We start from the raw sequence: 57,671 nt of genomic DNA on the forward strand, positions 1-57,671 counted from the left end.
AATATAAACCTATTCTAACTTTGTTATTTTTCTAGGTCTGCAGAAATAAATAAAGTTCTTCCTATATAAGAAGGTTGTTTATGCTGATTCTTTAGATATAGGAGAAGCGGTTATGTATATAGCATTAAGGGTTTTATTTACCTTAATTTGGATATTGACATTGAGTGAGTGGGGGCGAGCACAAAACTTACAGATTCCCGCATCACAATTACTGTTACTAGATAATGATACAGATACAATACTTTTGGAAAAACAGAGCGATGTTGTTTTTTTTCCCGCTTCATTAGCAAAGCTTATGACGGCTGAAGTCATATTTCACCAATTAAAAGAAAGAATCTTAAGTGGAGAACAAAAATTTAAAGTAAGTGAAAATGCTTGGCGCAAAGGTGGAGCACCTTCCGGCACAACTACTATGTTTGCAAAAATAAACACAGAAATTAGTGTTTCTGATCTTTTACGTGGTTTAATTATTGTCAATGGGAATGATGCTGCTATTACCCTTGCTGAAGGAATATCAGGAAGTGAGGCTAATTTCGCAAAATTGATGAATCAGAGAGCTAAAACAATTGGGTTGTTGAATAGCCATTTTGTTAATGCTACAGGATTTCCTGAAAAAGGACAGTTTGTAACATTACGCGATATGATCACATTAGCGCGTCATATTTTTCGTGAATATCCCGATTACTACACGCTTTATCGTGAACCTCATTTTACTTGGAATAAAATTTTCCAACGTAACAAAAATCCTCTTATTTCTAAGAAAATTGGTGTAGAAGGATTTGGATTTGGCTACAGTGAAAAAGAAGGTTTTTCAATGGTTGTTTCTATTTATAAAAATCATCGACGCCTTTTTTTAGCAATAAATGGTTTGCAAGATGGTAAAGGGCATACAAAAGAAATAGAACATATACTTCAATGGGGAATGAAAGCTTTTGATCTTAAAACGATTTTTACGAAAGGAGAGACTGTTGGCTACGCTTCTGTTTATGGTGGAACAAAAAGTTTTGTTCCGATTATTGTTCAAAAACCAATAAGCTTTATGCTATCAAATGAAAAACAAATGAAGGTTAAAGCAAGAATTAAATATAGTGCTCCTTTAAGAGCTCCCATCACTTTAGGGCAACCAATTGGTGTTATTCAAATTTTAGAAAATAAAAAAGTTCTACTCGAAAAACAAGTTTTTGCCGGAACTAATGTTCAGGAAGGAAGCTTTTTTGCAAAATTAAAAGATGCCCTCTATGAAATAAGCATTGGGTGGTTACGGAAATATTTATAGTTATAGTACGTTCTAAGTAATAAGGTTAAGGTCCATACGTGTTAGGTTATTTTATCACATTTGAAGGAGGGGAGGGTGCAGGAAAAACAACACAAATTTCTTTGCTCTCTCAATATCTTTATAGTAAAGGTTATGATGTTATTACAACACGAGAACCAGGAGGAACCTCCGGAGCAGAGGCGATACGTCACATTTTATTGTCAGGTCAGGCACAACGCTACGGGTCTTTAATTGAAGCTGTTTTATTTACTGCAGCACGTGCTGATCATGTTAGTGAAGTCATTATACCTTCTTTGCAAAAAGGAAAAGTTGTTTTATGTGATCGCTTTATTGATTCTACAAGAGTTTATCAAGGACTTAATAATAAGGTGGATTCCTCCACTCTTTCCGTTTTAGAATATGTTGCACTCAATGGGATAATGCCTAATCTAACATTTTTATTAGATATACCAGCAAGATATGGCATGGAGCGCACAAATCTTCGAAGAAATAAAGCCGAACAGATTGACTATTTTGAAAAAGATGAATTAAAAATTCAAGAGAAAAGACGCCAAGCTTTTCTACAATTAGCAAAACAGGAATCTCATAGGTTTCGTGTTATTGATGCAACAGACACTGTGAACGTTATTGCACAGAAAATAAAAAATATTTGTCTTCAGGTATTGTTGGATCAATTTCCATGAGTGATATAAATATTCTTCACCAATATGATGATATCGATACAGTTTTATCACCTTCACGGAATACTATAATTTTTGGCCATGAAGCAACCCTTCAGTTTTTGGCGCAAATGCGTAAAGAGGGGCGTTTACATCATGCATTATTATTTGAAGGAAAGTATGGGATTGGAAAAGCAACATTGGCATTTCATCTTTCTTGGAATATTTTAAGCTCTCAAAAAAGCGATTTTTTGCAACCAGAGCATACTTCCACTACATGGCGTCAAATTACACAAGGTTGTCATCCCGGACTTTTGCACATTTCACGTCGCTTTGATTTAAAGACGCAAAAATTTAAAACGGGTATACTTATTGATGATATCCGCGATATCATGCATTTTTTAAACCAAACATCGCAAAATGGTGGATGGCGTATTGTTATCATTGATCCTGCAGATGATATGAATAGAAGTGCAGCCAATGCAATTCTTAAAATACTTGAGGAACCTCCTGCAAAAACTTTATTCATTATTATCACACACTCTATAGGAAAATTACTTCCAACAATTCGGTCACGGTGCCAACGGATTTCTTTGAAACCATTGCATAATGATGAGATGAAAAAAGTCATTAGACACATTTTTTCTAATCAAGATTTACCAGATGAAGAAACTGTTGAAATGATTATTCAAAAATCCAAAGGAAGCCCTCGAAAAGCTGCCTTATTTATTTGTAATGGCGGTCTCGAAATTATAAAAACCACTGATGCTCTATTAGATCAACCTATTTGTAACCCAAGTGTCGTACACACCCTTGCACAAACACTTTCATTGCCTTCTTCAAGCATCCAGTTTCAGCAATTGTGTGATGAACTACTTGATAAAATTCAAAAAAGAGCCATCATACTAGCTGAAAGGGGAGATTTTTCTCTTTCAAAAAAATGTGCACAAGCGTGGCAAGAGATTCATCAAAAGATAAGGGAAATACAATTATTTAATCTCGATAAAAAGCAATTTATTATTAATTTGCTTTTTACAGTTCATAAGATCATTCGCGAATGATGAGCTTTTTCCGTGACAATGTGATTAACAAACGTTATGTCCATTGTATCTTTTATTGAGTTTCACAACGAGTATGACATGCATGACACATATTACATAACAACTCCGATTTTTTATCCCAATGGTACTCCGCACATTGGGCATGCTTACAGTGCAATTGCTAGCGATGTTTTGGCTCGTTTTCAACGGCTAGATGGAAAAAATGTATTTTTTCTCTCTGGTACGGATGAGCACGGTTTAAAAATGCAACAGACAGCAGCAGCATTAAACATAACACCTAAGCAACTTGCAGATCGTAATAGTACTGTGTTTAAAAAAATGCTTGCAGCATTAAATTGTTCCAACGATGATTTCATTCGTACAACAGAAAATCGCCATCATAAAGCTTGTCAAAAAATTTGGAAAAAAATGGAACTGAATGGCGACATTTATCTTGGCCGTTATACTGGTTGGTATTCTGTTCGTCAGGAAGCGTATTATGAAGAAAAAGATACTGAAGTTGGAGAAGACAATATTCGTCGCGAAAAAGAATTAGGCTCTCCAGTTGAATGGAACGAAGAGGAAAGTTATTTTTTTAGACTTTCCCGTTATGAAAAAGCCCTTCTTGAATATTATGAAAAACACCCGGATTTTATTGCTCCTATCGAACGGCGCAATGAGATTATAAGTTTTATCAAATCTGGTTTAAAAGATATTTCTATTTCACGGACAAATTTCAATTGGGGAATTTCTATCCCAAATAATCCAAAGCACGTAATGTATGTCTGGGTCGATGCACTTACAAATTATCTATCAGCAATTGGTTTTTTTGATGAAAATTCAAAAAAACGTGATTTTTGGCCTGCAAATATTCACATCATTGGTAAAGATATTATTCGCTTTCATGCAATTTATTGGCCAGCATTTTTAATGTCTGCTGGAATTGAATTACCTAAGCATATTTTTGCTCATGGTTTTTTACTAAATTGTGGTGCAAAAATGTCAAAATCTATTGGAAACGTCATTGATCCCTTTGAAATGATTAATCACTATGGTCTTGATCAGCTTCGTTACTTTTTTCTTCGTGAAGTGCCATTTGGACAAGATGGTAGTTATAACCATGAAAGTTTTGTAAATCGTATTAACGCGGATCTTGCTAATGATCTTGGTAATTTAGCGCAGCGCTCTTTGTCTATGATTGCCAAAAATTGTAATGGAAAAGTTCCTATACCAGCTACATTTTTAGTTCAAGATGAACAGCTTTTGGAACAATCTCTTCAAGTACTTAAGAATGTACGTCAATCCATGTCTTCTTATGGAATACATGTAGCACTCTCAACTATTTTTTCAGTTGTAGCAGATGCCAATCGCTATTTTGCTAACGAACAACCTTGGAGTTTACGGAAAAATAATCCAGAAAGATTTCGCACAGTTCTTTACATAACTTTAGAAATCTTACGGCGAGTAGGAATTCTGCTCTTACCTTTCATACCACAATCGGCAACCAAGCTTCTTGATAGTCTTGCAATTTCTGAAAATGATCGATTACTATACCATATAAGTAATTCAAAAATTCAAGAAGGTCTTGATCTTCCGCAACCAGAACCAATCTTTCCCCGTTATATTTTTGAGAAAAGGTGATACTCGTCATGTTGATTGATACACATTGCCATCTTGAGTTTGAAGATTTTTTGCAAGATTTGGATAATGTTATCCAACGGGCGTTAGATGCTGACGTTAAACGTATAATAACGATTGCAACACGTGTTCGTCAGTTGAATAAGCTTTTAGCAATTACGCAAGCCTATGAGCAAGTATTTTGTTCTGTTGGAACGCATCCAAATCATGCCCAAGAAGAACAAGATATTACAGCTGAAGAGCTTATCCATTTATCGAAGCACCCTAAAATTGTTGCATTTGGGGAAGTTGGTCTTGATTATTATTATGATTATTCCTCACCAAAAGAACAAAAGAAAGTTTTTCAAGAACATATCATTGCTTCTCGAGAAACACAGCTCCCTCTGGTTATTCATTCACGTAATGCTGATTTTGATATGGAGACAATATTGCGCGAACAGACAAAAGAAGGCCCTTTTCCATTTGTACTTCACTGTTATTCGTCTGGAATGCAACTTGCTCGTGCTGGCATTGAACTTGGTGGTTATATTTCTTTTTCAGGTATCCTTACTTTTAAAAATGCACCTGAAATTCGTGAAATAGCAAAAATTGTACCTCATAAACATTTATTAATTGAAACAGATGCACCATTTTTAGCACCTGTTCCTCATCGAGGAAAAACAAATGAACCATCTTTTATATGCCATACAGCAGCTATTTTAGCTAAAGTTATTGGGTTAAATATTGAAGAAACAGCTAAAATAACAACACAAAACGCTTTTCATTTATTCAGCAAAATGAAATAGGGTAAAATATATGTTTGATAAATACCGATTTACAATATTAGGTTGTGGGCCTTCTCCAGGAGTACCACGCCCGAATGGCGATTGGGGAGCTTGTGATCCCAATAACCCTAGAAATAAGCGCTACAGAAGTTCTTTATTAGTTGAACGCATTCATGCATCAGAAAAAAAAACAACACTCGTCATTGATACTGGTCCAGATTTTAGATCACAAATGATCGATGCCCGCGTGAATCACCTTGATGCCGTACTTTATACACATTCTCACGCAGACCATATTCACGGTATTGATGATTTACGGAGTTATGCACTTGCACAAAAATGTTTAATAGATATTTATGCAGATACATTTACACTAAAGCATTTAAAAAATGCTTTTGGATATTGTTTTCAAACACCAAAAGGTTCATCTTATTCACCTATTTTAAAAGCTCATCTTATCAATGAAGATAGCCAATTTATAATTAAGGGGCAGGGTGGGGCGATAAGCATCAATACACATTTACAATGCCATGGTAACATTCATTCTTTAGGTTTTCGTATTGGTAATGTTGCTTATTGTACAGATGTTAGTAAATTTCCTGAAAAAACATTAAAAAAATTAATGAACTTAGATGTTTTAATTATCGAAGCTCTCCAATTTGAAATGCATCCAAGTCACCTTTCTGTTGATCAAGCGTTACAATGGATAAAATATTTAGAGCCAAAACAAGCCATACTCACACATATGGATAGATCCCTTGATTACAATAAGGTTGCAGACTATGTCCCAGCATACGTTAAACCTGCATATCAAGGACTTAGTTTTGAAACAGATGCGCAAAAACTCTAATCTTTCAGAAACATTACACGGTGGAAAGATGAATTGCGTTTTTTCTTAGACATATTTTCTTAGACATAAAATGATGTGAATAACAAAACTGCGGAGCAGTTTAAAGAAAATGCGGCAGTATATGTTACATTTGTGTCTAATTTAGTAAAAATATTTTGTCAAATTATAGTCATAATTTTGTTTTAAAAGTGAATTATGCGATATCAATATGATTAATGTGTCTAAAGTAGGGCTATCTCCGTTTCTATTGAATTAGGATCTTTATTTTTTCACTTCATATTATCGCATAATATATATTATGGAACTTTTTTTAAAACAGAAAGGATGTATTTTACATGCTAATAGCGTCATTTTGGGGAACAATAGCGTCATTACTGTGGATATTTTGCTCAAAAGCCACTTCTCCTTGGGACTTGTGGTGGGTACCTTTTGTTTAGAAAAACTTTATAATCTTTCAAAAATATAGATCGGGCCAGAATAACTGGCCCGGAAACTTAAACCACAATAGCTTTTGGATCTTAGTAATCTTTTAAATAGTTTTTTTTGAAAAAAAACATCAAGATTCGGAGTACTACAAAAACCAAAAATAACATACCGTGAAATAATGCCACAAAAGGCTTGACGGAATCGGAATAGTACATTGTTAATATTTCAGTAAATACTGCAATGCACCATAAAACGATTCCCCACAATGAACACATCCAAAGTCCAATTAAGGCAATAGGACAAATAACAGCCAATACGGCGGATGCAAATTGCCACTGCCATGGCATAAGATCAAAACGCCATAAAACTCCTGGAAACACACCAACGAGACGTACCCAATAAAAAATACTCAACCCTAAGCAGATAAAAGCCAAAAACCGTGAATAACAGCTATAAACAAAATTGATTTTTGAAATCCGTTTTTGAGAACTATTTTTCAAAATAATAACTCTTTCTCAACAGGTTGGAAATAGGCATCTATCATTTTATCTGTTACGTTTGAAAGTTTATCTGGTTGCCATTTAGGTGTTTTATCCTTATCAATTAACATTGCACGTACACCTTCACGGAAATCATGTGAATTAATCATATGATGTGCAATACGATTTTCAATTGTTATACAATCTTCCAAAGTCTTGAATGAATTTTGTTTCATTTGCCTCCATATAACTTTTAAACTTGTTGGAGAGCGTGACAGCAAGATATCATAACATTCTTTAGCAAATAAAATACCTTCGTTGCTTTTTTTATGAATTAATTCAATACATTCCTCTAATGTATGGGCACTAAAACAAGCACTAATAACACCACGTATATCATGACTTGTTTCATAATCCATTGTAATTTTTCGTTCCTGTAAAGCTAAAATAGGATCTCCTTTCTCAATAATAGCTTTCTTAATAGTACTTAATTCGATTTCAGAAACTGCATGAGTTGCTAACCCTAAGTTTAAACAATCTCCCCATTTTATGCGTGCACCAGTCAATGCAAGGTAAATACCAAAATGATCTGGAAGAGATGGTAAGAAAAAGCTAGCACCAACATCTGGAAAAAATCCAATAGCGCCCTCTGGCATAGCAAAGAGTGTATTTTCTGTAACAATTCGGTATGAACCATATATAGAAATACCTACCCCCCCACCCATCCAAATACCATTTAAAAAAGAAATATAGGGTTTTGAAAAATTTCTAATATAAGCATTTAAGCGATATTCACTGCGAAAATATTCATAAGAAGAATCCTTATCTCCCATACGATAGATTTCCACAACATCCCCACCAGCACAAAAAGCACGCCCCTCCCCTTCAACTAAGACGCAAGAAACATCATCATCTGTTTCCCACGTACTCAGAGCTTCGTTCAAAGCGAAAACCATTTTTTGATTAAGAGCGTTTAATGCTGAGGGGCGTGTGAGCTTTATAATACCAGCTTGCCCCTCTTTTCTAAAAGAAATGTCATCACCCGCACCAAAATCAATTTGCATATTATACTTTCCTAAATATCTATCTTCTTATTTTTTATACCTAATTGAGGAAATAGTTGCATAATAGCACCAATACAATACATATAAATACCTGTTACTGAAATTCCTATCTTAACCCAATACGGAGCATCCAGTTGGTAAAAAAATGCAGCAACACTAAAAGAACACCATAAGAGAAAAATTGGAAAATTAATCCTACGCAAACGGATGACTCTTACTGGGTGAATAAAATAAATTGGCAAAAAAGATATGATTGCCGATAAGGTAATAATGCTAAAAGTAATCCACTCCCCTGGCTTTACTACAAAAAGCATGAAAATCACCATATTCCAAACGACAGGAAACCCTTTAAAAAAATTTTCTTTAGTTTTCATACCAGTATCTGCGTAATAAATGGCTGATGAAATGACAATGATAGCACTCAATAAAAATGATAGTCCTGAACCCATAAAACCACTTTGATAAAGCGCAAAAGCTGGGATTAAAACATAAGTTACGTAATCAATGATATTATCTAAAAGCTCTCCAGACCATGTTGGAAGTACGTATTTGACATCAAGTTTTCGTGCAATCGGTCCATCAATGCCATCAACGAGAAGTGCAAGCCCAAGCCAACAAAACATAGCAGTCCATTCTTTTTGAGATGCAGAGATAAGAGAAAGAAATGCTAAAAACGAACCAGAAGCCGTTAATAAATGAACAGAAAAGGCTTTTGCTTGCGGCATCGTTACTTTTTTATGTCGTAATAGATCTGCATTAGTTTTGATTTTTTTTGTTAGCTTACGTTTCAAAATTTTCTTATCCTCGTTTTTAAAGTTTTCATTTATCTGCCAACACGCCACTTTTTCCATAGTATGTTTCACTATAAAAATCATAAAAAGTTTACTTTTTTATATCGCATTATTTATTACATAATATAATAGAAGAGATTAATACAATAAAAAGAGATTATTCATTTAGAGATGTTAAAATATTTTGTAAATGAGGAAAGGCTCAAATAGTTGTGACACTAAAAAAAAATGAGCATCTAAATATTGCTGTCATTGGTGCAGGCCCAGTTGGTATGTTAGCGGCACTCAGTCTTGCACATAAGGGCTATTCTGTTTTTCTTATTGCTCCATCTACTCACGCAGATGAGTTACGAACAACTGCTCTTATGATGCCAGCAATACGTACACTTCAAAAAATTAATATTTGGAATACTCTTAAAAGGCATGCAGCGGCTCTATCTTTCCTTAGAATCATAGATATAAGCTCCAGGATTGTGCGTACCCCCAGTGTGAATTTTTCTTCTGCTGAAATTGGTGAAAAAGCTTTTGGCTATAATATACCTAATGTAAAATTAAATAATGCTTTACTCAATTCCATTATGCATACGCCTAATATTACAAGATTTGTTTCTTCGGCAAAATTTTTTCATCACAAAAAAAATCATGTACGTATTACGCTTGAAAATGGTGAAGTTATTCAAGCGTTTCTTGTTGTTGCTGCTGATGGACGCCACTCTCTAACACGAACAGCAGCAGGTATAGGCATTAAGCAGTGGAATTATCCACAAAAAGCACTTGTTCTCAATTTTTCTCATGATTTTTCTCACCAAAATACATCAACTGAATTTCATACAGAAAATGGTCCATTTACACAGGTTCCACTACCAGGGAAACAATCTAGCCTTATATGGGTGGTTAACCCTTCTCGTGCTGAAAAATTATTGAATATGGGATCAAAAGAAGTTGCAAAAATAATCGAAGATCAAATGCAGTCAATGCTTGGAACATTAACATTAAAAACACCAATTCAAGCATGGCAACTTTCGGGACTTATTTCTCACCGTTTTGCAGATAATCGAACAATCTTAGTTGGTGAAGCAGCTCACGTTTTCTCCCCCATTGGAGCGCAAGGGTTGAATTTAGGATTTCGCGATGTTCAAGCTTTAATTGATATTTTGTCCGACCCAGCATTTGCTTCTAATCCTGAAATGATTGTTTCCCATTATAATCGGTGCCGCAAACCTGATATATTAATCCGGAGTGGAGCTATTCATATACTAAACTCTTCTTTATTTTCTAATATATTACCTGTCCATATCATGCGAAGCATTGGACTTGGATTATTACGTAATTTCTCACCTTTACGTAATTTATTCATGCTAGAGGGAATGTCTCCGGGCTATGGATTCAAAGAAATTATGCGAACATTTTCAACAAAATAACCTAAAAAACTCCATTGCTATAATAAAAATAACGATGAATAAGGTAGTAAAAGGGACAGCTGAAAATGCACAAAGGCCGCTTGAACAACACAAAATAGTAATGCTGGTAAGAGAATTATTTCTGGTTTTCACATCTTTTAAAAACTTAAACTTGAGAAACATCCAAAAAGATACAACATAGAACTAAAGCAATAAACGCACATTGGCTTGAATTTAGACAATTACATATTTAAGGTGAATTACACGTGAGATTATTCAAATATTCCTATGTCTCACATCTTCTAGGGAAGATGTCATTATACACATTCGATATATACTGTATGAATTAAGAGCAAGGCTAACCTGTAATAGACCTATTTTTTTGCTAAATAATGTGCATTTATTAAAAGATCACGTAAAAAATACAAATCTCTAACTTTTCTTCATCACTAATCAAGAATCTGTCCCATGAGATTATTCCGAAGAATAACTAACTCAACAAAGTTCTTTTCATAAGTTTAAATGTGAAAAACTTTTGCAAAACCTGGAGTATAAAATTTAAAAAACATCCTTTATAAGTGCTATATGAAAATCAAGAAAATATTAATAGAAGATAAAAAATAATGGTCAAAATACGATTAGCGCATAAGTGGATTATATTAGTACCCGCAATGATAGGATATTTTTGTAAACTGCACCTTTACAAAAATTTTGCATTATAAATTACGTGAAAAATCATATACATAAAATCTGATCTATAATTTTTTATATAAATTACCGAATAATGAGAGCCTTTTAAAAAGAGCATCTTTAGATAAGTACAGAGAAAAGCAAATCTGTTAAGAACAGATATTCACATTACTTTTTCTCATAAAGTACAAAGAAGGAAAACAACTGTAGCTAATCAACTAAAAATCTTAAAGCTCGCGTTGTTCAGTATAACATTAAAAATAAAATATTCTTTGGAACCTGTTAGCAATACAAAAGTTAATCAAGTATCATTTCAACATGATGGTGCCAAGATGATACTAAGTAAAATTTGGAAATTAAAAATTTTTTTTGTAGTGCTTATATGTTTCTCATCTCAAGTCACAGCTTCAATAAATAAATTTTCTTCACCACTTTATTGTAAAGATTTCACCTATGCCTTCCTAAAAGATATTACTAAACCCGGTCAAAATTCATTTACTGCTTCGCAAATTAAAAATTTTCTCATACAAAATGGTTTCACGAATATTAAGCGATTGCGTTTAGATGATAAAGGTATTTGGCGTGCTTTAGTAGAATTTAAAAAATGTATTTTTTTCGTATCAGTTGACTATTCAGGGGCATTCAGCATTCAAAATGGAAACACAAAATATGATTGATTTTAAAACTTATAACGATGTTGGGTCTAATGGCTATGAGAGGAGTTTTTTCAAAAAAATCAGTGATTCTATTAAAGAGCCCGCTTTCATTGGAAGTCTAAATGGTAGTTTATCAGGAATAATCGCGGCAACCCTTGCAACTTATGGTTATATTTCTTTGCCAGGATTTGGTCCAATTATAGCAATGGGTACAAGCGTAGCACTTTCCATTGGAATGATAATTGGTACAATAATCGGATCAATAACGGGTATTTTTATCGCTATACTGTTTATTTGTATAGAAAAATTATATACATCTCTGTAATTATTTATTTTATAAACTTTGCAATGAGCAAAAAAATTGCGTCAATTAAATTCCTTACTACCTTCTTACTGCGCATTTTTAAAAACCGCTTTAGAAGCATCTCTTGCAAAAATGTAGATCAAATATAACTATGATCTATAAATGTATTTTTAGGGAAATAAAACAGACCGTCCTCAATACACCTAGAGGTATATAAAAATGCTATTTTAAACTTATAGAGTTTTTTCTAGTAAGCATGTTTTCCTCTAAAAAAATATTATTGAACAAATTTAAGGTAAGCACAAAATTATAAAACTATTAGCATAATAGCCTATTCTCCCAGCCACTTAGAGACACCATTACATACAAAAAAGGCGTAATGATTTCATAAAATATCCTCAGATATTGCGCTTTTCACGGATGATCTCCAAATTTTCCAAGAGCTACATAGATTATCATCAAGATTTTATAGCCAGTCCCCATAGCAATTGAAAGAGAAAGAAAACTACGTAGCCAAAAATTTTTCTCTTTGGCATAAACCATCGCAAAATCATTTTTATCTGCACAGTGCGGCACTTCAATACCATCCCACAGCAACCTGTGCTTCTTCTGACATACAATCAGGTGTCCATGGTGGATCAAACGTCATGGTAACTTCAACGTGCGAAACACCTTCAACTGCGCTCACCGCATTTTCTACCCACCCCGGCATTTCACCTGCAACAGGGCAACCTGGTGCAGTGAGAGTCATTTCAATTTTCACCGAACGATCATCTTCAATATCAATACGATAAATCAGTCCTAGCTCGTAAATATCAGCAGGAATCTCTGGATCATAAACTGTTTTGAGAGCAGCAATAATATCATTAGTCATACGATCAATTTCAACTGATGGAAGTGCTGATATGTAAGACTTTTTATTTTCGCTTACAATTTCAACAGATTCTGTAGAGCAATGTTCTCCAATTGATTTAGTCATTAAAAAATGTCCTTGCTTTTTCTAATGCTTCCACTAATTGATCAATATCTTCATGATTATTATACATAGCCAATGATGCGCGACAAACAGATGTTAAACCAAAATGCTGTAACAAAGGTTGTGCACAATGCGTTCCTGCACGGATAGCAACACCCTGCCTATCAATAAACATAGCGATATCATGTGCGTGGATGCCTTCCATTTCAAAAGAAATAATAGCACCTTTATGAGGAGAATGGCCATAAATACGCAATGATTTTATGGTTTCAAGCCTTTTATGTGCATAAGATAATAGTGCCATTTCATGTGCATGAATAGCATTTCTATTTTTTTTATTCATATAATCAATAGCAGCAGCCAATCCAACAGCCTCAGCTATGGGAGGAGTGCCCGCTTCAAATCTGTAGGGGGGAGCATTATAAAAGACCTTATCAACAGTTACCTCCTCAATCATTTCCCCTCCGCCTTGAAAAGGATTCATTTCTTCCAATCTACATTCTTTACCATAAAGAACGCCTATACCTGTTGGACCGTAAAGCTTATGTCCTGTAAAGACATACCAATCACAATCAAGATTTTGAACATCAATTTTTAAATGCACCGCTCCCTGGGAGCCATCAACAAGAACAGGAATAGCATTTTGATGTGATAGTCTAATAACTTCTTTAACAGAAGGAACAGTCCCCAATACATTGGACATATGAGTAATAGCAACAAGCTTCGTTTTATCACTTAAAGCATTTTGAAAATCTTCAATATGCAAAACACCATTTTCATCAACTGGAACAAAAACAAGCTTGACACCTTTCCATTCACGAATAAAATGCCAAGGAATAATATTCGAGTGATGCTCCATAATGGTGAGAACAATTTCGTCCCCTTTATTCAGTTTGAACATTCCCCAACCGTAAGCAACGGTATTGATGGCTTCTGTAGCACTTTTTGTAAAAACAATCTCTTTTGCTTTTTGAGCATTTAAAAAAGCCCGAACAGTTTCGCGAGCATCTTCATAAGACTGTGTAGCCGCATTCGATAAAAAATGCATTCCTCGATGCACATTTGCATTACAACATCGATAAAAATTATTCATCGCATCAAGTACAGATTGAGGTTTTTGGGAAGATGCACCACTGTCAAGATAAGCCAGCCGCTTACCATAAACATTACAATGTAAAATAGGAAAATCACTGCGAATTTCTTCTACATTATAACTCAATGTTTGTATGTTACTTTCCATTTTTTACCTTAAATATTTTTTTCCAACCATTTACTCATGATATTCTTCAAAACAGTTTGAACATTATCTTGCTTGATGTCATCAATTAGCTCAAAGATAAATCCTTTAATTAAAAGAGCATAAGCAGTTTTAAAAGGAATACCGCGTGCCATTAGATAAAAAAGATAATCATGATTAATATTGGCAATTGTCGCACCGTGACCACATGCAACATCATCAGCAAAAATTTCGAGCTCAGGCTTTACATCAAATTCCGCATCATCTGAAAGAATAAGGCTGTTACAAGCCATACGCGCATCTGTCTTTTGAGCTTTTTGAGCAACACGTATTGTTCCTTGAAAAACACCGACTGCCTTATCTGTAACCACATTGCGTACAATTTCGCTTGAAGTTGATTTCTGCTCAATGTGACGAACAGTCATCGTAAGATCATTATGAGTTTGTCCTGAGAGTAAATTTATGACTCGTAATCGAAAATCAGACTCCTCCCCCTCTAATTCAATATCAATTTCTTGACGATTAAGTTGGCTGCCTATGTTAATAACATAGAGCGATAATTTTGCTCCTTTACCAATAACAGCACAAAATCGGCTAAACTGTGTAGAATTAAGACCCTGATTTCGAATAATAACCCATGTAATATCACTGTAAGCAGCGAGATTTAATGAAAATATTGAACTGCCAAAAGTATCCTTATCATTAGCAATCTGATGTTCAATAAAAATCGCTTGACTGTTTTCATGAGCTTTTATGTCTGAAAAAGTATGAGATTGCCCACCTATTTGAATATTTTGTAACTCAATAGGAACATTTAATTTTGTATTTTCAGGAATATGAAAAATCCAACCATCCGTAAAAAAAGCTGTATTTAATTGTCCCACAAAGTCTTCATCAGAAAGGACGTGATCCACCTTTATAAAATTTTCTTTTAATGCATCCGTAAGACGTTTTGCTGTAATATTCGCCACATTTTGTTGTGTGGATGTTTTTCCATTTTTGATCGAAAAAACAGCGCTCTCTGAAAGCAATGCATCTACAGATGCTTCATCATTAACTTCTGAAAAATCACTAACAGACTTCAGTAGTGTGCGCAGATTAGTATAGTGCCAACTTTCTAATTTACGCGAAGGAAGTCGCGAGGTTTGAAACAATGCAATAGCTTTTTCACGAATTGCCCGCACATTCTTATCACCAGGTAAATTTCCTATACACAGATTGAAATTATTTATAATATCTTTTTCAACTGCTAAAAAATTTTGCTGTGAGCTCATATTCAATGACCTCAAGCTGCTTCACTGATAAGATCAGCGTATCCATTTTGTTCCAAATAAAGCGCTAATGATTTATCACCACTTTTAATAATACGTCCTTTATAAAGAACATGTACAGTATCAGGAATAATATAATTAAGCAGGCGTTGATAATGGGTAATAATCAAAAATAAACGCTTTGAATCCCGAAGTTTATTAACACCATCTGCAACAATTTTAAGCGCATCAATGTCTAAACCTGAATCCGTTTCATCTAAAACACAAAGTTTAGGCTCAAGAAGCGCCATTTGTAAAATTTCAGCTCGTTTTTTTTCTCCACCTGAAAAACCTACATTCAATGGACGTTTTAGCATCTCCATATCTATTCCAAGTTTTGAAGAAATTTCTTTAACACACTTTATAAATTCAGGAATTTTTAGCTCTTCATCACCACGAGCTTTGCGTTGAGAATTCATCGCAACTTTTAAAAACTCCATTGTTGCCACTCCAGGTATTTCCATTGGATACTGAAAAGCAAGGAAAACACCATATGCAGCCCGTTCTGCTGGATTCATTTTTAAAAGTGATTGTCCATCATAAAGAATATCACCTTCTATCACTTCATAATCATCACGACCAGCAAGTAAATAAGACAAAGTCGATTTTCCAGCTCCATTTTGTCCCATAATAGCAGCAACTTCACCATCTTGAATAGTCAAGTTTAAACCGCGAATAACTTCTGTATCAGTTTCAGCAATGCGGGCGCGCAAATTTTTTATCTCTAACATAATTTAATCCTGTTCTGGCCGTTTTGCATAAAAAGTATTATTTACCTAAACAACTATCCCACACTACCCTCAAGGCTTATACCAATGAGCTTTTGTGCTTCAACAGCAAATTCCATTGGAAGTTTTTGAATAACCTCTTTTACAAAACCATTTACAATTAATGCAACAGCTTCTTCTTCAGGAATCCCCCGCTGCATAACATAAAAAAGCTGATCATCAGAAATTTTTGATGTTGTTGCTTCATGTTCAAACTGCACTGTAGCGTTTTTTGCTTCAATATAAGGTACTGTATGAGCACCACAATCATTACCAATTAACAAACTATCACATTGTGTAAAATTACGTGCATTCTGCGCTTTGCGATGTGCTGCAACTTGTCCCCGATAAGTATTATTTGAAAAACCGGCAGAGATTCCTTTAGAAACAATACGACTTGATGTATTCTTCCCCAAATGAATCATTTTTGTACCGGAATCAACCTGTTGATAACCGTTTGAAACAGCGATAGAATAAAATTCTCCACGCGAGTTATCACCACGCAGCAAGCAAGATGGATACTTCCAAGTAATAGCAGAACCAGTTTCAATCTGTGTCCATGAAATTTTAGAATTATTGCCACGACAATCTCCACGTTTCGTCACAAAATTATAAATACCCCCCTTACCATCCTTATCTCCAGGATACCAATTTTGCACTGTCGAATATTTAATTTCTGAATTTTTGAGCGCAACAAGCTCAACAACAGCAGCATGAAGTTGGTTTTCATCACGTTGGGGCGCCGTACACCCTTCAAGATAAGAAACATAAGAATCCTCATCTGCAATAATCAACGTTCGCTCAAATTGGCCTGTATTGCGCTCATTAATCCTAAAATAAGTTGAAAGCTCCATAGGACAACGAACTCCTTTAGGAATATAAACAAACGAGCCATCTGTAAAAACAGCTGCATTTAAGGCAGCATAATAGTTATCACCTGCAGGCACCACCGTTCCCAAATACTCTTTGATAAGAGCGGAATGTTCAATAATTGCTTCTGAAATAGAGCAAAAAATGACACCAAAGTGTGCCAACTCTTTTTTAAATGTTGTAACAACTGAAACAGAATCAAAGACGGCGTCAACAGCCACCTGCCCTGATGCATAAGTAGCATCGTCAAAGGTAGAGGGGTCAGACTGTTTTCTTACCCCCGCCAAAATTTCTTGCTCTTTTAGGGGAATACCAAGTTTTTCATAAGTTGCCAACAACTCAGGATCCACTTCATCCAAAGATTTTGGTCCAGTATGATTTTTAGGAGCAGCGTAATAATGAAGCTCTTGAAAATCAATTTTAGGATATCTAATGCGCGCCCAATCGGGTTCTTGCATTTTCAACCAACGGTGGAAAGCTTGTAAACGCCATGTCAGCATCCATTCAGGTTCATGTTTTCTAGCAGAAATAAATCTGATAATCTCCTCGTTTAAACCTTTTGGAGCTTTGTCAGTTTTAATTTTTGTCTCAAAGCCATATTTATATTGATCAACATCCATTTCACGGACTTGGCGTATGGTTTCTTCTACTGCCGGCATAAACCTTCTCCATTTTTTGGCATCAAGAACCGGTGACTAAAAATCTTATTTTTACAAAATCGAAACAAGAAATTCATTCTCTAGGCTATATGCAAAGCGGAAAAATTTCAATCAAGCTTATTTTATTATTTAAAATAATTCTAATTTACAAATTTTAAATAATAAATTTTACGTTTTCTTATTACTAAGCATTCTAGAAAAAAATAATAAAAAATCATCAATATCTTTAGAAGTTGTACACCGTCCTATTGAAATGCGAATTGCTCCATCTGGAACACTGTAACCCATGGCTTTCAAGACCTTGCTTTGTTTTACTTTTCTCGAAGAACAAGCAGAGCCTGCTGATACAGAAAACCCTGCCAAGTCAAAAGCAATTTGCATAGTTTCCGCTTTTATATCGCGTATAGTAAAATAAGTCGTGTTTGGCAAACGCCGAACTCTTTTGCCAAAAATTTCAACATTACTGCAAATTTTCTGGATTCCAATTTCTAATTTATCGCGTAAACACATTAAGAACTTTATTTCTTCTTTATTGAAACAATCAGCCATCGCTGCTCCAAAAGCGGCAATAAGCGGTAATGCTTCTGTTCCACCACGAAAACCTTTTTCTTGCCCCCCTCCAATAATAAGAGGATACGGCATAAGAAGGTTGCCGCATGAAACAAAAGCACCAATTCCTTTAGGTCCACCAATTTTATGCGCAGATAGTATAAAAAAATCCCCACCCATTTGATTAATATCAACAAAATTTTTGTCTACGTACTGTGTCAAATCAACAATAAGAATACCTCCAAAATCCCGCACGATAGCAGATAGTTCTTTTATTTCTTGAATAACACCAGTTTCACTATTTGCAGCTTGAATAGCAACAAGAGGAAGACCTTTTGTCTTATCGTGAACAGCTAAGAGAGAGACTAATTTATCTCGTTGAATGAGACCATCCTGATCAACAGCAACTGTGCTTATAAACTCTTTAGAAAAACGTCCTCCTTCCGCAATAGATGGATGTTCGGTAGCACCAACATAAAGATGAGAAAATTGAACTTCAGAACTTCCCATATGATAAAAAGGCGTCAGTAATGTCATTGCTGCTTCACTAGCACCAGATGTAAATACAACGTGATCGGGATGTGTATTGAGCTTTTCAGCAATTTGTCGACGCGCTTTGCCCAATAAAGCGTTAGCAGCACGCCCTTCTGCATGAACGGATGATGGATTACCAAATATCTCTAAAGATTCCAATAACGCTCCCCGCGCAACTTCCTTGAGCGGTGTTGTTGCGTTATAATCAAAATATCGACGCTTTACAACCATTTAACATTACAATCATTAATCTTATGAATTGAGTAAAAAATAGCGTAATTTTCTTGAAAAATGCACTAAAATAAAGAATATCTAACGATTAGCTAATAGATTCTACGGTAAAAGTCGCCCAAGGTCAATGAGAGCCTTTGTAACATTTAAGGAGCATGTAATGCCAGAAATTATTTTTAATGGTCCCGCAGGTCGACTTGAAGGGCGTTATCAGCCTTCACAACAAAAAAATGCACCAATTGCAATTATTTTGCATCCTCATCCTCAATTTGGGGGTACAATGAACAATAAAATTGTTTATGACCTCTTCTACATGTTCCAACAACGTGGCTTTACTACATTACGTTTTAATTTTCGTGGTATTGGCCGCAGTCAAGGTGAGTTTGACTATGGGGTAGGAGAACTTTCAGATGCTGCAGCTGCACTCGATTGGGTACAAACACAACATCCCGATTCTAAAAATTGCTGGGTCGCTGGATATTCATTTGGTGCCTGGATTGGTATGCAGCTTTTAATGCGGCGACCAGAAATTGAGGGCTTTATATCTGTTGCTCCTCAACCTAATGTTTATGACTTTTCATTCCTTGCACCCTGCCCTTCCTCTGGACTTATAATTCACGGAGATATCGATAAAGTTGCCCCAAGAAGAGATGTTCAAATGCTTGTAGATAAATTAAAAACACAAAAGGGTATCACCATTACACAAGAAATACTGGAAGGTGCTAATCACTTTTTTAGCGGATATAACAAAAAACTCATTGAACGATGTGCACAATATTTGGATAATCATATTACAAATGAATTCCTCTCTCCTCCCCCTGAAATACTTTCGCTTACTTAAAAACGCTAGAAATGTATAAAAATGAAAAAGCTATTTTATAAAGAGAGCGAATTCGTTTTTTACACTGTTTTTTAGTTTCTCTAAAAGTTTGTGAATTTAATGATAAAAATAAGTACCTTCTCTATAACTAATGAAAAAATTTCCCCTTAAATTATAAGTAAAATAGGATGTATTTTATTTTCACTACCGCTATTTCTCGTTCTCTTGTGTAATACACATTACTTATGTTAGAGAACGGATTATATGAACTTATGCAATATCAACCAGGAAACAAAATCTGTGCATGCCTTTAAATCTGATTTTTTACACGTTATGCACGAACGTGGTTTTATTCATCAAATTTCGGATGAAAAAGGATTAGATGATCTTTTTTCAAAAGAAGTTGTTAGTGCCTATATTGGATTTGATCCTACAGCATCAAGTCTTCATGCTGGCAGTCTTCTTCAAATTATGATGCTCTATTGGTTGCAAAAAACCGGTCATCGTCCTATTGCTTTAATGGGTGGAGGAACAGGTTTGATCGGTGATCCTTCCTTCAAAGATGAAGCACGACACCTTTTAACCCAAGATGATATTGCTAAAAACATTGCGGGTATTAAAAAGGTATTCTCTAACTATTTAACATTTGGTGATAAAAAAAACGATGCATGCATTGTCAATAATGCTGAATGGTTATGCAATTTAAATTACTTAGAATTTTTGCGTGATATAGGAAAACATTTTTCTGTAAACCGTATGCTTTCATTTGATTCTGTTAGACTCAGGCTTGAACGTGAATACTCTTTGTCATTTTTAGAGTTTAATTATATGATCCTACAAGCTTATGATTTTGTTGAACTTTATAAGCGCTATGGATTACGTATGCAAATGGGTGGCTCTGATCAATGGGGCAACATAATAAACGGCATTGAATTAGGGCATCGTTTAGGAACACCGCAGTTGTATGCTTTAACTTCACCGTTGCTGACAACCTCTTCCGGCGCAAAAATGGGTAAATCATTGAATGGAGCTATATGGCTTAATGCGGATATGCTTGCACCTTATCAGTTTTGGCAATATTGGCGGAATACAGAAGATTCTGATGTTACCCGGTTTTTAAAACTTTATACTACATTACCAATGAGTGAGATTCTCAAACTTTCTGCATTAAAAGGAGCTGAAATTAACGAAGCTAAGAAAATTCTTGCGACAGAAATTACAGCACTGCTGCATGGACGCACCCTCGCGGATGCAGCAGCAGAAACTGCTCGTAAAACTTTTGAAGAAAAAACTCTTGGAGAAAATCTTCCCACCGTTGAAATTAACCCTACAGAATTAAAAACGGGCATTGGATTGCTAACTCTTTTAGTGCAAGCCGGACTAGCCAAATCTAATAGTGAGGCACGCCGGCATATTCAAGGCGGAGGTGTACGTATAAATGATCAAAGCGTTAAAGATGAAATGCGCCTTATTATTGAAGAAGATGTAAATGCAGAAGGAATAATTAAAATTTCTTTCGGAAAGAAAAAACACATTGTAATAAAATTACTAGAATCCATTTAAAATTTTTCATGTTCATCCTATAATTTTTTATATTCTTTTTTGCATAATGCTTATACTTTTTGTGCTTTCTTCATATCTCAATTTAATTTTTATGATAAAATAGGCCCGGTGAAAAAACTAAAAATTATCTAAATAGTTGCTTCTTTTATATATCTAATTCTTTACACTAATTACAAATAATAGAGAGAAAAATGATAACGAAACAGATAAAAGCCCCCCTTGCTCCTGATTTTAATTTGCCACGCGATGGTGGAGGTAAGCTATGTCTCTCTGATCTGCAAGGAAAAGCTGTTGTTTTATATTTCTACCCAAAAGATGATACAAGTGGATGCACAAGTGAAGCAATTGATTTTACACGACTGAAACCAAAGTTTGATGAAATCGGAGTTATTATTATTGGAGTGTCCCCAGACAGTGTTAAAAAACACGATAAATTTAAAACAAAACACGATCTTGACATCATTCTTGTTTCCGATGAAGAAAAAACAACGCTTGAAGCTTATGGTGTTTGGGTTGAAAAAAGCATGTATGGACGCAAATATATGGGTGTTGAGCGAAGCACTTTTTTAATTGATATAACTGGAAAAATAGTAGAAGAATGGCGTAAAGTTAAAGTACCTGGACACGCAGAAGCAGTATTAGCTGCTGCTACACTTTTATGTCATAATGACTTATAAAATCTATTTATTCAAGCGCCTATGAGATGTGAAAATTACTCCCCCTGCCACCTATAGTAGATCCAAGTACACAATCTTTAAATTAAGAGATCAAGAAATACACGTGAAAAACCTTAAAAATATTGTATCTAGTTAATCAATTCTTCAATTTCTTGGACTTTTCCATAAAGACGTCGAGCGAGAGCTGCTTCTATAAACGCATCTAAATTTCCATTTAATACGGATTGTGGATCAGTATTTTCAACGCCAGTGCGTAAATCTTTAACAAGCTGATAAGGTTGGAGAATATAAGATCTAATTTGGTGTCCCCACCCAATTTCCTTTTTAGAGGCTTCAACGGCGTTTGTTTCTTCTTCTCTCTTTTTAAGCTCTTCTTCATAAAGCCGAGCACGTAACATAGACCATGCAGTTGCCCGATTTTTGTGTTGAGAACGCTCCGTTTGACATTGAACAACGATACCTGTTTTGATATGCGTAATTCGAACTGCGGAATCTGTCGTATTGACATGTTGCCCCCCAGCCCCTGATGCACGATATGTATCAATACGGACATCTGACTCTGCGACATCAACTTCAATATCATCGTCAATAACTGGATACACCCAAACGCTTGCGAAAGAAGTATGACGCTTTGCATTGGAATCGTAAGGTGAAATCCGTACTAAACGATGAACACCTGATTCTGTTTTTAGCATACCGTAAGCATTGTGTCCTTTTATAAGAATAGTCGCTGATTTTATTCCTGCTTCTTCGCCATCATGAGTTTCTAATACTTCAACCTTCATTTTATGCAACTCAGCCCAGCGCATATACATACGTAATAGCATAGAAGCCCAATCTTGGCTTTCAGTCCCTCCTGCACCAGCGTGAATTTCTAGATAGGTATCATTCGAATCTACTTCTCCTGAAAGAAGCACATTAATTTGTTTTTTATCTATCTCGTTCTTAAGATCACGTATTAAGTTTTCTGCATAAGTGATAATTTCGACATCTCTTTCTTCTTCACCGATCTTGATTAACTCAATACATTCTTCAAGTGTTTTCGTAAATGATCGGATACCATTGATTGTATCATCCAAACGTTGGCGCTCACGCATCATACCTTGCGCCTGTTGAGCGTTATCCCAAATGGTTGGATCTTCCACTTTTTGATTGAGATATTCGAGACGTTTTAATGATTGATCCCAGTCAAAGATGCCCCCTTAGCAATTTGATTGCTTTCTGAATTTCATCAACTAATGTTTCTATTTCAGCCCGCATAGCCTGATACCTTCATCTTTAATTTCTATATTTTTCTAATAATAACCTTAAACATTTTTAGGCTAACGCAATAGTGTGCGAATAGAGCACTATAAACTCATAAACCCCCGTATCATAAAAATGAGCTAACATTCTTCAGGTTAATTTGTTTTATAAAAGAAACCTTATTTGTTAATTAATATAATCCATCAGCCCCACTCTCAAGAGCCTTATTGACTTGTGGAGAAGCCGTTCCTGAAGAAAAACCTTCTTGAAAAGAGTTTGCACCACCAATTACCTTATATATGTCAGCAGGTCCAGTCCCTGGTTTAAATGCTTCTATAATAACATCACGATCTCCTGCCTCAGCAAGCATGCCCGTCCTACGATTAATTGGCATTAAAATCATACCCTTTGGCATTTTAAACGGTACATCTGGCTTCCCTTTCAAAGCAGCATCCATAAACTCACCAAAAATAGGCGCGGCCAACGAACTTCCTGTTCCGCTATACCCTAAAGGTGCTGGTTGATCATAACCGATGAAAATACCAACAACAAGATCAGGAGTAAATCCCATAAACCATACATCTTTAGAGTCATTGGTTGTTCCTGTTTTTGCGGCAACATGTCGATTGAGGAAACGTAAACGTGCAGCTGTACCACGCTGAAAAACTCCTTCCATCATTGATGTAATTTGATAAGCCGTCATAGGATCAAGAACCTGATCCCGCTCATCAATTAATGTGGGCTCCATTTGATTATCCCATGACTGAGCATTACAGTTTTCGCAGACACGATCGTCGTGACGGTAAATTGTTGTCCCGTAACGATCTTGAACTCTATCTATCAAAGAAGGGTTAATAGAGCGCCCTCCATTGGCAATAACTGAATAAGCTGTAACCATTCGTAAAACTGTTGTTTCTGCAGCTCCTAAGGCCATGGGGAGATATGGTTGCAATTTATCCACAATACCAAAACGCTCTGCATATTCAGCTACAAGAGGCATTCCCATATCATAGGCGAGCCGTATTGTCATAAGATTACGGGAATACTCAATACCATAACGCAATGTTGAAGGCCCTGCAAATGTACCACCATAATTTTTAGGTTGCCAAATCTCACCATTAGTTTGACGAATTTCTATGGGACCATCTAAAATAACTGATGCTGGTGTATACCCATTATCAAGTGCCGCTGCATACACAAAAGGCTTAAAAGCAGAGCCAGGTTGGCGATAAGCTTGCGTTGCACGATTAAATTCAGACGACGCAAAAGAAAACCCTCCCATCATCGCAAGAACGCGCCCTGTATGAGGTTCCATAGCAACAAGTGCACCTTCAACTTTCGGGATTTGTTGTAAACGGTAAGTGCGATCTGTAGCTGATACTTTTTCAACGAAAATGACATCTCCAACTCGCAGCAGATGAGTTAAGTTTGGAACAACTCTTCGATACCCATTCTTGTCCACAACATTTAATGCCCACTTTGAATCGTCTTCAGACAAAATAGCAGTTTCCCGTTTTTTTGATAATAAACCTGAAGATTCGCGCTTGGGTTGTAAACCAATTTCCACTTTATTAGCATTAGCGGAAAGTACAACAGCTAAACGCCATTCAGGAACATCACTTAACCCTGTAATTTTTGCAAGTTCTCTGCCCCAATCATCTTTATTATCAATATGTTCATAAACTCCACGCCACCCCTGTGAATGATCAAATCTAATTAAGCCATTGCGTAAAGCACGCTGAGCAAAAAGTTGCAAATGCGGATCAAGCGTTGTACGAACTGAAAGCCCACCTTCGTAAAGTGTTTTTGCTCCATAACGCTTCATTAAACGGCGACGCACCTCTTCAGTAAAATAGTCAGCAGCAAAAACATAGCTTTCGCTACCACGTATCATCGCCCCTAAAGGCTTTGCTTTAGCTTTTTCAGCTTCTTCATGCGTTACATACCCATTTGTAACCATCCGATCTATAACCCAATTGCGCCTATTAATAGCACGTTGCGTATTTTTAAAAGGATCATAATTCGCCGGCCCTTTTGGAAGAGAAGCCAAATAGGCACATTGTTCTAAAGTAAGATCATTAACGGATTTATTGAAATAAGTTAAAGCAGCTGCCGCGATACCATAAGTACCACGCCCAAGATAAATTTCGTTGAGATAAAGTTCAAGAATATGATCCTTTGAATAGGTTCTCTCAATACGCATCGCTAGAATAGCTTCTTTTAATTTACGTTTTAATGTTGCCTCTGAGTTTAAAAGAAAGTTTTTAGCAACTTGTTGTGTAATTGTTGACGCACCCTCTAGACGTTTTCCAGAACCAATATTACTGATATTATTGATTAAAGCTCTAGAAAGCCCTACGGGATCTAAACCAAAATGATGATAAAAATTTTTATCTTCGGCAGAAATGAAAGCTTCTTTTAGAATCTTTGGTATTGATTGAATTGGTAAATAAAGGCGATTTTTTGTTGCAAACTCTGCCATAAGACTACCATCAGCAGCATGAACGCGAGTCATCACAGGTGGTTCATAGAGCGAAAGAACTTCATAATCAGGAAGTGCACTCATCTGCTCCTTTGCTATCACGCCTTGGGTCATAGTTCCCAAAAAATAAATCATAAAAATAGAACAAAGAAGATATCTAAAAAAAATTATCATAAAAACGGCTATCGCTTTCTTTAGAACTGATCAAAGAGAAATTATTTCTACTCTTTACGATTACATCAAAGGCTCATATTGGTACTCTATTTTTGCATAAATTTAAAGAGGTGGAATAATTTTATGCCTATATTCAGAAAATTGACGAATAGAATAAGCAATAGAGGCAGCCATTTGTTTTCTCCACTGAGGATTATTTAATAATTTTTCATCTTCTTTATTTGATAAATAGCCTATCTCTATTAAAACAGAGGGTATATCTGCAGCCCTTAAAACTTGAAAATTTGCATATCTATGAGGGTTATTTATCAAATTGATATTATTCTTTGACAAATTTAAAACAACACGATTAGCAAAATTCACAGAAAATGCATGCGTTTCACGTCGTGTAAGATCGAACAAAATATCTATAACTTCAAGAGATTCTTCTGCTGGCAAACCATCTAATAAATCAACTTTATTTTCATTTTCAGCTAAAGATTTTGCAATTGCATCAGATGCCTTGTCTGATATGGTATACACTGTAGCACCACGAAGAGAATGTATATTAATAGTATCTGCGTGAATTGATATAAAAAGGTCAGCACCAAACTCTTGCGCTTTTCTAACCCTTTCACTTAACCTTAAAAAAACATTAGAGTCGCGTGTTAAAGCAACAGTAATATGAGAATCTTTTTTTAATTCATCCCTTAAGACACGTGCAAAGGCTAGTGTGACGTCTTTTTCTAAAATTCCAGTAATACCTCGCGCACCACCATCAATTCCACCATGACCAGGATCGAGAACAACACGAAAATTACGTTCGGGAACTGATTGTGTTTCTGTATTAAGAGTGCCTTTTTGTTGTTTTTCAAATAATTCATGAAATTTCTCTTGCGTATTTTCACTAATATCAACCAGCAGCTGCCATAAACCGTTATCCAATTTTTGCACTACACTTTTTTTAACAACAAAAGCAATTTTACTCGTCAAAACAATACGTGAAGTCCTTATATCAGAAAAACTGTAACGCACATCAGATAACATTCTTGATAAGGTATTTTGTTTCTTTAAGGATGTATTTTGCACTGAAAAATTAACTGTAAGTAAATTAATGATCAAACGCGCAGGTTTTTCCAAAATCTGTAAACGAACATTTGGTTTAGCATCAAAAACTGCGATAATACGCGTGTGTGCACTATCACCGATAGTTCGTAAATCGACAAGTTTCAAGGAATCTTGAGCTCGAACATTTGTTTGTAACATTAAAAAAAATAATAAAGAGCATATGATGGATAAAAAAATATCCCTATAGATAACTTTCAGATTTTTGGTAAAAAATACTCTTATCATAAGCGAAATACTCTGTATTCTACATTAGCAATTACTGATCTAAATCAGTATAAAAGAAATGCATAAAATTTACTCCATATGTTTTAATAAATATCGAATTTTGCAACTTTAGACATCTCAAAAACTAAATTACAGCTATAAAGAAATTATAATGTTGTGTATTTATATTGTTACTTGCCAAAAACATGATATCAACATAAAAGAACACTTGCGCCTCCTAGCCAATAGTGATCATCTAAATTATCTTTAGTCCGTATTAATTTGTCTTTAAAAAATTTATTACATGTTACATATTTAAGCTTTTTATGGATGAAAATTCTTTATGTCACAAAGCTAGGATTACGTTATTTAAGATTCGCTGGTTCAGATATCTGAACTAATTTTAGAGATTATTTCGCCGGAGACTTACAAAAATTATGAGTCATACAAAACAGATGGAGATGATGATTAAAAATAGTGTAAGTGCAATCATGCATCTGCACGTAGTGTCTCGTCCTGTTTTTCTGGTATCTCCCTTTTATGGCAGACAGGCCTTTATATTTTCGAATACCCATACCATTCGTTTGAATAAAGCTGCGCATGTCGCCTTCAGGATTTTAACTTATGTCAAACAAAATGCTTATAGATGCCTCCCATCCGGAGGAAACACGTGTTGTTGTTGTTCATGGCAACAAAATTGAAGAACTTGATTTTGAATCAGAACATAAAAAGCAGCTTAAAGGAAATATTTATCTGGCACGTATTACGCGTGTAGAGCCGTCTTTACAAGCAGCTTTTGTCGAATATGGTGGTAACCGCCATGGTTTTTTGACTTTTTCTGAAATTCATCCCGACTATTATCAAATTCCTATTGCTGATCGTCTTGCTCTTCTCGAAGAAGAGGAAAAAGCTGCTGTAAGAGAAAATTATACAGATACTCTTACTGAAGAAACAAACAAAAATAAAAAACGCTCTAAAAAAACAAAAAAAGATGAACATAATAGTATTATGGCAGCGTATGTTGAAAATGACACCACATTTGAAACAATAACAGTTGATGATACAGAAGAAATATTTGATGCAAATACTTCTCATGATGATATAGAAATGGTTGGTGTAGAAGACATACGTGAAGAACTTCCTGCCTATCAGAGAAAACAAGGACGGCAGTATAAAATTCAAGAAGTAATTAAACGACGTCAAATTTTGTTAGTACAGGTTATCAAAGAAGAACGTGGCAATAAAGGTGCTGCTCTCACAACTTATTTATCGCTAGCAGGACGTTATTCTGTTTTAATGCCCAACACAGCACGCGGTGGTGGTATTTCACGAAAAATCACGAATATACAAGATCGTAAGCGTCTTAGAGAAATTGTAAAAGAATTGGCCATTCCAAAAGGTATGGGAATTATCTTACGAACTGCTGGAGCAAATAGAACAAAAGCCGAAATTAAACGTGACTATGAATATCTCACACGACTATGGGATACTATTCGCGCTTTAACACTTAAATCTACAGCACCATGTCTTGTCCATGAAGAAAGCAATCTTATTAAGCGCTCTATACGAGATCTTTACAATAAAAACATCAATGAAATTCTTGTTTCTGGTGAACAAGGATATCGCGAAGCAAAAGATTTCATGCGCATGCTCATGCCAAGCCATGCAAAAGTAGTGCAACCTTATCGCGATCCGATTTCTCTTTTTGCGCGTAATAATATTGAAATCCAACTTGATAAAATGTTGCATCCACAAGTCTCTTTAAAATCTGGTGGTTATCTTGTCATTAATCAAACAGAAGCGCTTGTTGCTATTGATGTAAACTCTGGCCGTTCTACAAAAGAGTTTTCTGTTGAAAAAACAGCATTACAAACTAATCTTGAAGCTGCAGAAGAAATAACACGTCAATTACGCTTACGTGATCTTGCTGGTTTAATTGTAATTGACTTCATTGACATGCTTGAAGAACGTAATGTGAGACTTGTCGAAAAAAAGCTGAAAGATTGTTTAAAAAATGATCGTGCTCGTATTCAAGTGGGACATATATCACATTTTGGCCTTCTTGAAATGAGCCGTCAACGTATCCGCGTATCGGTTTTAGAAAGCACAACAAAACCTTGCCCTCATTGCGCTGGAACAGGAAATGTACGCTCTGAATCATCAATTGCTTTACACGTTATGCGTTCAATCGAAGAATATCTTCTTCATAATCCGCAACATAATATTACTGTGCGCACGCCCGTAGCAACAGCGCTTTACGTGTTAAACCACAAACGTAATATTCTTGTTAATCTAGAAGCGCGCTTTAAACTTAATATTAGTATCGAGGCAGATGATAGCATTGGAACGCAACATCTCATCATTTCTAAGGGTACAATGGTGGAAGCAGTTTCTCAACCTACATTGGTCTTTGAAGATGATAATAAAGAAGAAATTGAGGATGCTGTTTTAGTAGACAATAAATCCATCGAAGATGAAAAAACTGTAGAAACAAAGCAGAAACGACAACGAAAAAACCATCAGGGTGAGATTAATGATAATTCTCTCTCTACAGCTCATGTAAAAGACGATACATTAAACGATAATTCCCATCGCCGAATCCGTCGCCGAGGACGCCGTGGCGGTCGCCGTAATCAAGATAATTTTTATCAACTTCGTATTCCTCACGCAGAACCAGTAGGAGCCATTGCTGAGAAACCTTCAGAACAAACCAAAACAGCGCGTAACAAACGCCGTATATTAGCTTCCAAACCGGTTCAATTGGAAAAAGCAAAAAGCGATACACAATACCTCAATATGCAAAAAGATGAAGTTGCAAAAGTGAATGCGATTACTAAACCTAAAAAGCGTAAAACACGTTCTTCAAAAGAAGTAAAATATCCGCATACCCTTGACAATGATCCGAATATAGCAACAGCAGAATCTACGGAAAAAAAATCTACAGCTGAATCGGTGCATAAAATTAAAACAAAAAAAATGAATCAATCTTCTCATAAGGTTGAAGAAAAAACTTCTAAAAATCATAAAAAATCAACACGAAAAAAATTACTCTCTCAAGAATCAATATCCGAAACAGAAACATTAGAACACAAAACTGTAACGGAAGAAGCTATCGAATCAGTTCCTTCCAAAGTTGAAGAGAAAACTAATCCTCCCGTTATTGTATCATCAAAACCTGATGATGCTCCAAAAACGGGGCGCATTGGTTGGTGGAAACGCAGAACTCTTTCAAAAAGTTAATTACGAGAAAACCGCCGCAAAATATTTGTGGCGGTTTCAATAAACAACAAGGAATAAGCTTCAACAAATGCTCTTCTTATGTCGCATATATTACTTTTGTTTTGCTTTTTCTTGCTCAGCCCGCATACGATCTTCTATCTCTTTTTGCTTAGATTGAATAGCTTGCTGCAATTTTATTTGTTCTTGTTGAAAGTCTTTTTCCTCCATACCGGGACCTGTATATGCAGCTGTGAATCCATTCAAAGAAAATTCAATAGGATTAGCTGAACCGCGAAAATTAATTGTGGTTACAACCATTTTCGAACCACTTTTCATAGCAGCAATGAGTTTATCATCCAAAACATCATTGGCAATACAGCTAGGCCCATTACAAATAATGTAAGGAACTTTTTTAGAAAAATTTTCTCCTATCTGAATATGAACGCCCTCTGGCAAAAAACGACCTGTAGGCACTTGAATACCTATACGTCGTTCATTTTGTTTTCCTTTTATTTCCACCAGATTAAAAGCTGTTAAAGGTTGTCCAGTATTTGATAAAATAGTGTTCATTGTATTACAGACATCAACATCATGCTGCTTACTGCAAACCTTATACCAACCTTGAGATAAACTTTCTGCATCCGCAGAGGTATGGATTGCAAAAAAGAGAGCAATGGCTCCGGATAATATTGAAAAAATAGAATAGACATTTTTATGCGACATGGTTAAATTAATCCTTTCAACACGCTTTTTCAATAATCCAAAAATAGGAATATTAAATACAATTTCAATCAAGTGTATTAAATTAAACCAATGAAATAAACATCTTCTTTTATACTTCTTAGTGCAATATAAAGAAAAAAGCTAAATTTGCAAAAAAAGTTGCAAATAGTCTCTTAAACTATTATGCATACACACACAGAATAGTCCTTATTCCATTATTGTTCTTTTACTAAATTTATCCATAATACCTTAGTGCAGCGATATAAAGTAAAGCTTTATAAGAGAAGCAACATTGGTATTGTAATTAAAACAAACTATTAATATTACGCTGCATTTCATATTACTTTAGATTTATAATTCTTCTTGTAATCCACATTTTTAAAATAGAAGTTTCAATTTTTCTGGAACAGCTGAGTTTGCTATAGATACGATGATAACAGCAATAATCGAAACTCAATTATTAGATGTATTACTTCATAAAAGCTGTTCGAGCTTTAAATAAGATTCTTCTGGTAGCTACTATGTACCTGTTTTATAACTAACCTGAACAACAGGTGGTTCGTTTGTTACACAATCAGACACTCCACTTATACATCACTCTATGGGTATCACTTTCCAGCTTTGTAGCGTGAATGGATCATAAATCTAGAATAGACTCTCGGTTAAAGTTTTTTTAGCTGATTTACAAAAAAATTTGTCTTTGCAAACTTAAAACTTATTCTTAATGCAAACACAAGAATAGGTGTTTTCATATAATAATTTTTAAAAATAATATAAAAAAATCTAAACAGAATGTTTCTCTGCCATTTCTACAAGCTGTGCCATAATAGTAGCCGCTCCAACAAGCCTTTTATCCACTGTTGCCCAATCACGAATAAGAGCGATACTTTGATTAGGACGAATTTTTGCCATGACACCCTGTTTTCCAACCCATTGAACAAGAGCAACACTATTTGCAAAATAATTATTGCGAAATTGTATAACGACACCCTTTGGCCCAGTATCTAACTTTTCTACATGTGCTTTTCGACATAATGTTTTTATATGAAAAACTTTGAGAAGATGTTGAACTTCAAGAGGTAAAGGACCAAACCGATCAACCAACTCAGCAGCAAATTCATCAATTTGTTCTAAATCATTAAGTTCTGTTAAACGACGGTAAAGCCCCATACGTAATGACAGATCAGGCACAAAACTTTCTGGTATCATCACCGTCGTACCAAGTGAAATTTGAGGTGACCACTGTTTATCCTCACTTTTTTTGCCATCTTTTAACTCAGCAATAGCTTCTTCAAGCAATTTTTGATAAAGTTCAAATCCGACTTCTTTTATATGTCCTGATTGCTCTTCACCTAAAAAGTTTCCTGAACCGCGAATATCCATATCATGACTTGCTAATTGAAAACCGGCACCTAATGTATCAAGAGACTGCAAAACTTTAAGACGACGATCAGCCGCAGAAGTTAAGATTTTACCAGAAGGAAATGTAAAGAGGGTATAAGCACGTTGCTTTGAGCGCCCTACCCGACCGCGCAACTGGTAGAGAGCAGAAAGACCAAACATTTCAGCATGATGTACAATTAATGTATTAGCTGTTGGAATATCAAGACCTGATTCAATAATAGTTGTTGATAGTAAAACATCATATTGCCCATCATAAAATGCATTCATAATATCATCAAGCTGTCCAGCTGGCATTTGCCCATGAGCTACAACAAATTTAAGTTCCGGAACATGCGTTTTGAGATATTCTTCCACAAAAATAAGATCAGAAATACGAGGACAAACATAAAAACTTTGCCCACCACGGTAATATTCTCGAAGCAATGTTTCTCGTATAACAAGCGAATCAAACGGTGAAACAAAAGTACGTACCGCCATTCTATCCAGAGGCGGAGTCGTTATCAGAGAAAGTTCACGTACTCCTGATAAAGCAAGTCCTAAAGTTCGTGGTATGGGAGTAGCTGAAAGTGTGAGAACGTGAATATCACTTTTAAGCTCTTTTAAACGCTCTTTGTGTTTTACACCAAAATGCTGTTCCTCATCAATGATAAGGAGTCCTAATCGTGAAAAATGAACTGTATCGCTTAATAAAGCATGCGTTCCAATGACAATATCAATCGTGCCATTTGAAATACCCTTTTTAACTTGAGCCAATTCTTTAGCTTTTACAAGCCTAGAAGCATGTGCAATTTTAACGGGTAATCCTTGAAAACGCGGCATAAAAGTTTTATAATGCTGCCGTGAGAGTAAAGTCGTCGGCACAACAACAGCGACTTGATATCCATTTAGTGCTGCGACAAAAGCGCTTCGAATAGCAACTTCTGTTTTTCCAAAACCAACGTCACCACATATTAAGCGATCCATTGGTTTTCCTGATGCTAAGTCGTCTAAAACAGCATCAATCGCCCTCATTTGATCTTCCGTCTCTTCATAAGGAAAACATGCAACAAATTCATCAAATAATCCAATTGGTGGAATCAGAGCAGGTGCAGAGCGCGTAGCACGCTCTGCCGCTATACGGGTCAACTGGCCAGCCATTTCCAGTAAATGTTTTTTAAGCCGTGCTTTACGTGCTTGCCAGGCAACACCACCTAACTTATCTAAAACTACATCTGTTCGTTCCGCCCCATAACGAGAAAGAAGCTCAATATTTTCAATAGGTAGAAAGAGCCGATCGTCTCCAGCATACTTAATTTCAAGACAATCTCGTAAAATTCCAGTTGTCTGAATTGTTTTAAGACCAACAAATTGTCCAATACCATGATCGATATGTACAACGATATCGCCAGAATTTAAAGCTGCAACCTCAGAAATAAAATTTGCATTATGATTACGCCGTTTTGATGATCTTATTAATCGATCGCCGAAAATATCTTGCTCTGTTATGATAGCAAAATCTTCAATCTCAAAACCATGCTCTATCATTATAACAGCTGCTGATATATGATCACGCGGTGTTGCTCTGACACTTTGTAATGATTTTGCAATATTTATTTTTTTTAGCCCGTGCTCATCAAGAACCTGCACCAAACGATTGAGAGATCCTTCACTCCAACAAGCTAAAAGTACCTTTTTTCCAGCAGCATGTAGTGAAGCAATATGATGAATGACACTTGAAAAAACATTTTTTTCTTGCGCATTACGCTCTTTTACAAAATCATATCCCGTTTTAACGTTCGCGTGAACAATGGTTTGTCCAAAAGTTTCAGGAACATTAAAAGGCGTCAAATCAATATGTTTTTCAGATTGTTGTGCAATCTCTAAAACATGTTTCGGTGTTAAATAAAGAAGGTTTGGCTCTATTGGATAATAAGAAGTAGAACTTTCTTTATCATTTTCACGCTCTTTGCGAGCATCATAATAATCTTCAATAAGGCGATAGCGCTCAGTGAGCATTTCTTCTACAAGATGCTCAAAAACAATGGATAAATTACCGCAATGATCAAAAAAAGTATCAAGTTTCTCATAAAAAAATGGTAGCCAATGTTCCATACCAGCAAAACGCCGCCCTTGAGAAAGGGCTTCATAAAGCATATCATTTTTTCGTGACACACCAAATGTACGGATATAATTGCTTTTAAACCGACTAATAAGCTCAGGCGTAAGAACAACTTCACTCATCGAATGTAAAAAAAATTCAGTTCTTTTATTTGTTGTTCTTTGTGTTTCTGAATCAAATACTCGAATAGTTTCTAGGGTATCTCCAAAAAAATCAAGTCGCAAGGGTTTCTCATCAACGGGAGAAAAAATATCAAGAATTCCTCCTCTTACTGCAAATTCACCAACATCACGAACAACCGCAACACGATCAAAACCATTAGATTCTAAAAATTGAATTAAGTGCTCCATGCTAATACGCTGGCCAACACATGCATGAATCACTTGAGTTTCAATCATTTCGTGAGGGGGCAGTTTTTGCATAATTGCATTTACTGTTGTTAATATAATTGCAGCGCGTGGATTCTTACGTAAATTTGCTATATGCGCCAAAGCTGATAATCGACGTGCCATAACAGAAAAGCCAGGTGATACACGATCATAGGGTAAACAATCCCATGCAGGAAATTGAATTACAGGCAAGCTTGGCTCTATAAAATTTAAAACTTGCTGTAAATGAGAAATTTTTGTTCCATCATGGACAACATAAATCAGTGGTTTATCTCGCGCAATTTCGAAACTCAATTTAGCAAGCGTAAAGGCTTCAAATCCATCAATAACTCCGTCAAAGATCATGTAAGCAGAAGTGTTTTGTGGAATAACAATTTTTTTTAATATAGGCATCAGGATTAATTTAAGTTTATGGAAATATGATAGTTTATGATGTCACGAAAAAGTGGACTATCAACTTCAGCAGGTGGCGAGACTTCCCCTGTAACCCACGTCAATAAATCACGATCATCAAAAGACATAATATACTCAAATTCAGAAAGCATTTTATCACTCATCCCAGAAATATGGGCATCCACGTAGTGTCCAAAAATTAAATCCATTTCACGAATACCGCGATGCCATGCACGAAAAACTAACCGGCGACGACGCACACCTAACTGATTTTTGTCAACGACAAAAACTGTCATAAAAGCCTCCTTAATAGGTAAGAATGATGTAGATAGTATCTTTAATTCGTAGAATAAATTTTACCCCTTACCTATGGAAGTTCAACAATCTTTTTTTCTTTAAGCGTAATTCGACGATGCATTTGTTTAGCCAAAGCGTAATTATGTGTCGCAACAAGAGCAGAAAGGCCAGCTTGACGAACAAGCGCAGATAACGCCTGAAATACATAAGCTGAAGTTACAGGATCAAGATTTCCCGTAGGCTCATCTGCCAAAAGAATCGAGGGACCATTGGCAACTGCACGAGCAATAGCAACACGTTGCTGCTCGCCACCAGATAATTCTGATGGACGATGCTTGGCACGATGAGAAACACGCAGGTATGTCAGCAATTTAAGTGCGCGATCTTCCGCTATAGATTTTTTAAATCCTGCTATCATTTGCGGTATCATAACATTTTCTAAAGCCGTAAACTCTGGAAGCAAATGATGAAATTGATAAACAAAACCGATATCATTTCTTCTGATAGTGGTTCGCTCATTATCAGAACGCTTTGCACAAGAAATGCCCCGTAACATCACATCACCCGCAGTTGGTTTTTCCAATAGCCCAGCAATGTGAAGAAGTGTTGATTTTCCGGCACCAGATGGTGCTATAAGTGCTACAAGTTCTCCACGATTAAGGACAAAATTTGCTTTATCTAAAATAATGAGAGGTTTATTATTCTCCCCAAAATGGCGCTCTATCTCTACAAGCTCTAAAACAGCCGTCATTATTATTCATACCTCAAAGCTTGTACAGGATCCAATTTAGCAGCGCGCCATGCTGGAATGAGTGCAGCGAAGAATGATAAAGATAAAGCCATTATAATAACTAAAACTGTTTGTCTCCACTCAATTTGCGCAGGTAATTTTGTTAAAAAATAAAATTGAGGATTAAAAACATCAACATTAAATAACCAAGATACAAAATCCTGAATATAATCGATATTCGCAATTACTATCACACCAAAAATTAAGCCCAATATTGTCCCAATAAATCCAATCATCATACCAGTAACTATAAATATACACATAATAGCACTCTGTTGCGCACCCATCGTGCGTAAAATTGCAATATCATGGCTTTTATCTTTTACAAGCATGATTAGTCCTGAAATAATATTCAAAGCAGCAACCAGAATAATAAGAGAAAGAATAAAAAACATGACATTTTGTTCAATCTGTAAAGCTGAAAAAAAAGCCTGATTACGCTCACGCCAATCAATCAAATAAACTTTTTGATCAACCGCTTTCTCTACAATTGGTTTTATTTGATCAACAGCATCAGGATTATTTAAAAATAGTTCTAAAGACTGAACCTTGTCTTCCAAGTTAAAAAATATTTGTGCTTCATGAAGAGGCATAAAAACGAATATTGAATCATATTCAGACATACCAACTTCGAAAATAGCTATCACTTTATAAGCCTTAACACGTGGAGTAACTCCAAAAGGAGTCATATCACCATCTGGAGTAATGATACGCAGATTACTTCCAACACTAAGCCCCAATTTTGTTGCTAAACCACTTCCAATTGCAACACCTTCTTCTTTATCAAATTGAGCAAGCGAGCCTAACTTAATATTTTGGGATACCGTTTTAAGCTTCTCTAAATCCTGTTTGCGCATACCACGAACTAACACACCAGATCCTACGTCGAATTCACCTTGAACAAGTGCTTGACCTTCAATAACAGGCAAAGAAAATTTTATACCATTCACAGATTCTAAAGAAGAAATAAGAGTACTGTAATCAGAAAATTTAGAATCAACGGACTGAACAATAAGGTGCCCATTCATACCAAGAATACGATTGAGAAGCTCTGTACGAAAACCATTCATCACCGCCATAACAACAACGAGTGCAAATACCCCTAACATAATTCCAACAAGAGAAATAATTGAAATAACAGACGCAACAACGTGTTTTTTATTGGGAATCATATAACGAAAAGCGATCATCCATTCATAAGATGAAAACCATTTACTGTACAACTTCTGCATAACATTGCCTATCAAACTACAGAAAATTGTTTAAGTGTATCTTCAACTGTTAGAGATTTTTTCACACCTGTTTTTCGATCTTTAATCTCAACTTTATTTTGTGCAATGCTTTTAGGTCCAACAATTATTTGTGTTGGCAAACCAATTAAATCTATCGTTGCAAATTTTGATCCAGGACTCTCATTTCTGTCATCTAACAATGGATCAAAACCAGCATGTATTAATCCCTGATAAAGAGTTTCACATGCATGCGCACATTTTTCATCATCTGGCTTCATATTAATAATAGCAAAATCGAACGGCGCTATAGATCTTGGCCAAATAATACCATTTTCATCATGAGAAGCTTCGATAACTGCCGCAACAAGACGTGAAGGTCCAATACCATAAGATCCCATAGAAACCACATGCTCTTTTCCATCTCGCCCCATAACTTTTGCACCCATTGGAGAAGAATATTTAGTACCAAAGTGAAAAATATGCCCTACTTCAATACCACGAGCTGAAAGACGATTCTGCTTAGAAACTTTAGCCCACTCTTCCTCATTATGCATTTCTTCTGTTGCTGCGTAAAAGGACGTCCACTGTTTAACAATATCAGATAAAATAGCTTTATCATTAAAGTCGATTGAGCTGTGTGGAACTGTAAGTTCCATAAACTGTCTATCACAAAATATAGCACTCTCTCCTGTTTCAGCCAAAATAATAAATTCATGGCTGAGTTCACCACCAATTGGACCTGTAGCAGCACGCATGGGAATTGCTTGTAAGCCAAGGCGAGAAAAAGTACGCAAATAAGCAATAAACATACGATTATAAGATAGTTGAGAACCTTCATAATCAAGATCAAAAGAATAAGCATCTTTCATTAAAAATTCCCGGGAGCGCATCACACCAAAACGCGGACGAATTTCATCACGAAACTTCCATTGAATATGGTACAAATTGAGCGGAAGATCCTTATAAGACCGAATATAGGAACGGAAAATATCTGTTACCACCTCTTCGTTTGTCGGACCATAAAGTAAATCACGCTTTTGACGATCTTTAATGCGTAGCATTTCTAAACCATAATCATCATAGCGATTACTTTCACGCCAAAGATCTGCAGATTGAATTGTCGGCATTAATATTTCTATAGCACCAGCTCGTTCTTGTTCCTCACGAATAATCTTACAAACTTTATCAAGCACTTTTTTACCCAACGGTAACCAAGAATAAATCCCTGATGCTTGTTGGCGAATCATAGCTGCACGTAACATAAATCGATGAGAAACAATCTCTGCTTCCTTAGGATTCTCTCTTAAAATAGGAAGAAAATATTGAGAAAGACGCATTGAAATAATTAACTCCTAACCAAACATATTATATGGGAATAATTTAAATATACTAAACGCTAATTTATAGTTACAATTGGAAAGCTTGCAAACACAACGGTCATACTCTTGAAAAATTTATATACTCTATCTCTTATTGAGTTTATTTTTAGTAATAAAATGATCTTACTGTTCTCTTCTCTCTTTCTTTATAAAAAAGAAACAACGTAATACTAGAATATTCTATTTTGACCTGTGTAAAAAAACTGTACAGATAGGCTTTTTTCGCCAAACTTCATTAACAGCTGCTCTCACTGCACGCCGTATTGCTTCCCGAATAAGTTCATTATTTTTGCGTTTAATACGTGGAATATTGTAAACGGTTTCTTCTATAACATCTAAAAGAATATCCTGCAAACTCTTTCCTTTTCCATTACTTTCTGGAATCCCAAATGTAGTTAGACCAACATCAGAAAATAACTCATGCTTGCTATTCATATGGAGAGAAACAGCAACGTGACCAGCATAACTTAGTTTGCGACGTTCACGAATCCCCAATTCATTCTCATCCCCAATAAGACAACCGTCTTTATAGATACGGCCAACAGGGACTTGATCAACAGTTTCTACAGGCTCTGGGGCAAGGCGCAATATACAACCATTTCTAATATCAGTGACAATTTTTATACCTGCTTGACGCGCTAAAGCCGCTTGAGCAGTAAGATGCATTGCTTCACCATGTACCGGAACAAGTATCTGTGGTTTTATCCAATCATACATCTGTAAAAGTTCTGGGCGACGAGGATGACCTGAAACATGAACAAGCGCATCTTCATTCGTAATAATTTTAATTCCCAAGTCAATAAAACGATTTTGTATTTCAATAATAGCTTTTTCGTTTCCCGGAATACTTCGTGACGAATAAATAACGGTATCACCAGCAGAAAGTGCAATATTTCTCATTTCATTGCGTGACAATTTAGCTAAAGTAGCACATGGCTCACCTTGACTACCTGTCACGATTAAAACAACATTTTTTCGTGGGATATAACCATAATCATCTTCTGTAATAAATGGTGCTAATCCATTCATATACCCAAGATCTTGTGCCACCATAATACTCCGCTTAAGAGAGCGTCCAACAACAAGAACCTGCCGATCAACAGACTCGGCTGCAAGACAAATTGAACGAATACGCCCAACATTAGATGCAAAAGTAGCTATTGCAACTCGACCTTCAGCTTTTGAAATAACCGCAGAAAGACTTTTTTGAACTTCCTGTTCTGATGGTGATACGCCATCCCTGCCTGCGTTCGTAGAATCACAAAGCAACGCTAAAACACCTTTATTGCCTAAAGCACGAAAACGTTTTTCATCTGTTACCGCCCCAAGTGTAGGTGTATGATCAATTTTCCAATCACCAGTGTGAATCACAGTACCTAAAACTGTTGTAATTGCTAAAGATACAGAGTCTGGAATAGAATGATTCACGGCTATAGCTTCAACTGAAAAAGGACCAACTTGAAAGCAATCACCAGCTTGAAAAATATGAGGTAAAACTTTATGAGATCCAAAATCTGATTGTCTTTTACTCTCTAATAATCCTGCTGTAAAAGGCGTACAATAAATTGGAACTTTAAGCTTTGGCCATAAATCAAGAACAGCACCATAATGATCTTCATGCGCATGTGTCAAAACAAGACCATGTATGTTATGTTTTTCACTCTCTAAAAAACGAATATCGGGCAAAACAAGATCTGCTCCAGGTAATTCAGAACCAGCAAAACTAACTCCCATGTCAACAAGTAGCCATTTACGAAGATTCTGTGGACCAAATCCATAAGCAGCCAGATTCATTCCTATTTCACCTACCCCTCCTAAAGGTAAAAAAACAAATTCATTCTTATTGGCTGCAACCATGAATATCTCCTAAATTATGTAAGACAATCTAATGGTGAAATAAAATTCTATGAATTAATAGCGGTATGTATTAACAGAAGAAGCTGAATCAAAATGAACATCTCCGGCTGTTATAATGGCTTGCTGACCATTTTTTTGTTTTATGATACAGTTAAAATCACTATCAAGACCATCAAAAACACCTTCGATGAATTTATTATTACTGACTGTTGTGACATACTGTCCAAGATGATTGGAATACAAAAGCCATTTTTCGCGAATTATATCACATCCTCTTGTTTGCTTCCAAAGAAGGTAATTTTTAGAAAAATACTCTGTTAAAACCGTAAATAACTGTTCTGCTTCAATATGCACACCAATATTCTTTAAGCTTGAAGTGGGATACGGCGCATCTTCATAATGATATTTTACATTTATTCCAATACCAATAACCAATGCATACTGTTGTGATGACAATTTAATAATCTCAAGCAGAATGCCAGAACTTTTAGCTCCCTCTAATAAAACATCATTTGGCCATTTTAAGCTAACAATATCGTTTCTCTGCTTTTTATCTTTTATAAATTGTTTTACTGCTTCTACTACACTTATTCCAGCAACAAAACCAAGCTGAGCAGCAGTGTGGTGAAAAACATCATTAATTAATAAAAGACTAGAATAAAGATTTCCTTTTGGACTAAACCACATCCTATTTCTTCTTGCTCTTCCCTGTGACTGTTCATGCGCAACAACCCAGAGATAACCGTGATGACCAGCTCGCGCTTTTTGTTGTGCAACAAGATTTGTTGAATCAACACTTTCATATGATTCAACAGTATATCCTTGTTTTTGTGCAAAATCTGATAAAATATAAGCCATATTTATTAAAACAACGCAGCAGCTGCTTTTCCTGCAACATCAGTAAACCAAATTCCAAAAAATGTATAAAATAAAATAAATAATGCAGAAAGGCCGAGGCAAAACTGAATCTCATTCGAAGAAACGACAAAATGAGCTTTTGCATCATCAAACCACATAATTTTAATTATTCGCAAATAGTAAAAAGCCCCAACAACAGATGCTATCATTCCAACTACAGCAAGTGGAATAAGTCCAGCATGAACAGCAGCAGAAAAAGTATACCATTTTCCAAAAAAACCGGCCATAGGTGGTATACTTGCTAAAGAAAAAAGTTGGATTGTCATCACAGAAGCCATAAATGGATTAGTCTTTATTAATCCTGAAAGATCATCAATATTTTCAACATTTCCACTACTAGACCGCATTGCGAGAATAAAAGCAAATGAACCAAGCGTCATGCCAAGATAAATAGTCATGTAAAGAATAACACTTTTTATCCCAAGTATATCTCCAGCAGCTAAACCAACAAGCGCATATCCCATATGACTGATCGATGAATAAGCCATTAAACGTTTAATATTCCTCTGTCCAATTGCAGCAAATGCACCAAGTAGCATTGACGCAATCGCCATGAACACCAAAATTTGTTGCCATGCAGGCATAGAATCTCCAGAGCTGCTTAGTGGAATAAAGGCCATAACAATAACACGAATAATTAATGCTATTGCTGCAACTTTAGGAGCACCAGCGAAAAATGCTGTAATAGGTGTTGGTGCCCCTTCATAAACATCAGGAGTCCACATATGAAACGGAACTGCAGAAATTTTGAAAGCCAAACCAGCTAAAATAAAAACAATTCCAAAAATAACTCCTAATTGTAAACTTTCGCCTTTTAAAGCAACAGCAATTTCGTGAAAACCAATCTGACCGGTAAAACCATAAAGCAAAGAAATACCATACAACAGCAATCCTGAAGATAATGCCCCTAAAACAAAATATTTTATACCTGCTTCAGAAGACTTTATATTATCACGGTTGATCGCAGCTAGCACATATAAAGCTAAAGATTGTAACTCTAATCCCATATAAAGTGATAACATATTACCTGCTGAAATCATCAACATCATGCCAAGGGTTGCCAAAAGAACAAGCACTGGAAATTCAAATATATCGAAATTATGATAAGAAGTAAAACCAACAGACATAATGAGAGCAAAAAGTGCCCCAATAAGCGTCAAAATCTTCATATAACGACCGAAAGAGTCAATAATGAGCGCATTAGTTTGAAATAAGCCACTTTTTGGAAAAACCATTATAATAACAATGGTTGCAACGAGAAGAGCAATAGCTAAACCAGTCACAGTTAAAGAAGCACGTGCACGGGAATAAACACCGATTAAAAGCAACAGGATGCCTCCTAGTGCTATTAAAACCTCAGGAAAAATTAACACTAATTGAGCTATAATTTCAGTTGGCATAAGTATTCTTCTCTTATCTAGTGGAGTCTATTGATGAGGGTCTTTACGGAAAATGTCGTTGCTTTCAGAATAGGCGCCGGATAGATACCAAAAAATATTGTAAGAATAACCATCGGATAAAGGATAAATTTCTCTCTTGAAGAAAGGTCAATAAGTACTTTTAGACTCTCTTTATCCAAGGCACCAAAAATCACACGCCGATAAAGATAAAGCGCATAAGAAGCCGATAAAATGACGCCAGTTGTAGCAAAAACAACAACCAACTTATTCACTTGAAAAACGCCTATTAAGGTTAAAAACTCACCTATAAATCCTGAGCTTCCAGGTAAGCCAATGTTTGCCATAGTAAAGATTAAGAAAACAATGGCATATTTTGGCATGTTATTTACTAAACCTCCAAAAGCTGAAATTTCACGTGTATGCAAGCGATCATAAATAACCCCAACACAGAGGAATAAAGCGGCTGAAACAATTCCATGTGATAGCATCTGATAAATAGCGCCCTGAATCCCCTGTTCATTCGCAGTAAAAATACCCATTGTCACATATCCCATATGCGCTATCGAGGAATAAGCAATCAGTTTTTTTATATCATTCTGAACAAGTGCAACTAACGATGTATAAATAATAGCGATAAGCGATAATGCGAAAACCATAGGAGCAAAATAAGCTGAAGCGATAGGAAACATTGGTAAAGAAAAACGGAGAAAACCATAACCACCTAATTTGAGTAACACACCAGCTAAAATAACAGAACCAGCCGTCGGTGCCTCTACGTGAGCATCAGGTAACCATGTATGAACTGGCCACATCGGCATTTTGACCGCAAAAGAAGCAAAAAAAGCAAGCCATAACCATATTTGCATATGTGCGGAAAATTGATAATTTAGTAAAGTTGGTATATCCAGTGTTCCAGCCTCCCAGTACATAGCCATAATAGCAACCAGCATAAGTACTGAACCAAGCAAAGTATATAAGAAAAACTTTATGCTGGCATAAACACGACGCGCTCCACCCCAAACACCTATAATAATAAACATTGGAATGAGGCTACCCTCAAAAAAAACGTAGAATAATATTGCATCAAGAGCACAAAAAACTCCAATAACAGCAACTTCAAGAAGAAGGAAAGCAATCATATAAGCTTTCAAGCTGTGTTTAATATTTTTCCAACTTGCTAAAATGCAGAAAGGCAAAAGAAAAGCCGAAAGAACTACAAAAAGAATAGAAATACCATCTACCCCCATATGATAGCTAATACCATTCCCTAACCAATCAAATCTTTCAACCATTTGAAAATGGCTATCTGTATAATCAAAGCCCGCCCAAACTATTAAGGAAATAATAAAAACAAAAACAGTCGTAAAAAATGCTACGTTGCGTATATTATGTCGTGCCGCTTCGCTATCATCTTTGATAAACAAAATTAGAAGCACACCAATAAGCGGCAAAAATGTAACCGTAGAAAGAATAGGCCAATCGGTCATCAGTTCACGCCCCCGATCATCATCCATGTGACCAGCAAAGCAATGCCTATAAGCATTGCAAATGCATAGTGATAAAGATAGCCTGTTTGCATCCGAACGACTCTATTGGTAATATCAACAACACGTGCTGCAATACCATTCGGACCTAGACCATCAATAATCTTACCATCCCCAACTTTCCAAAAAAAGAAACCCATTTTGAAAGCAAATCGAACAAATAAAAAGTGGTATAGTTGATCAAAATACCACTTTTGGTAAAGAAAATTATATACCCAAGACATGACTGTAGCCAACTTTTTTGGAATAGAAGGAAAGAAAATGTAGAATAAATAAGCAAACATAAATCCAAGAACCATCGCTATAAATGGTGACCATTTTACCCAATTGGATACACTGTGAGCATCATGAAGAATATGATTATCGCTACCTGTAAATAATGCTCCCTTCCAAAAAACATCATACAAGTCACCAAAAAAATAAGGTTGAAAAACAACACCAGCAAACATTGCTCCAATAGATAAAATAAATAGTGGAATTAACATAACTGGAGGAGATTCATGAACATGGTGCATAACATCAACAGTCGCTCGTGCTTTACCGTGAAATGTCATAAACATAAGACGCCACGAATAAAAACTTGTTAATAAAGCAGCAAAAACAAGAAGATAGAAAGCATATCCTGAAGCAATATTATGTGATGCAAAAGCAGACTCTATAATCGCATCCTTAGAGAAAAAACCAGCCGTTCCAAAAAATGTTCCTGGAATTCCAACACCTGTTAGTGCAATAGTTCCCACCATCATCATCCAATAAGTTACCTTTATATGCTTGCGTAAACCGCCCATTTTTCGCATATCTTGTTCATCAGACACCGCATGAATCACAGAGCCAGCACCGAGAAAGAGCAAAGCCTTAAAAAAAGCATGCGTGAAAAGATGAAAAACAGCTGCTCCATAAGCCCCAACACCTAATGCAACAAACATATAACCAAGTTGTGAGCATGTAGAATAGGCAATAACACGCTTAATATCATTCTGCACTAATCCTACAGTTGCTGCAAAAAACGCAGTTGTTGCTCCAATAATAATAATTACGGTTAAAGCAGTTGGAGAAAGTTCAAAAATTGGTGATAAACGTGCAACCATAAATACACCAGCTGTCACCATAGTTGCTGCATGAATAAGCGCTGATACAGGAGTCGGTCCCTCCATCGCATCGGGGAGCCATGTATGTAAAAGAAACTGTGCTGATTTTCCCATTGCACCAATAAATAACAAAAGACAGGTAGTAGTAATCGCAGCTTGTCCATCAAGTTGGAAACCTAAAAACGTTATATTTTGTATGAAATTATTCTCTGAAGCTTTTGCAAAAATAGGGGCAAAACTAACCGATCGAAATAAAACAAAAACACTAAAGATTCCTAAAAGAAAACCAAAATCCCCAACACGGTTAACTACAAAAGCTTTCATTGCAGCCCTATTAGCAGAATCTCGCTGAAACCAAAAACCAATTAATAAATAAGAAGCAAGCCCAACGCCTTCCCAGCCAAAAAACATCTGAATTAAGTTATTGGACGTTACCAACATAAGCATCATAAATGTAAATAAGGACAAATAAGAAAAAAAACGGGACCTCGAAGGATCATGATGCATATAACCGATTGAATAAATATGTACCAATGCCGAAACAGTATTCACAACAACAAGCATGACAGCTGTTAATGAATCAACATGTAAAGCCCAATCAAAGGTTAAATCACCGACAGTAAGCCAGTGTAATACCGATATATCAACCACGGTATCATGACCAAGCGCAATATTTAAAAAGGCCACCCATGACAATACAGCAACAATCACCATAAAGCTGCATGTCACCAATTCGTTAGCTCGATCCCCTATAGTTTTTCCACCTACAGAAGCAATTAAAAATCCTAAAAGCGGAAGAAAGACAATCATATAATACATTACTGCTCAGCCTTTCATTACATTCACATCTTCAACCGCAATAGAACCACGATTACGAAAAAAAACTACAAGAATTGCTAGACCGATTGCAGCTTCAGCAGCTGCTACTGTTAAAATAAATAAAGCAAATATCTGACCAACAAGGTCATGAAGAAACGCTGAAAATGCAATAAAATTGAGATTAACTGAAAGTAACATAAGCTCAATAGACATAAGAATAATAATCACATTCTTTCTGTTTAGAAAAATTCCAGAAATACCGATTGTAAACATCAAAGCAGAAATAATGAGATAATGGGTAATATCGATGTGCATAGCTCCCCCTAAATGCCTTTTCCTGATTCAACTTTTTTGATCTCAATTGAATTTTCCACTGTCCGCGAAACTTGTACCGCAATAGACTGTCGCTTTACACCCGATTTATGACGAAGTGTCAAAACAATTGCCCCAATCATTGCGATTAATAAAATTATCCCAGCAATTTGAAAATAAAAAACATAATCTGTATAAAGAATATCGCCCAATGCCTGAGTATTTGTTTTCTGTCCAAAATCTGGAATTGGCTGCGTAATGTGTGCTTTCAACGCTGGAGAAAAACGACTGCTAACAAAAACAACAATCAATTCTACAGCAATGATACCCCCAATCAGAATTCCAATAGGAGCATACCGCAGTGCACCATTTCTTAACTCTGCAAAATCAACATCAAGCATCATCACCACAAATAAAAATAAAACTGCTACGGCACCAACATAAACAACAAGCAGCATAAGCCCCAAAAACTCTGCTCCCACAAGCAAAAACAAAGCCGCAGCATTAAAAAATGCCAATATTAAAAATAAAACTGAATGAACAGGATTGCGTGCTATAATAACAATAACTGCACTCGCAAGCATAATAAAAGCAAATAAATAGAAAAATGCCGCCGCTAGACCTGTTAGCATAGGCTTCTCCTTAATTAACAATAAGTGGTATAAAATTCTATACCAGATTAAAACTTATCGGAACAATTATCCGACTACTCATTCAATGATACACTTAACGATAAGGTGCATCCATCAATATATTTCGGGAAATTTCTCGTTCCCAACGATCTCCGTTCATTAAAAGCTTTTCTTTATCATAATAAAGTTCTTCACGACTTTCTGTCGCAAACTCAAAGTTTGGACCTTCTACAATAGCTTCAACTGGACAAGCCTCTTGACAAAAACCACAGTAAATACACTTAACCATATCTATGTCATAACGGACAGTCCTGCGTGTCCCATCATTACGCCTCGGCCCTGCTTCAATGGTAATAGCCTGCGCAGGACAAATCGCTTCACATAACTTACAAGCAATACATCGCTCTTCACCATTTGGGTAACGACGTAGCGCATGTTCACCACGAAAACGTTGAGAAACAAAACCCTTTTCATAAGGATAATTAATCGTAGGTTTTGGTGAAAAAAACTGACGCATTGCTAAGAAAAATGCACTCACAAACTCTAATAGAAGGAGTGACTTTGCCGCCTGAATAAGACCTGACACCGTAAAATCTCCTCTTAAACGAAACCAGTATACTTTAAAAAAGCAGCGGTTATCACAACCATTGCCAATGAAATAGGAAGAAAAACCTTCCAACCAAGCCGCATAAGCTGATCATAGCGATAACGCGGGACAAATGCTTTGACCATAGCAAACATAAAAAATACAAAACAAACTTTTAGAACAAACCAAACGACACCGGGAATCCAATTAATCCACCAAACATCCAAGGGAGGCAACCAACCACCTAAAAATAAAATAGTTGTTAGTGCACACATTAAAACAATAGCAACATATTCACCAAGAAAAAAAAGCATGTAAGGCGTTGAAGAATATTCAACCATGTGGCCAGCAACAAGTTCAGATTCTGCTTCAACTAAGTCAAAAGGTGGACGATTTGTCTCTGCGAGCGCAGAAATAAAAAATATAATAAACATTGGAAAAAGAACGAGCCAATTCCAATCAAGAAAACTACCAAAAGAAAGACCAAGCATCGTACCGATACCATGACTTTGTCTATTAACAATTGTTGTGAGATCCAGTGAACCACTTACCAAAATAACAGTTACAAGTACAAACCCAATTGAAACTTCATAAGAAACCATCTGCGCAGCTGAACGAAGAGCTCCTAGAAAAGGGTATTTTGAATTTGACGCCCATCCACCCATAATGACGCCATAAACTTCAAGAGATGAAATAGCTAAGATATAGAGTAAACCAACATTAATTTTTGCAATTTCCCAACCTTCATTAACCGGAACAACAGCCCAAGCTGATAAAGCAAGTGTAGCAGAAACAAAAGGTGCCAAAAGAAAAACACCTTTATTAGCAGCTGCAGGAATAATAGGTTCCTTGACAACAAATTTAATCAAATCTGCAAAAGACTGTAACAATCCCCACGGACCAACAACATTTGGACCCCGTCGTAATTGTACAGCCGCCCAAATCTTCCTATCTGCATAAAGAAGGTAGGCAACTAAAATCAGAAGTACAACCAAAAAAAGCAATATTTTTCCGACTATAGCGAGCAGTGGTAATAACCAGATTATAAAGAAATCATGCATAACTATTCCTTTTTCCTCTGCCCTTAATCTACAACTTTCGTAACACGACTCTTTGTAAGAGATGAACATTCAGCCATCACTGCAGAAGCACGTGCTATCGGATTTGTCAAATAAAAGTCTTTGATCATAGAAGTAAATGTTTGTGTTTCTAGAGTGCCCATATGTAAACCAAGCACTTTAAGATCATCTACACAGGAAGGCGCTATATTATCAACGGCACAAAAATGTGGATATTTATTAAATAAGCTCTGCCTTAATTGAAAAAGTGAATCAAAAGGCAGTTTCTTCCCTAAAACATCAGATAAAGCACGAAAAATAGCCCAATCTTCCTTTGCTTCACCTGGAGCAAAACCAGCCCGATTCGTCATTTGAACACGCCCCTCTGTATTTACATAAATCCCTGATTTTTCAGTATAAGCCGATGCAGGCAAAATCACATCAGCAGCATGAGCACCATTATCACCATGACTACCAATGTAAACCGTAAAAGCCTTCTTACTAGACAGTTCTACTTCATCAGCACCAAGCAAAAATAAAACTTCACAAGTCTTAACAATATTTGCAGTCCCAAATTCAGAAATAAAGCCTATATCTAGCCCTCCAACAGTTGAAGCAGCACTGTGAAGAATGCCAAAACCGTTCCATTTTTCACTAAGAGCCCCAACACTATTCGCTAATTTTGCAAGACTCTTTAAAACAGACAAACCTTTTTGACCTGAAACAGCCCCTTCTCCGATAAGAATGATTGGTTTCTCAGCTTCTTTCAACACATTTAAAAATGCATCCTTTCCATGGATAAGCATACTCAATGCATCAGTACCGCTTCCAAGATAAGAGTAGGGATAACGTAAATCAACCTTCTCTCCAATTAATGCAATAGGAAACTGCCCCATCCGCTGACGTTTTAAAATGCGTGCATTCAAAACAGCTGCCTCATAACGCGGATTAGATCCCACAATGAGCAATGCATCAGCCTGCTCAATACCCGCAATCGTTGGATTAAAAACATAAGTCGAACGCCCAAATTCTGGAGACAAAACCATCCCTCTTTGACGACAATCAAATGCATTTGAACCCAATGAAATCATCAATTCTTTAAACGCATACATTTCCTCAACAGAGGCAAGATCCCCTGCAATCGCTCCAATTTTTTCTGGAGAGGTTTTAGAGACGGCCTTTTTAATTGCTGAAAAAGCCTCTATCCAACTCGCAGGTTGCAATTTGCCATCTTTGCGCACATATGGCTTATCGAGTCTCTGAGTACGCAACCCATCCCAAATAAAGCGTGTCTTATCAGAAATCCACTCCTCATTTACATCTTCATTCGTGCGTGGCATTATTCGCATAACTTCACGACCACGACTATCAATACGAATAGCACTGCCAAGTGCATCCATCACATCAATAGATTCTGTTTTAACCAATTCCCATGGGCGCGCATGAAACGCATAAGGTTTTGAAGTTAAAGCTCCTACAGGACAAAGATCAATAACATTTCCTTGCAATTCAGATGTCATTGCTTTTTCAAGGTATGTTGTAATTTCAGCATCCTCGCCCCGGCCTATCAAACCAAGTTCAGAAATACCTGCTACTTCAGTCGTAAAACGAACACAACGTGTACAGTGAATACACCGAGTCATAACAGTTTTTACAAGTGGCCCAATATATTTATCTTCCACAGCACGCTTGTTTTCTGCATAACGAGAACAATCACGCCCATAAAGCATAGCCTGATCTTGAAGGTCGCACTCCCCTCCCTGATCGCACACAGGGCAATCCAAAGGATGATTGATAAGAAGGAATTCCATAACACCTTCACGTGCCTTTTTGACCATTGCTGTGTTAGTAAAAATTTCTGGAATTTCACCATTAGGCCCTAACCGTAAATCGCGAACTCCCATCGCACAAGAAGCCTGAGGCTTTAGAGGAGCACCCTTAACCTCAACCAAGCACATGCGACAATTTCCAGCAATTGATAAAGATTCATGAAAACAAAAACGCGGCACTTCAACACCAGCAGCCTCAGCAGCTTGAAGCAACGTGTAGTAATCAGGAACTTCAATTTCTTTACCGTCAACCTTGATATTTATCATCACTCATCCAGCCTATGGAAAACCTATTTTAATTTACATTCCATTTTTTTAACAAAAGCCTCTATTCGACTACCTCAAAAGCAATATTTTTGCTTTGGATTCTATTTCGCGTATAATCGTCAATTCTACGCTCAATTTCTGGACGAAAATTACGTATTAACCCCTGTATGGGCCATGCGGCAGCATCACCAAGTGCACAGATAGTATGCCCTTCCACCTGTTTAGAAACTTCAAATAAAAGGTCAATTTCACGTTTTTGTGCTCTTCCCTCAACCATACGTCCTAGAAGACGCATCATCCAACCAGTACCTTCACGACATGGTGTACACTGCCCACAACTTTCATGCTTAAAAAAAGCTGCTATACGCCAAATTGCCTTAATAATATCGGTTGATTTATCCATGACAATTATTCCGCCTGTACCGAAAGAAGATCCGACATCCCGCATTCCATCAAAGTCCATGATTGCATCAACCATATCTTCACCACGAACAACTGGACAAGAAGCTCCACCTGGAATAACAGCTAAAAGATTACCCCATCCCCCACGAATTCCCCCCGCATGTTTTTCAATTAACTCACGAAAAGAAACACCCAAAGCCTCTTCAAATGTACAAGGTGTATTAACATGACCGGAAACCATAAATAATTTCGTTCCAACGTTATTTACACGTCCAATTGATGAAAACCAGGAAGCACCCCGACGCAAAATCGTTGGAACAACGGCTATAGACTCTACATTATTTACTGTTGTTGGACAGCCATAAATTCCTACATTCGCAGGAAATGGTGGCTTAAGCCGAGGCTGCCCTTTTTTTCCCTCAAGACTTTCAAGAAGGGCTGTTTCTTCACCACAGATATAGGCACCAGCACCATGGTGAATAATAATATCACAAGCATGTCCATATTTAGTCTTTTTACCAAGTAAACCCGCATCATAACATTCATCAACCGCAGCTTGAAGCGCTTCACGCTCACGAATGTATTCACCACGAATATAAATAAACGCAATATTTGCTCCCATAGCATAAGTAGCAATAACACACCCTTCAATCAACGTGTGGGGATCGTGGCGTAAAATATCACGATCTTTACATGTTCCAGGCTCTGATTCATCTGCATTTACAACCAAATAATGGGGACGCCCATCACTTTGTTTGGGCATAAAAGACCACTTCATTCCAGTAGGAAAGCCAGCACCACCACGACCACGTAAACCTGATGCTTTTACCTCATTAATAATCCAATCGCGGCCTTTTTCTATAATGCTTTTAGTACCGTCCCAATGTCCGCGCAATACCGCAGCCTTTAACGACTTATCTTTTAAACCATAAATATTTGTGAAAATGCGATCTTTATCCGCCAGCATATCCCACTCTTTCTTTTACCCGTAGCATTTTCAGCATTTCCTCAAACGCAATTCTTAAATACCTTTTATAACTTTTGACTTTTACTCAAAGGCACACGATGGACAAAACAATCAACATCCTCTCAAAATATATACTACGCTTCCATTTCCTTACGAACCTTTTTCTTCGAAGAAGAAAGTAATTTCTTTTTTTCATTATCATCATTGAGAGAAGTTAACCCACTAATAGGCTCCGACGACTGACGACAACTTTGTGGGCCTGCCGCTATTTCAAAACCTTTACCCGCTTCAAATGCATCAATAATTTCTTCAAGACGTTCAGCTGTAAGATCTTCATAAGTGTCTTTAAAGATCATAACCATAGGAGCATTCACACAAGCACCAAGACACTCTACTTCTTCCCATGACAACGTTCCATCTTTATTGGGAACAAAAGGTTCATGATGGATCTTTTTTTGACAAACTTTAATCAAATCCTCAGAACCACGTAACATACAAGGAGTTGTACCGCAAACTTGAATATGCGCCTTTGTTCCAACGGGCTTGAGTTGAAACTGAGTATAAAAGGTTGCAATTTCTAAAACACGAATGTAGGCCATAGAAAGTATCTGAGCAACGTGCTCAATTGCAGCGCGTGTCACCCAACCATCTTGTTCTTGAGCACGCATTAACAACGGAATTACAGCAGACTGTTCACGTCCCACAGGGTATTTTTTTATAGTATTTTGTACCCATATCTGATTTTCTTCCGTAAAAGAAAACTCTTTTGGCTGGTAGACATCATCTGCAAGACGGCGTACAGACATTAGCGATCAACCTCCCCGAAAACAATATCAATCGAACCCAAAATCGCCGTAGCATCTGCCAACATATGACCTCGAGTTAAAAAGTCCATAGCTTGCAAATGAGCAAAGCCAGGGGCACGTAACTTAACACGATAAGGCTTATTGCTTCCATCAGAGATAAGATAAACCCCAAACTCACCTTTTGGAGCTTCCACAGCAACATACACTTCACCAGGCGGAGTATGAAACCCCTCCGTATAAAGTTTAAAATGGTGAATAAGCGCTTCCATCGAACTTTTCATTTCGCTGCGCTTTGGTGGCACAATTTTGCGATCTAAACTCGAAACAGGCCCACTTTTTTCGGTACTAAGCAAGCGATCCACGCATTGACGCATAATCTTTGCTGATTGACGCATCTCTTCCATACGAATAAGATAACGATCGTAGCAATCACTATTCTTACCTACAGGAATATCAAATTCCATTTCGTCGTAACATTCATAGGGCTGACTTTTACGCAAATCCCATGGCACTCCAGCTCCACGAATCATAACTCCAGAGAAACCACGCGCCCAAGCTTCATCAATACTCACCACACCAATATCTACATTACGCTGCTTAAAAATTCGATTTGGTGTTACAAGTGCATCAAGTTGACCAAGTGCAATAAGAAAAGAATCAATAAAATTACCTATATCCTCCACTAAAGATTCAGGCAAATCCTGATGCACACCACCAGGACGAAAATAATTTGCATGAAGACGCGCACCACATGCACGCTCATAAAAGATCATTAATCGCTCACGTTGCTCAAATCCCCAAAGCGGAGGAGTTAAAGCACCAACGTCCATTGCTTGCGTAGTTACATTAAGTAAATGATTAAGAATACGTCCAATTTCAGAAAATAAAACACGTATCAACTGCCCGCGCTTTGGAACCTCAACACCCAAAAGCTTTTCAATAGCGAGTACAAAAGCATGTTCTTGATTCATAGGAGCGACATAATCCAAACGATCTAGATAAGGAGCGGCTTGAAGATAGGTCTTTGTTTCCATTAATTTTTCTGTGCCACGATGCAGCAACCCAATATGTGGATCCACACGCTCAACAACTTCACCATCCAACTCCAGAACCATGCGCAAAACCCCATGCGCAGCAGGATGCTGCGGACCAAAATTGATATTAAAGTTCCGAACACTGACCTCAGCCACAATTCACCCCTTGCCTTTTAATAAACTTCATATCGAATTCTAATATAATTATCTATCATGCTGAAAATAATCAAATATTTAAGAAGCTTACTACTCCAATACTACGCCCTGCTAGACCCAAATATCATTTTTTACCATCTACTTTTGCATCACAAGGCAAAACATACTGAGCCCCCTCCCAAGGAGAAAGAAAATCAAAACTACGCATTTCCTGTCGTAAAACAACAGGCTCATAAACAACTCTCTTCGCTTCATTATCATAACGACACTCCACAAATCCCGTCACGGGAAAATCTTTGCGTAAAGGATGTCCCTCAAACCCATAATCAGTTAAAATCCGCCTCAAATCCGGATGACCTGAAAATAAAATCCCATACATATCATACGCCTCACGCTCATACCACTCTGCCCCAGGATAAATCGCGCAAGCAGAAGCAACCGGAGTATTTTCATCAGTACGAACCTTAATACGTAATCGTAAATTATGGCGAGGAGATAACAAATGATAAGAAACATCAAAACGTTTATCGCGAGATGGATAATCAACACCACTGATATCGGTAATATTAACAAAAAGGCAACGAGAATCATCACGAACAAACATCAAGACATCTATAATAGTATCAAGACGCGATATAATGGTCAACTCGCCAAAGGCAAAAATAACCTCTTCAAGCTTATCACCTAATTTGTCTTTCAAATAGGTAGAAAGCTCGATTAATGATTCATTCATAACAATAACAAAGCTCCCTATCGTTCTATTGATCCGGTGCGACGGATTTTTTTTTGCAATAACAATATACCGTATAGCAACGCCTCTGCTGTAGGAGGACATCCAGGAACATAAATATCTACAGGAACAATACGGTCGCATCCACGTACCACAGAGTAAGAATAATGATAATACCCACCACCATTTGCGCATGACCCCATAGAAATCACATAACGTGGCTCAGGCATTTGATCATAAACCTTTCTTAAAGCAGGCGCCATTTTATTTGTTAAAGTACCAGCAACTACCATCACATCTGACTGACGGGGAGAAGCGCGTGGTGCGTACCCAAAACGCTCATTATCATAATGAGGCATAGAGCACTGCATCATTTCAACAGCACAACAAGCTAAACCAAAGCTCATCCACATCAAAGAACCAGTACGCGCCCAAGTGATCAAAGCATTTGCGGAAGTAACTAAAAAACCCTTATCTGATAATTCAGCATTAATGTTTTTAAAAAAACTGTCGTCAGAACCTATCAATTCCCCTGTATTGGGATCAATAATCCCTTTTGCTCTTTGGGAAATAACCATCGAATTATTAGATATCAGTCCCATTCAAGAGCTCCTTTTTTCCACTCATATACGAAACCGACAGTTAAAAGTGCTAAAAATAGAAGCATCGACCAAAAACCGAACATACCTATAGAACCCAATGAAACCGCCCAAGGAAAAAGAAAAGCAACTTCAAGATCAAAAATAATAAACAAAATCGAAACTAAATAAAAACGGACATCAAATTTCATACGTGCGTCATCAAATGAATTAAACCCACATTCGTACGCTGATAATTTTTCAGGATCAGGAGAACGGTAGGCTACAATGTAGGGTATAATCAAAAGAACCCCAGTAATAAGCGCCGAAACAACGATAAAAATCAAAACCGGCAAATAAGAGCCCAATAAATGAGTCATAATCTTCTTCCACCTTTTAAAATGGTCTGCACCAATGCAATCACCCCACATTTTAAATCAAACAGAACACATTATAACAACCGCTCTGTTAATTTTTCTTGTACTGCTTCAAGGACATGTCAAATGATGCTTATTAGTATCGGCATAGGTAACGCAGAGCAGAGAAAGACGCAAGTCCTATTCTTATAAACCACGTAAAAAGGAAAAAATTATATTCTGAGAAACGCACTAAATCTAATATTTTTATCTTCACTATTCTGCAGACAAGATGTTTGCACTCAAAAAACAGAAATTTCGTGAATAAACTACAAAAATGGCGCGAGTGACGGGGCTCGAACCCGCGACCTCCGGCGTGACAGGCCAGCACTCTAACCAACTGAGCTACACCCGCGCTTCCTTCGAACCAATTAAATTGGTATAATCGGTCGTGTAAGGGGTTCATCCGTTTATGTCAAGCAAACTTATGCATTTTTTAAAAAAAATCATAAAAGACTATCTTTATTCTTGCGTTTGTAAAAAATTTTCCTTAAAGAACGTCTACTCAATTGCTAATTGTTATAATTGGGCGATTAGCTCAGCTGGTAGAGCGCCTCGTTTACACCGAGGATGTCGGGAGTTCGAGTCTCTCATCGCCCACCATTTTCTTTTTCGTACAATTTGATTTGTGTGCGTTAAGTAAGATAATTGAATTTAAATTAAGGGAACAGGATTTAACGCATCTCATCTCTATAAAGTGCATCCTTTTTCGCCAAGCTTTTCTATCAGCACCTCAAGTTTTTCTAGGTCATCTTGAGAAAAACAAAATTTTTAAAGAACATACTCACAGCTTCGCGACTCAGTAGATTAAAAGGTCTTAGGCAAAAATTAGATTCTTTATCTTACGAAGAGAAGCTGTACCTTGATTTGAGAAGCATATAGTTTAACAATTTTTCCTTCTAGATC

General features: G+C 36.4%; 48 protein-coding genes and 2 tRNA genes. 14 read left to right on the forward strand and 36 right to left on the reverse strand.

Going from position 1 to position 57,671, the window contains the following annotated elements:
• Positions 1-112 precede the first annotated feature (112 nt).
• From WCP76_RS03610 to WCP76_RS03635, 6 genes are all read left to right on the forward strand, one after another.
• On the forward strand, positions 113-1,276 hold the full coding sequence (locus WCP76_RS03610) for a D-alanyl-D-alanine carboxypeptidase family protein (RefSeq protein WP_336294327.1): 1,164 nt from the start codon (positions 113-115) through the stop codon (positions 1,274-1,276).
• Between the two features lie 38 nt (positions 1,277-1,314).
• A complete protein-coding gene (gene tmk / locus WCP76_RS03615) occupies positions 1,315-1,959 on the forward strand; it encodes a dTMP kinase (protein ID WP_336294328.1) in 645 nt (214 codons plus the stop codon).
• On the forward strand, positions 1,956-2,996 hold the full coding sequence (locus tag WCP76_RS03620) for a DNA polymerase III subunit delta' (protein WP_336294329.1): 1,041 nt from the start codon (positions 1,956-1,958) through the stop codon (positions 2,994-2,996). Before tmk ends, WCP76_RS03620 begins: the two co-directional genes overlap by 4 nt.
• 78 nt (positions 2,997-3,074) lie before the next feature.
• Positions 3,075-4,616: a methionine--tRNA ligase gene (gene metG, locus WCP76_RS03625; protein WP_336294330.1), complete on the forward strand. Its 1,542-nt coding sequence runs from the start codon at positions 3,075-3,077 to the stop codon at positions 4,614-4,616.
• A gap of 8 nt (positions 4,617-4,624) precedes the next feature.
• Positions 4,625-5,398 carry a TatD family hydrolase gene (locus WCP76_RS03630; RefSeq protein ID WP_336294331.1) on the forward strand — a complete coding sequence of 258 codons (774 nt, stop codon included), beginning with the start codon at positions 4,625-4,627 and terminating at the stop codon, positions 5,396-5,398.
• Positions 5,399-5,408: 10 nt separating this feature from the next.
• A complete protein-coding gene (locus WCP76_RS03635) occupies positions 5,409-6,227 on the forward strand; it encodes an MBL fold metallo-hydrolase (RefSeq protein ID WP_336294332.1) in 819 nt (272 codons plus the stop codon).
• Positions 6,228-6,745: 518 nt separating this feature from the next.
• Here the strand turns inward: WCP76_RS03635 and WCP76_RS03640 are convergent.
• The 3 genes from WCP76_RS03640 to pcsA are packed head-to-tail and all read right to left on the reverse strand — an operon-like array spanning position 6,746 to position 9,023.
• Positions 6,746-7,153, reverse strand: coding sequence for a DUF6163 family protein (locus WCP76_RS03640; RefSeq protein WP_336294333.1), 408 nt, complete (start codon positions 7,151-7,153; stop codon positions 6,746-6,748).
• Positions 7,150-8,196, reverse strand: a complete 1,047-nt coding sequence (locus WCP76_RS03645) for an enoyl-CoA hydratase/isomerase family protein (protein WP_336294334.1) — start codon at positions 8,194-8,196, stop codon at positions 7,150-7,152. Before WCP76_RS03645 ends, WCP76_RS03640 begins: the two co-directional genes overlap by 4 nt.
• Positions 8,197-8,207: 11 nt before the next feature.
• Entirely contained in the window at positions 8,208-9,023 is an 816-nt protein-coding gene (gene pcsA, locus WCP76_RS03650) for a phosphatidylcholine synthase (protein ID WP_336294422.1), read from the reverse strand.
• Positions 9,024-9,199: 176 nt separating this feature from the next.
• Between pcsA and WCP76_RS03655 the strand changes: the two genes are divergently transcribed.
• The 3 genes from WCP76_RS03655 to WCP76_RS03665 all read left to right on the forward strand — a co-directional run bounded on the left by WCP76_RS03655 (position 9,200) and on the right by WCP76_RS03665 (position 12,058).
• Positions 9,200-10,408, forward strand: a complete 1,209-nt coding sequence (locus WCP76_RS03655; protein WP_336294335.1) for a UbiH/UbiF family hydroxylase — start codon at positions 9,200-9,202, stop codon at positions 10,406-10,408.
• A 1,001-nt stretch (positions 10,409-11,409) separates the two neighbouring features.
• Positions 11,410-11,754, forward strand: a complete 345-nt coding sequence (locus WCP76_RS03660) for a hypothetical protein (RefSeq protein ID WP_336294336.1) — start codon at positions 11,410-11,412, stop codon at positions 11,752-11,754.
• Positions 11,732-12,058 carry a hypothetical protein gene (locus tag WCP76_RS03665; RefSeq protein ID WP_336294337.1) on the forward strand — a complete coding sequence of 109 codons (327 nt, stop codon included), beginning with the start codon at positions 11,732-11,734 and terminating at the stop codon, positions 12,056-12,058. Before WCP76_RS03660 ends, WCP76_RS03665 begins: the two co-directional genes overlap by 23 nt.
• A 393-nt stretch (positions 12,059-12,451) precedes the next feature.
• Here WCP76_RS03665 and WCP76_RS03670 read toward each other — a convergent pair whose 3' ends face one another.
• The 7 genes from WCP76_RS03670 to WCP76_RS03700 all read right to left on the reverse strand — a co-directional run bounded on the left by WCP76_RS03670 (position 12,452) and on the right by WCP76_RS03700 (position 19,170).
• A complete protein-coding gene (locus WCP76_RS03670) occupies positions 12,452-12,613 on the reverse strand; it encodes a hypothetical protein (protein WP_336294338.1) in 162 nt (53 codons plus the stop codon).
• A 1-nt stretch (position 12,614) separates the two neighbouring features.
• The gene (locus WCP76_RS03675; RefSeq protein WP_336294339.1) at positions 12,615-13,016 is read right to left on the reverse strand and encodes an SUF system Fe-S cluster assembly protein; all 402 of its coding nucleotides are present in this window, start codon (positions 13,014-13,016) and stop codon (positions 12,615-12,617) included.
• Entirely contained in the window at positions 13,009-14,253 is a 1,245-nt protein-coding gene (locus tag WCP76_RS03680; protein ID WP_336294340.1) for a cysteine desulfurase, read from the reverse strand. The genes WCP76_RS03675 and WCP76_RS03680 overlap by 8 nt, the downstream gene beginning before the upstream one ends.
• 8 nt (positions 14,254-14,261) lie before the next feature.
• On the reverse strand, positions 14,262-15,524 hold the full coding sequence (gene sufD / locus WCP76_RS03685; protein WP_336294341.1) for a Fe-S cluster assembly protein SufD: 1,263 nt from the start codon (positions 15,522-15,524) through the stop codon (positions 14,262-14,264).
• Between the two features lie 11 nt (positions 15,525-15,535).
• Positions 15,536-16,291, reverse strand: coding sequence for a Fe-S cluster assembly ATPase SufC (sufC, locus tag WCP76_RS03690; RefSeq protein ID WP_336294342.1), 756 nt, complete (start codon positions 16,289-16,291; stop codon positions 15,536-15,538).
• Positions 16,292-16,344: 53 nt separating this feature from the next.
• Positions 16,345-17,856 carry a Fe-S cluster assembly protein SufB gene (sufB, locus tag WCP76_RS03695; protein WP_336294343.1) on the reverse strand — a complete coding sequence of 504 codons (1,512 nt, stop codon included), beginning with the start codon at positions 17,854-17,856 and terminating at the stop codon, positions 16,345-16,347.
• 168 nt (positions 17,857-18,024) lie between these two features.
• Positions 18,025-19,170 (reverse strand): cysteine desulfurase family protein, encoded by a 1,146-nt coding sequence (locus WCP76_RS03700; protein WP_336294344.1) that lies wholly within the window; start codon positions 19,168-19,170, stop codon positions 18,025-18,027.
• 160 nt (positions 19,171-19,330) lie between these two features.
• On the opposite strand from WCP76_RS03700, the gene WCP76_RS03705 reads away from it, so the two are divergent.
• From WCP76_RS03705 to WCP76_RS03715, 3 genes are all read left to right on the forward strand, one after another.
• Positions 19,331-20,011 (forward strand): alpha/beta hydrolase, encoded by a 681-nt coding sequence (locus WCP76_RS03705; RefSeq protein WP_336294345.1) that lies wholly within the window; start codon positions 19,331-19,333, stop codon positions 20,009-20,011.
• Between the two features lie 279 nt (positions 20,012-20,290).
• The gene (tyrS, locus tag WCP76_RS03710; protein WP_336294346.1) at positions 20,291-21,553 is read left to right on the forward strand and encodes a tyrosine--tRNA ligase; all 1,263 of its coding nucleotides are present in this window, start codon (positions 20,291-20,293) and stop codon (positions 21,551-21,553) included.
• Between the two features lie 191 nt (positions 21,554-21,744).
• Positions 21,745-22,230: a peroxiredoxin gene (locus WCP76_RS03715; RefSeq protein WP_442894706.1), complete on the forward strand. Its 486-nt coding sequence runs from the start codon at positions 21,745-21,747 to the stop codon at positions 22,228-22,230.
• 128 nt (positions 22,231-22,358) lie between these two features.
• Here the strand turns inward: WCP76_RS03715 and prfB are convergent.
• The 3 genes from prfB to WCP76_RS03730 form a co-directional block, all read right to left on the reverse strand.
• Positions 22,359-23,490 (reverse strand): peptide chain release factor 2 gene (gene prfB, locus WCP76_RS03720; RefSeq protein ID WP_336294347.1). Its coding sequence is split into 2 segments (ribosomal slippage): positions 22,359-23,420 and positions 23,422-23,490, totalling 1,131 coding nucleotides; the frame shifts between segments, so codons are not numbered across the junction.
• Positions 23,491-23,665: 175 nt separating this feature from the next.
• Positions 23,666-26,131: a penicillin-binding protein 1A gene (locus tag WCP76_RS03725; RefSeq protein WP_442894707.1), complete on the reverse strand. Its 2,466-nt coding sequence runs from the start codon at positions 26,129-26,131 to the stop codon at positions 23,666-23,668.
• Between the two features lie 102 nt (positions 26,132-26,233).
• Entirely contained in the window at positions 26,234-27,463 is a 1,230-nt protein-coding gene (locus tag WCP76_RS03730) for an N-acetylmuramoyl-L-alanine amidase (RefSeq protein WP_336294349.1), read from the reverse strand.
• 603 nt (positions 27,464-28,066) lie between these two features.
• Between WCP76_RS03730 and WCP76_RS03735 the strand changes: the two genes are divergently transcribed.
• Positions 28,067-30,682: an Rne/Rng family ribonuclease gene (locus WCP76_RS03735; protein WP_336294350.1), complete on the forward strand. Its 2,616-nt coding sequence runs from the start codon at positions 28,067-28,069 to the stop codon at positions 30,680-30,682.
• Positions 30,683-30,772: 90 nt separating this feature from the next.
• On the opposite strand, the gene WCP76_RS03740 is transcribed toward WCP76_RS03735, so the two are convergent.
• The 23 genes from WCP76_RS03740 to WCP76_RS03850 all read right to left on the reverse strand — a co-directional run bounded on the left by WCP76_RS03740 (position 30,773) and on the right by WCP76_RS03850 (position 57,120).
• Positions 30,773-31,384, reverse strand: coding sequence for an invasion associated locus B family protein (locus WCP76_RS03740; protein ID WP_336294351.1), 612 nt, complete (start codon positions 31,382-31,384; stop codon positions 30,773-30,775).
• Between the two features lie 783 nt (positions 31,385-32,167).
• Positions 32,168-35,668, reverse strand: coding sequence for a transcription-repair coupling factor (gene mfd, locus WCP76_RS03745; protein WP_336294352.1), 3,501 nt, complete (start codon positions 35,666-35,668; stop codon positions 32,168-32,170).
• Positions 35,669-35,673: 5 nt separating this feature from the next.
• Complete coding sequence (locus WCP76_RS03750) at positions 35,674-35,964, reverse strand: FAD assembly factor SdhE (protein WP_336294353.1); 291 nt, start codon at positions 35,962-35,964, stop codon at positions 35,674-35,676.
• Between the two features lie 71 nt (positions 35,965-36,035).
• The gene (locus WCP76_RS03755) at positions 36,036-36,716 is read right to left on the reverse strand and encodes an ABC transporter ATP-binding protein (protein WP_336294354.1); all 681 of its coding nucleotides are present in this window, start codon (positions 36,714-36,716) and stop codon (positions 36,036-36,038) included.
• A 2-nt stretch (positions 36,717-36,718) separates the two neighbouring features.
• On the reverse strand, positions 36,719-37,987 hold the full coding sequence (locus tag WCP76_RS03760) for a lipoprotein-releasing ABC transporter permease subunit (RefSeq protein ID WP_336294355.1): 1,269 nt from the start codon (positions 37,985-37,987) through the stop codon (positions 36,719-36,721).
• An 11-nt stretch (positions 37,988-37,998) separates the two neighbouring features.
• Positions 37,999-39,324: a proline--tRNA ligase gene (gene proS, locus WCP76_RS03765; protein ID WP_336294356.1), complete on the reverse strand. Its 1,326-nt coding sequence runs from the start codon at positions 39,322-39,324 to the stop codon at positions 37,999-38,001.
• A 222-nt stretch (positions 39,325-39,546) separates the two neighbouring features.
• Complete coding sequence (locus WCP76_RS03770; protein ID WP_336294357.1) at positions 39,547-41,223, reverse strand: ribonuclease J; 1,677 nt, start codon at positions 41,221-41,223, stop codon at positions 39,547-39,549.
• A 54-nt stretch (positions 41,224-41,277) separates the two neighbouring features.
• On the reverse strand, positions 41,278-42,087 hold the full coding sequence (locus WCP76_RS03775; protein WP_336294424.1) for a biotin--[acetyl-CoA-carboxylase] ligase: 810 nt from the start codon (positions 42,085-42,087) through the stop codon (positions 41,278-41,280).
• Entirely contained in the window at positions 42,087-43,541 is a 1,455-nt protein-coding gene (gene nuoN, locus WCP76_RS03780) for an NADH-quinone oxidoreductase subunit NuoN (protein ID WP_336294358.1), read from the reverse strand. The genes WCP76_RS03775 and nuoN overlap by 1 nt, the downstream gene beginning before the upstream one ends.
• 17 nt (positions 43,542-43,558) lie before the next feature.
• Entirely contained in the window at positions 43,559-45,028 is a 1,470-nt protein-coding gene (locus WCP76_RS03785) for an NADH-quinone oxidoreductase subunit M (protein ID WP_336294425.1), read from the reverse strand.
• Positions 45,028-46,992: an NADH-quinone oxidoreductase subunit L gene (gene nuoL, locus WCP76_RS03790; protein WP_336294359.1), complete on the reverse strand. Its 1,965-nt coding sequence runs from the start codon at positions 46,990-46,992 to the stop codon at positions 45,028-45,030. Before nuoL ends, WCP76_RS03785 begins: the two co-directional genes overlap by 1 nt.
• A gap of 6 nt (positions 46,993-46,998) precedes the next feature.
• A complete protein-coding gene (nuoK, locus tag WCP76_RS03795; RefSeq protein ID WP_336294360.1) occupies positions 46,999-47,307 on the reverse strand; it encodes an NADH-quinone oxidoreductase subunit NuoK in 309 nt (102 codons plus the stop codon).
• Between the two features lie 8 nt (positions 47,308-47,315).
• A complete protein-coding gene (locus WCP76_RS03800) occupies positions 47,316-47,936 on the reverse strand; it encodes an NADH-quinone oxidoreductase subunit J (protein WP_336294361.1) in 621 nt (206 codons plus the stop codon).
• A gap of 94 nt (positions 47,937-48,030) precedes the next feature.
• Positions 48,031-48,522, reverse strand: a complete 492-nt coding sequence (gene nuoI / locus WCP76_RS03805) for an NADH-quinone oxidoreductase subunit NuoI (RefSeq protein ID WP_336294362.1) — start codon at positions 48,520-48,522, stop codon at positions 48,031-48,033.
• Positions 48,523-48,536: 14 nt separating this feature from the next.
• Complete coding sequence (gene nuoH, locus WCP76_RS03810) at positions 48,537-49,583, reverse strand: NADH-quinone oxidoreductase subunit NuoH (protein ID WP_336294363.1); 1,047 nt, start codon at positions 49,581-49,583, stop codon at positions 48,537-48,539.
• Positions 49,584-49,606: 23 nt separating this feature from the next.
• On the reverse strand, positions 49,607-51,676 hold the full coding sequence (gene nuoG, locus WCP76_RS03815; protein WP_336294364.1) for an NADH-quinone oxidoreductase subunit NuoG: 2,070 nt from the start codon (positions 51,674-51,676) through the stop codon (positions 49,607-49,609).
• A gap of 61 nt (positions 51,677-51,737) precedes the next feature.
• The gene (gene nuoF / locus WCP76_RS03820; RefSeq protein WP_336294365.1) at positions 51,738-53,045 is read right to left on the reverse strand and encodes an NADH-quinone oxidoreductase subunit NuoF; all 1,308 of its coding nucleotides are present in this window, start codon (positions 53,043-53,045) and stop codon (positions 51,738-51,740) included.
• A gap of 134 nt (positions 53,046-53,179) precedes the next feature.
• Entirely contained in the window at positions 53,180-53,851 is a 672-nt protein-coding gene (nuoE, locus tag WCP76_RS03825; RefSeq protein WP_336294366.1) for an NADH-quinone oxidoreductase subunit NuoE, read from the reverse strand.
• A complete protein-coding gene (locus WCP76_RS03830; RefSeq protein ID WP_336294367.1) occupies positions 53,851-55,041 on the reverse strand; it encodes an NADH-quinone oxidoreductase subunit D in 1,191 nt (396 codons plus the stop codon). The genes nuoE and WCP76_RS03830 overlap by 1 nt, the downstream gene beginning before the upstream one ends.
• Positions 55,042-55,165: 124 nt before the next feature.
• Positions 55,166-55,774, reverse strand: a complete 609-nt coding sequence (locus WCP76_RS03835; RefSeq protein ID WP_336294368.1) for an NADH-quinone oxidoreductase subunit C — start codon at positions 55,772-55,774, stop codon at positions 55,166-55,168.
• Positions 55,775-55,791: 17 nt separating this feature from the next.
• On the reverse strand, positions 55,792-56,373 hold the full coding sequence (locus WCP76_RS03840) for a NuoB/complex I 20 kDa subunit family protein (RefSeq protein WP_336294369.1): 582 nt from the start codon (positions 56,371-56,373) through the stop codon (positions 55,792-55,794).
• On the reverse strand, positions 56,364-56,729 hold the full coding sequence (locus WCP76_RS03845; protein WP_336294370.1) for an NADH-quinone oxidoreductase subunit A: 366 nt from the start codon (positions 56,727-56,729) through the stop codon (positions 56,364-56,366). The genes WCP76_RS03840 and WCP76_RS03845 overlap by 10 nt, the downstream gene beginning before the upstream one ends.
• A 314-nt stretch (positions 56,730-57,043) precedes the next feature.
• Positions 57,044-57,120, reverse strand: a tRNA-Asp gene (locus WCP76_RS03850).
• 172 nt (positions 57,121-57,292) lie between these two features.
• Here WCP76_RS03850 and WCP76_RS03855 point away from each other — a divergent pair.
• A tRNA-Val gene (locus WCP76_RS03855) sits at positions 57,293-57,368 on the forward strand.
• The last annotated feature ends 303 nt before the right edge of the window (positions 57,369-57,671 follow it).

It is taken from the genome of Bartonella vaga, assembly GCF_037070895.1.
Lineage (GTDB): Bacteria > Pseudomonadota > Alphaproteobacteria > Rhizobiales > Rhizobiaceae > Bartonella.

What these genes read in the sequence shown, in the direction of transcription:
- WCP76_RS03610 (WP_336294327.1), top strand. Translation starts at nt 113, where the DNA reads ATGTATATAGCATTAAGGGTTTTATTTACCTTAATTTGGATATTGACA.
- WCP76_RS03620 (WP_336294329.1), top strand. Translation starts at nt 1,956, where the DNA reads ATGAGTGATATAAATATTCTTCACCAATATGATGATATCGATACAGTT.
- metG (WP_336294330.1), top strand. Translation starts at nt 3,075, where the DNA reads ATGCATGACACATATTACATAACAACTCCGATTTTTTATCCCAATGGT.
- WCP76_RS03630 (WP_336294331.1), top strand. Translation starts at nt 4,625, where the DNA reads ATGTTGATTGATACACATTGCCATCTTGAGTTTGAAGATTTTTTGCAA.
- WCP76_RS03635 (WP_336294332.1), top strand. Translation starts at nt 5,409, where the DNA reads ATGTTTGATAAATACCGATTTACAATATTAGGTTGTGGGCCTTCTCCA.
- WCP76_RS03645 (WP_336294334.1), bottom strand. Translation starts at nt 8,196, where the DNA reads ATGCAAATTGATTTTGGTGCGGGTGATGACATTTCTTTTAGAAAAGAG.
- WCP76_RS03660 (WP_336294336.1), top strand. Translation starts at nt 11,410, where the DNA reads ATGATACTAAGTAAAATTTGGAAATTAAAAATTTTTTTTGTAGTGCTT.
- WCP76_RS03665 (WP_336294337.1), top strand. Translation starts at nt 11,732, where the DNA reads ATGGAAACACAAAATATGATTGATTTTAAAACTTATAACGATGTTGGG.
- WCP76_RS03675 (WP_336294339.1), bottom strand. Translation starts at nt 13,016, where the DNA reads ATGACTAAATCAATTGGAGAACATTGCTCTACAGAATCTGTTGAAATT.
- WCP76_RS03680 (WP_336294340.1), bottom strand. Translation starts at nt 14,253, where the DNA reads ATGGAAAGTAACATACAAACATTGAGTTATAATGTAGAAGAAATTCGC.
- sufD (WP_336294341.1), bottom strand. Translation starts at nt 15,524, where the DNA reads ATGAGCTCACAGCAAAATTTTTTAGCAGTTGAAAAAGATATTATAAAT.
- sufC (WP_336294342.1), bottom strand. Translation starts at nt 16,291, where the DNA reads ATGTTAGAGATAAAAAATTTGCGCGCCCGCATTGCTGAAACTGATACA.
- sufB (WP_336294343.1), bottom strand. Translation starts at nt 17,856, where the DNA reads ATGCCGGCAGTAGAAGAAACCATACGCCAAGTCCGTGAAATGGATGTT.
- WCP76_RS03700 (WP_336294344.1), bottom strand. Translation starts at nt 19,170, where the DNA reads ATGGTTGTAAAGCGTCGATATTTTGATTATAACGCAACAACACCGCTC.
- WCP76_RS03705 (WP_336294345.1), top strand. Translation starts at nt 19,331, where the DNA reads ATGCCAGAAATTATTTTTAATGGTCCCGCAGGTCGACTTGAAGGGCGT.
- WCP76_RS03715 (WP_442894706.1), top strand. Translation starts at nt 21,745, where the DNA reads ATGATAACGAAACAGATAAAAGCCCCCCTTGCTCCTGATTTTAATTTG.
- WCP76_RS03725 (WP_442894707.1), bottom strand. Translation starts at nt 26,131, where the DNA reads ATGATAATTTTTTTTAGATATCTTCTTTGTTCTATTTTTATGATTTAT.
- WCP76_RS03730 (WP_336294349.1), bottom strand. Translation starts at nt 27,463, where the DNA reads ATGATAAGAGTATTTTTTACCAAAAATCTGAAAGTTATCTATAGGGAT.
- WCP76_RS03735 (WP_336294350.1), top strand. Translation starts at nt 28,067, where the DNA reads ATGTCAAACAAAATGCTTATAGATGCCTCCCATCCGGAGGAAACACGT.
- WCP76_RS03740 (WP_336294351.1), bottom strand. Translation starts at nt 31,384, where the DNA reads ATGTCGCATAAAAATGTCTATTCTATTTTTTCAATATTATCCGGAGCC.
- mfd (WP_336294352.1), bottom strand. Translation starts at nt 35,668, where the DNA reads ATGCCTATATTAAAAAAAATTGTTATTCCACAAAACACTTCTGCTTAC.
- WCP76_RS03750 (WP_336294353.1), bottom strand. Translation starts at nt 35,964, where the DNA reads ATGACAGTTTTTGTCGTTGACAAAAATCAGTTAGGTGTGCGTCGTCGC.
- WCP76_RS03755 (WP_336294354.1), bottom strand. Translation starts at nt 36,716, where the DNA reads ATGACGGCTGTTTTAGAGCTTGTAGAGATAGAGCGCCATTTTGGGGAG.
- WCP76_RS03760 (WP_336294355.1), bottom strand. Translation starts at nt 37,987, where the DNA reads ATGCAGAAGTTGTACAGTAAATGGTTTTCATCTTATGAATGGATGATC.
- proS (WP_336294356.1), bottom strand. Translation starts at nt 39,324, where the DNA reads ATGCGTCTTTCTCAATATTTTCTTCCTATTTTAAGAGAGAATCCTAAG.
- WCP76_RS03770 (WP_336294357.1), bottom strand. Translation starts at nt 41,223, where the DNA reads ATGGTTGCAGCCAATAAGAATGAATTTGTTTTTTTACCTTTAGGAGGG.
- nuoN (WP_336294358.1), bottom strand. Translation starts at nt 43,541, where the DNA reads ATGCCAACTGAAATTATAGCTCAATTAGTGTTAATTTTTCCTGAGGTT.
- WCP76_RS03785 (WP_336294425.1), bottom strand. Translation starts at nt 45,028, where the DNA reads ATGACCGATTGGCCTATTCTTTCTACGGTTACATTTTTGCCGCTTATT.
- nuoL (WP_336294359.1), bottom strand. Translation starts at nt 46,992, where the DNA reads ATGTATTATATGATTGTCTTTCTTCCGCTTTTAGGATTTTTAATTGCT.
- nuoK (WP_336294360.1), bottom strand. Translation starts at nt 47,307, where the DNA reads ATGCACATCGATATTACCCATTATCTCATTATTTCTGCTTTGATGTTT.
- WCP76_RS03800 (WP_336294361.1), bottom strand. Translation starts at nt 47,936, where the DNA reads ATGCTAACAGGTCTAGCGGCGGCATTTTTCTATTTATTTGCTTTTATT.
- nuoH (WP_336294363.1), bottom strand. Translation starts at nt 49,583, where the DNA reads ATGCATGATTTCTTTATAATCTGGTTATTACCACTGCTCGCTATAGTC.
- nuoG (WP_336294364.1), bottom strand. Translation starts at nt 51,676, where the DNA reads ATGATAAATATCAAGGTTGACGGTAAAGAAATTGAAGTTCCTGATTAC.
- nuoF (WP_336294365.1), bottom strand. Translation starts at nt 53,045, where the DNA reads ATGCTGGCGGATAAAGATCGCATTTTCACAAATATTTATGGTTTAAAA.
- nuoE (WP_336294366.1), bottom strand. Translation starts at nt 53,851, where the DNA reads ATGTCTGTACGCCGTCTTGCAGATGATGTCTACCAGCCAAAAGAGTTT.
- WCP76_RS03835 (WP_336294368.1), bottom strand. Translation starts at nt 55,774, where the DNA reads ATGAATGAATCATTAATCGAGCTTTCTACCTATTTGAAAGACAAATTA.
- WCP76_RS03840 (WP_336294369.1), bottom strand. Translation starts at nt 56,373, where the DNA reads ATGGGACTGATATCTAATAATTCGATGGTTATTTCCCAAAGAGCAAAA.
- WCP76_RS03845 (WP_336294370.1), bottom strand. Translation starts at nt 56,729, where the DNA reads ATGACTCATTTATTGGGCTCTTATTTGCCGGTTTTGATTTTTATCGTT.